The following is a 57,471-nucleotide window of genomic DNA, read 5'->3' on the forward strand; positions in this document are numbered from 1 at the left end:
GATTATTTCACCACCACACTGACGATCAGCCCCTTAAAAAATGCTGCCAAATTAAACGAACTGGGCCAAAAAATCGGTTCCGAATATGGCATATCCTACCTGCCTTCCGACTTCAAAAAAAGAAACGGCTACAAACGCTCCATCGAACTCTCCGCTGAATACGGCCTTTACCGCCAAAACTACTGCGGCTGTGTGTTTTCCAGGAGGGATGCGAAGTTTACTGAGGGCTAGGTTTGTTATAAGGGGTCCGGGAAGCCGGATGGGCGGAGGAAACCGGGCGGACGGGCTGCGGACAGCGGACGGGGGCAGGAAACAGACCGGTGCTGCAAAACGCATCGGACAGACCTAAGCGGATCTAGTTACGAAGGAATCAGAACCCTTTATTCGCAGGTCCGGGGCAAACTCGCCAAAAAACGGCTCAGACAGTGCCCCGGACCCGCGAATAAGGGGTTTTGCGCCCTTCGGAGCTAGATCTGCTTAGGTTCTCCCGATGCGTTTCCCCGCCGCGGATTTTGATCCCGTCCCAAAGAAAGCCCATTCCCCAGCCACCCAGGTTTCTCCCCGGCCCTTTGACACAAAAACTAAGAAGTCCCCACAAACCTCTTGCCTGCGGAACAAGAATTGGTTATAATAAGCAGGTAAGTTCTGGCGCGCCGTTCGGTGCGGAGTATCTTTTTATCTGGCCTTTTTGAGGCAAATTCCCGGAAAACGAGATTGGAAAAAGTAGTGCGGATAGGATAGGAGGGATGCCTATTGAGGGAAAAAAGAGGTTGACATTTGGGATGGTATAGTATAATATGTTACTAGTGAAACGAACATAAGTTCGCATCTTGAAGAAGGAGAGCACAGATGGTAAAAGCAGATAAATTAAAAGCATTGGATGCGGCGTTGACGCAGATCGAGAAACAATACGGCAAAGGCTCTGTGATGAAACTGGGAGATACCTCCGCACATATGCAGGTGGAGACGGTTCCCACCGGAGCTTTGAGTCTGGATATTGCGCTGGGACTGGGCGGGGTGCCCAGAGGCCGGGTGATCGAAGTTTATGGGCCGGAGTCCAGCGGTAAGACTACGGTTGCTTTACATATGGTAGCGGAAGTGCAGAAGAGAGGCGGGATCGCAGGATTTATTGATGCGGAACATGCGCTGGATCCTGTGTACGCGAAAAATATCGGGGTCGATATTGATAATTTATATATTTCTCAGCCGGATAATGGGGAACAGGCGCTGGAGATTACAGAGACTATGGTCCGTTCCGGGGCGGTGGATATTATCATCGTGGACTCGGTAGCCGCGCTGGTGCCCAGAGCGGAGATTGACGGGGATATGGGGGATTCCCACGTGGGACTGCAGGCGAGGCTGATGTCCCAGGCGCTGCGGAAACTGACTGCGGTGATCGGTAAATCCAACTGTATCGTGATCTTTATTAATCAGCTCCGTGAGAAGGTCGGCGTGATGTTTGGTAGTCCGGAGACCACGACGGGTGGACGTGCTCTGAAGTTCTATTCTTCCGTCCGTCTGGACGTGAGAAGGATTGAGACTCTTAAGCAGGGCGGGGAGATGATCGGAAACCGTGTCCGGATCAAAGTGGTGAAGAATAAGATAGCGCCGCCGTTTAAAGAGGCTGAGTTCGATATTATGTTCGGGCAGGGGATTTCCAGAGAGGGCGATGTGCTGGATCTGGCTGCGGAAGTGGGGATTATTAATAAAAGCGGTGCCTGGTATGCTTATAATGAGGAGAAGATCGGGCAGGGACGCGAAAATGCTAAAATCTTTCTGCGTGAACATCCCGAGATCATGACGGAAGTGGAGCATAAGGTAAGAGAACACTACGATCTGCAGGATGTTCCGTTAGCAGAGGCGCCTAAGGCTGCCGCCGCAGAGGAAGAGAAATCCTGATGGACGAGATGAAGCTTAAACAGGCGAAGGCGAAAGCCCTTCGCCTGTTAGAACATATGGACAGAACAGAGCATCAGCTTCGGGTTAAATTAAAAGAGCAGGATTTTAGTGAGCAGGAGATCGATGAGGCGGTCCGTTATGTGGAAAGTTATCATTATATAGATGATGCCCGATATGCCGCCAACTATATCGAATTGAAGGCGGTGTACAAGAGCCGGAGGCAGATTGAGCAGGCCCTTATGACCAGAGGAGTAGACCGGCAGGTCATAGCAGAGGCCTTTGAGTCGTATGGGAAAATTGACGAGACACCGCAGATTGAAGCCTTTCTTCGGAAAAAGCGGGTAAACTGGCAGGAAGCCGATGAAAAAGAAATTTCGAAACTGTACCAGGCATTGATGCGGCGGGGATTTTCCAGCCGGGATATCCGAAGCGTCATTGACAAATACAGGCGGAGTCACTATAATGAAGAATGATAAAAGCTTTCGCATAAAGTGAAAGCTTTTAAAATGTAAAGAATTGAATGAAGAAAACGTAAAGAACGTAAAATCCTCATAAAGAGAATCCCGAAAGGATGTGTAATTCCATGGAAAGTGGGCCCTATCGAAGTTGTAGCATGCATAAGTTAAACCATACTGTGAAATAGCTAAGATAAGATGGGCCTTTGCTTACATTGTCTTATTTTAGTCTGTTTCCGCAAACGAAAAAAATAAGACAATGGGAAGGAGTTACGAATCATGATAAAGATTTTCAGAACCATCGACGGAGGAATCCATCAGGTAAACGAGGCACAGGAAGGGTGCTGGGTGGCACTGGTGAATCCCACGGCGACAGAATTGCTGGAGATATCCGAACAATATGAGATCGAGGTCGACGACCTTCGGGCACCTCTGGATGAAGAGGAGCGTTCCCGTATTGAGGTGGAGGATAACTACACCCTGATTTTAGTGGATATTCCTGTTATTGAGGAGCGCAATGAAAAAGACTGGTATGTGACCATTCCTATGGGTATTATCGTTACCGATGAAATGATCTTCACCGTCTGCCTGGAGGACACCCCGATTCTGGGCGCTTTCATGGACGGCCGGGTGAGAAATTTCTATACCTATAAGAAAACCAGATTTATATTGCAGATTCTGTACAAAAATGCCACGATGTTCCTGCACTATCTGAGAATTATAGATAAGAAGAGTGAAGTCATCGAGCATAAACTTCATGTTTCCACTAAGAATCGGGAACTGATCGAGCTTCTGGAGTTGGAGAAGAGTCTGGTGTACTTTACCACATCCCTTCGTTCCAATGAGGTGGTGTTAGAGAAGCTGCTGAAAGTGGAGAGTATCAAGCATTATCCGGAGGATACGGAACTGCTGGAGGATGTTATTATCGAGAATAAGCAGGCGATCGAGATGGCGAATATTTACAGCGGTATCTTAAGCGGAATGATGGACGCGTTTGCCTCGGTTATTTCCAACAACCTGAATATCGTTATGAAGGTCCTGGCAACGATTACCATCGTCATGTCCATTCCGACGATGATCGCCAGTTTTTATGGTATGAACGTCAATTCAGCCGGTATGCCCGGCGCGTCCAGCCCTTACGGTTTTGCCTATGTAATTATTTTTTCCCTTGTTGTTACCCTGATCGCCGCATTTATTCTGGCGAAAAAGGACTTGTTTTGATTAACACATGTTTTGACAACGATTGTTCCGACAAATGTATGTTCTGACAAACATAAAGAGGTGTGCCTATGAGATTTATGAATAAACTGGAACGCAAATTTGGCAAATACGCAATTCATAACCTGATGTATTACATTATTATTTTATACGGTTTTGGCTTTTTACTGGCCTGGTTTGGCGGAGATTTTTATTATCAGTATTTAAGCCTGGACGCTTCGAAGATTCTTCAGGGGCAGATTTGGAGGATTGTGACATTTCTAATCCAACCACCCAGTACCAGTCTGGTGTTTGTGATTTTTGCCCTGTATTTGTATTATATGATCGGCAGTTCACTGGAAAATACCTGGGGAGCTTTCCGGTTCAATCTGTATTTCTTCACTGGGGTTATATTACATGTAATTGTTGCAATATTGCTGTACCTGTTTACCGGGCGCGTTTATCTGCTGGGAACTTCCTATATTAATATGTCTTTGTTTTTTGCGTTTGCAGCGCTGTTCCCCAATATGGAATTTATGTTGTTTTTTATCCTGCCGATCAAGGTGAAGTGGCTGGCTATACTGGACGCCGTATTCTTTGCCGTGTCGATCGTAGGCGGTTTCATCGGAGGTTCTCCGGCCAGCAGTATCGCGGCGATTATATCACTGGGGAATTTCCTCATGTTCTATTTTGCGACCAGAAATTATCAGAGAGTTTCCCCCAGGGAAATTCAGAGAAAGAAAAAATACAAAAGAGAAATCCATGCGTCCACCAGCGGTCCCAAACACAAATGTGCGGTCTGCGGGCGTACGGAGCTGGACGGAGATAATCTGGAATTCCGTTTCTGTACCAAATGTGATGGAAGCTATGAGTATTGCCAGGATCACCTGTTTACTCATGAGCATATCAAAAAACATTGATATACTGACATAGTTTGGAGGAGTTTATGAAAAAAACGAAAATTATCTGTACGATGGGACCAAATACCAATGACAGGGAGTTGTTGAAGAAATTGGCCCTGAATGGAATGGACATTGCCAGGTTTAACTTTTCTCATGGTGATTATGAAGAACAATTACACCGGATCAATCTGTTAAAGAGTGTCAGGGAAGAGATCGGCCGTCCCATCGCCATGCTGCTGGATACCAAAGGACCTGAGATCCGCACCGGCATCATGGCAGGCGACCGGAAAGTGCGTCTGAAAGAGGGAGATACCTACACACTGACGACGGATAAAGTAGAAGGCGGAAGCCATCGCTGCTCCGTGACCTATCCGGGGCTTGTGGAAGATCTAAGCGTCGGGAACCGGATCCTGATTGACGATGGTTTGATTGAGCTGCAGGTTCAGGAACTGACGCAGAAGGATATTATCTGTACCGTGATCAACGGCGGCGAGCTGGGACAAAAAAAAGGGGTAAATGTACCCAATGTCAGCGTAAAACTGCCTGCACTTACCCAGAAAGATAAAGATGATATTTTATTCGGAATAGAACAGGGGTTTGATTTTATCGCGGCATCCTTTGTACGGTCCGCGGATTGTGTGAAAGAAATCAAAGAGCTGTTAAAAGAACACGGGGCCGGATATGTTCCTGTCATATCGAAGATAGAGAATGCAGAGGGAATTCAGAATTTCGATGAAATCATGTACTGCAGCGATGGAATCATGGTGGCCCGGGGTGATCTGGGGGTAGAGATTCCTGCCGAGGAGGTTCCCTACCTGCAAAAACAGATTATCAAAAAGTGTAATGATAATTATAAGCCGGTTATAACCGCCACACAGATGCTGGACTCCATGATCCGCAACCCGCGTCCTACCAGAGCGGAAGTTACGGATGTGGCCAACGCGATCTACGACGGTACCGATGCGGTCATGCTCTCCGGTGAAACGGCCATGGGTAAATATCCCGTGGAAGCGCTGCGAATGATGTCCAAGATCGCGGAATTCACAGAATCCAATGTGGATTATGAGCAGTTAATGGAACACAAAAAAATGCACCGCAAGAATAATATTTCCAGCGCGGTAGCCTACTCATCAGTAGCCACCGCGGCCAATCTGGGAGCCAAATGCATCATTACCCCGACGGTATCCGGTGCGACGGCCAGGATGATGTCCAAGTTTCGTCCAAAGGTGAATATCATCGGTGTATCCCCAAATGAGGCCACACTTCGTAAAATGCAGATTTACTGGGGCGTGTATCCGCTTCTTTCTGTAGAGGAAGATACGACAGAAGAGATCATGGACCGGGCGGTAGCGCTGGCAAAAGATCAGCAATTTGTCGAAAAAGGAGACATCGTGGTGCTGACAGCGGGTATCCCGTCCACTAATGTACAGGCGGGTAAAGGAAGCATGAGTAATACCATGCGTGTGGTCATTATCGACTGATACCAAATACTGACATGTCCCATTTGGATTTTTTCTTGAAAATGCGCACATACTAGAGTATAATAATTTTAGAGCAAATAGTTAGAAAAAATAGTTAGAGTGATTCCTGAAATGTTCGACAATCCTGCAATTTTGAACCTACATTTTCTTTTATGGGATTCCTATATTGCCCGTTCTGATGTCAGGCCGTCATTACGCAGCGGAAGGCAGATGACGGGTTGCGGTCGCCCACCTAGCTGTGGCTAGGAGTCAAAATAGCAGGAAACGGCATTTTGGGGTAACAAAAGAAGAAAGCAGCTGTTTTCGGACAGCTGCTCTTTTTTTATTACATAAGTCTTCTGATGTGCCCGTCCAATAGTTTGCATAAAACCCCGGACTGTGTAATATATTTTAAATATCATAAAAAAGGACAGGTATCTTATGAACAACAAGGTGAAATATAAACTGATGCTGATCATACTTGGTATCCTCGTGATACTGTTCCTCCTGATCGGCCAGCTGATACCCAAAAAAGAGACGGCCCCGAAACCGGAAGAACCTGAAAAGCCGCTGGCTAACGCTGAGCTGTTCGTTTTAGGGACCTCCGTATCGATAGAAGGTTTGGAAGAAAACCAGGTCTATACCGATCAGGGACTTTTTCTCAATCAGACAGGCGAGGATCTGGAGCGGTACCGGATGCAGAACATACAGGTCGTGTTAAAAGACGGCACCATCGAGGCTGTCTGCGGGACACTTGAAAAAGAGACCACATTAGTGAACGTATGGATTACCGGACCAACGGAAAATGGATTCCGGATTTTTGTAGACGGATATTACATAAATTTTGAAGGAGATAAACCCACACAGGATGTCAACGGGGTCCTCGGTGATGTGGTCGTAGCCTACGAAAAAGTGACCCGGCTGCGTATCAAACAGGATACCATATCCGGACGTATCCTGTCCGTCCAGCTGGACGGCGTGGAGATCGAAGGTTACGGTCTGGTACCTTTTTCGGATCAGTTCCGCCTGTATCAGATCTATGGACAACTGGCACAGAAAGAACTGGTCAATCTGGTTGTCGGATACGATATAACTGAATTCGTGGTGGCCGAAGGAAAGTTATGCGCCGGCCTGGTAAACAAACCGTTGACCATGGATCACATCCGTGTCCTGATCAAAACCAACGATTACGCGGATATCTTCCACAGCCAGATACAATTGTCCGGGAACAACGGGTTTACGATCCAATACGGTCAAAACACAGAAGAGCACGCGGCCCAGGAGAGTGTCACTATCGCGGCAGATAGCCCCTACTGGGAGGAAAACCGAATTCTGCTGGCTCCTGCTGAGGGCGGTACGCTGACCCTGGAATCCATAACCAGAAACCAGGGAAATCCCAGCTACGCAGGCACCCTGGAAATCCGCAGAGAGGACGGCGGTCTTGTTATTGTCAACGATATTCCGTTGGAAGAATACCTCTATGGAGTTCTTCCCAGCGAGATGCCTTCCAGCTACGGACTGGAGGCGCTGAAGGCCCAGGCGGTCTGTGCCAGAAGCTATGCATATAATCAGATTCTGAACAGCGGCTATGCTCAGTACGGAGCCCACGCCGACGACAGTGTCAAATTCCAGGTATACAACAATCTGCCTCAAACCCCTGAAGTCGTGCAGGCTGTTGACGAAACACGGGGAGTTGTAGCCGCCTATGAAGACACGGTCATTACAGCCTACTATTTCTCCACTTCCTGCGGCCATACTACTGACGGCTGTATATGGAACCCGGAGAGCAACGACTCCACACCGTACCTGCAGGGTAAATTTTCCGGTGATGAACAGCCGGAGCAGGATCTCACACAAGAAGATGCGTTCCAGGCCTTCATACAAAAAAATGATTACGCCTCCTATGACAGTCAGGAGAGCTGGTACCGCTGGAAGGTACGGATTCCCGCAGCCAGCCTGACCGAAAACATGAAAGCCTTCGGCAATATTGGCACCGTAAAAAGTGTAACCATTACCAAAAGAGGTGCCGGAGGTGTCGCCGCGGAACTAAGCGTTCAGGGGACTGAAGGGAACACCGTGGTCACTACAGAGTATGACATCCGCGGAGCACTGTCTCCAAAAGGCTGCACAGTTAGTCGGATGGACGGATCAGAAGTGGAAGGCACCTCGCTTTTGCCAAGCGCTTACATCATTCTAAGCCCTGTCATGGAGCAGGATCAGTTAACTGCTTATGATATCATCGGGGGAGGGTACGGCCACGGGGCAGGAATGAGCCAGAACGGGGCAAAGTTCATGGCCTCCCAGGGTAAATCTTATCAGGATATTCTGCAGTTTTACTACAGCGGGATCAGTTTTAAGCAATTGTATTAGGAAGTCCGGGGCGGGGGCTTTATACAGCCGCCGCCCGTTGCCTCGCTGTCCCTCAAAAATAATTAAAAACTAACCCCATGTCCTTCCTTGCAGTTTTGATGAAATCATGATATGATTTTTTAACAGCAGTTCAGAGGAAGGAAAAATGTATGTACCTTATTTATATTATTCGGGATTTTAGTAAAAGGTTATCGAAAGACCATGTGAGTGCTTATTCCGCGCAGGCGGCCTTTTTTATCATGTTGTCTTTCTTTCCTTTTATGATGCTGTTGCTGTCGCTGGTTCAGTATTTGCCTATCGGTAAGCAGGATATCTTTAATGTGATTAAAAGTGTGACTCCGCTTTCTTTTAAATCTACGGTGATTATGATTGTAGATGAATTGTATGACAAGACCATTACGGTGGTGTCGCTGTCCGCTGTGGTGGCGATCTGGTCATCAGCGAGAGGGATCATGTCCATAGCGGGAGGACTGAACTCCGTCAATGGGGTAAGTGAAACCAGAAATTATTTTTTTATCCGCATCCGGGCGGCTTTTTATACGGTATTGTTTATTATCACACTGCTTCTGACTTTTGGCCTGCTGATTTTTGGCAACTGGATTCTGGGATTTATAGAGGAACATATTCCGGGGATCCAGGGGACTTTTTCTTTTCTGATTCAGTTTCGGTCACTGATTATGGTGCTGGTGCTGATGTTCTTCTTTACCTTGATGTACAAATTTCTGCCGAACCGTAAGGCGGGAATGTTTGCCCAGTTTCCCGGCGCTCTTTTTACAGCTATTGGCTGGATGGCATTTTCGTACTGCTTTTCTATTTATATTAATTACTTCAGTGATTTCTCCAAGATCTATGGAAATCTGACGACGATTATTGTGGTCATGCTGTGGCTGTATATCAGTATGTATATTCTGCTGATTGGAGCGGAAGTCAACTCATATTTTGCCACGGAAATCCGGTTATTTCAAACGAGGAGACACAAAAAATCAGGAAAAAGTCCACAATAGGCCGTTTAGGAGGGGACTGGCATCTTTCTCCACATAGTTACTGTTCGGTTTAGTGTTACTGCCGAAAGATGCCAGTCCCCTCTCTATGCTTCCGGATTTACGATAAAAAATAAACTTGACAATTCCAGGCTGCATGTATAGAATATAAAAGATAAGAAAAGGCTGTGAAGGTGTTTAGTAGAAACTCATTTTCCTGCAGAGAGAGGGAGTCACCGGCTGTAAGCTTCCTCAGGTTCAGATGAGCGACGAATTTCCCACTGGAGCTGCATTTCCGAAATTTCAGTAAGAAATGCCGTAACCTGTGCGTTAAGCAGATGATAAGTGCCCGGATCGTATTCCGGGAATTAGGGTGGTACCACGGATATCGCTTCGTCCCTTTGCAGGATGGGGCTTTTTTTTATGCAATGGGAAAACAGCTTAAAGCTTAACAAAAGTAAAGGAGAAAAACAATGAAGGAAAAATTGGATCAAATCAGGCAGGAAGCGTTGAAACAGATCGCAGATTCAGACGCACTGGACAAATTAAATGATGTGCGTGTGGCTTTCCTTGGCAAGAAAGGAAAATTAACCGCTGTTCTGAAGGGGATGAAGGACGTGCCGGCAGAGGAGCGTCCGCTGGTGGGACAGCTGGTAAATGAGACCCGCGCGGCGATTGAAGGATTTCTGGAAGAATCCAGAGCTAAAATGGAAAAGATAGCACGGGAAGAACAGTTGAAAAGAGAAGTCATCGATGTCACTCTTCCGGCAAAAAAGAACAGTGTAGGACACCGGCATCCCAACACGATTGCGCTGGAAGAGGTCGAGAGAATCTTCGTGGGTATGGGATATGAGGTTGTGGAAGGACCGGAAGTGGAATACGATTATTATAATTTCGAGGCACTGAATATACCGGCGAATCATCCCGCCAAGGATGAACAGGATACTTTCTATATCACAAGCGATATCGTGCTTCGTACCCAGACCTCTCCGGTACAGGTCCGCGTGATGGAAAAAGGGAAACTGCCGATCCGTGTGCTTGCCCCGGGTAGAGTATTCCGTTCGGACGAGGTGGACGCGACACATTCCCCTTCCTTCCATCAGATCGAAGGACTGGTGATTGATAAAAATATCACATTTGCCGACTTGAAAGGAACACTGGCAGAATTCGCGAGACAGCTGTTTGGACCGGAGACAAAAGTGAAATTCCGCCCTCATCATTTCCCGTTTACCGAGCCCAGCGCGGAGGTGGATGTCACCTGTTTCAAATGCGGAGGGAAGGGCTGCCGGTTCTGTAAAGGTTCGGGCTGGATCGAGATCCTGGGCTGTGGTATGGTTCATCCCAACGTTCTTAAAATGAGCGGAATTGATCCGGAGGAATACTCCGGTTTCGCGTTTGGAGTCGGACTGGAACGTATTGCACTGCTGAAATATGAGATTGACGATATGCGGCTGTTGTATGAAAATGACGACCGTTTCTTAAAACAATTCTAGGAGGAAGAATGAGATGAATACATCATACGCATGGATGAAAACATATGTGCCGGGACTTAATGTATCGGCCCAGGAATTTACGGATGCCATGACCCTTTCCGGCTCCAAAGTGGAGGGATATGAGGCGATGGACGCAGATCTGGAGAAGATCGTAGTCGGCCGGATTCTTTCCATAGAAAGGCATCCGGACGCGGATAAGCTGGTAATCTGCCAGGTGGATATCGGTCAGGAGCAGCCGGTTCAGATCGTCACAGGGGCATCGAATATCAATGTGAATGACAAGATCCCCGTAGTGTTGGATGGGGGCAGAGTAGCCGGCGGACACGACGGCAAGAAGACGCCGGGCGGAATTAAAATAAAAAAAGGAAAGCTGCGGGGCATTGAATCCAATGGGATGCTCTGTTCGATCGAAGAGCTGGGAAGCAGCCGTGATATGTATCCGGAAGCACCGGAAAATGGTATCTATATTTTCCAGGACGAGGTACCGGTGGGGATGGATGCCATCGAAGCGCTGGGGCTTCACGACGTGGTATTCGAATATGAGATAACCTCCAACCGGGTGGACTGTTACTCGGTGCTGGGACTGGCCAGGGAAGCAGCGGCTACCTTCCACCAGGAGTATAAACCTCCGGTTGTGAAAGAAACCGGAAACCAGGAAGATGTAAATGAATATATCAAGGTGACCGTAAAGGACAGTGACCTTTGTCCCCGTTACTGTGCAAGGGTGGTAAAAAATATAACGATCGGGCCCTCCCCCAAATGGATGCAGCGGCGTCTGGCTGCCCATGGTATCCGGCCGATTAATAATATCGTGGATATTACCAACTATGTGATGGAGGAATACGGCCAGCCGATGCACGCCTATGATCTGGACACCATCGCGGGCCGTGAGATCATCGTCCGGCGGGCGTCGAAGAATGAAAAGTTCGTCACCCTGGACGGACAGGAGCGGACCATGGACGAATCGGTTCTGATGATCTGTGACGGAGAGAAGCCTGTGGGCGTCGCCGGTATTATGGGCGGTGAGAACTCCATGATTACCGATCATGTGCAGACCATGTTATTTGAAGCCGCCTGCTTTGACGGAACCAATATCCGTCTTTCCAGCAAGAAGATCGGACTTCGCACGGACGCCTCCGGAAAATTTGAAAAGGGCCTGGACCCCAACACTGCCATAGAGGCCATAAACCGCGCCTGCCAGCTGGTGGAAGAGTTAAAGTGCGGAGAAGTGGTAGGCGGAGTTGTTGACGTATATAATAAGAAAAAAGAAGGCCGCGCGATCCCCTTTGACACGGATAAAATCAATAAGCTGCTGGGAACCGCTATTTCCCTGGAAGACATGATTCAGTATTTTGAAGCGATTGAATTAAAATACGATCCGGCCTCGCAGGAAGTATATGTCCCTTCCTGGAGACAGGATCTGGAATGTATGGCGGATCTGGCGGAAGAGGTGGCCAGATTCTATGGCTATGAAAATATAGCGACCACTCTGCCCAGCGGGGAAGCCTCCACCGGAAAATTATCCTTCAAACTGCGTGTGGAATCAGTGGCAAGAGATATCGCGGAATTCTGTGGTTTCTCCGAAGGGATGACCTATTCCTTTGAGAGTCCGAAGGTATACGATAAGCTCCTGATCCCGAAGGATTCCAAACTGCGTCAGAATGTTGTGATTTCCAATCCTTTAGGAGAAGATTACAGTATCATGCGGACGCTGCCGTTAAATGGAATGCTGACCTCTCTGGCCACCAACTATAATAGAAGGAATAAGAATGTAAGACTCTATGAACTGGCCAGTATCTATCTGCCCAAGCAGATACCTCTCACGGAGCTCCCAGAGGAACGGATGCAGTTTACAATGGGGATGTACGGAGACGGAGATTTCTTTACCTTAAAAGGGGTTGTGGAGGAATTCTTAGACAAGGTGGGAATGCATCAGAAAGCGGTATATGATCCCAATGCCCAAAAACCTTTCCTGCATCCTGGCAGACAGGCAAACATCATATATCTGGATACGGTCGTGGGGTATATAGGAGAAGTGCATCCCACCGTAGCAGAAAACTATGACATCGGAGAGCGCACCTATGTGGCAGTGCTGGATATGCCCGAGATCGTAAGCCGGGCTACGTTCGACCGGAAATACGAGGGTATCGCGAAATATCCGGCCGTCACCCGTGATATCAGTATGGTGATGCCCAAGGAGATCCTGGCAGGTCAGGTGGAAGAAGTCATTGAAAAAAATGGAGGACAGTATCTGGAGAGCTATCAGCTGTTCGATATCTACGAAGGCGCGCAGATCCGTGCTGGTTTCAAATCTATGGCCTATTCCATCGTGTTCCGGGCAAAAGATAAGACCCTGGAAGAGGCGGATGTGACAGCCGCTATGGAGCGGATTCTGAAATCTCTGGAAGCCATGGGAATCGAGCTGAGGAAATAGTAAAAGGGGACATGTCCATTTCGATAAAAATTCGAAATGGACATGTCCCCTTTCTTCTCCTTTCTTCTATCGGCTTGCCTTTACATTTCTTCGAGGGAGCGTTTCTTTTTGATGACAACTTTCTCATCATAGCAGGTGAACATTTCGTCAACCTTCGCTTTATTCATTTTCGGGGTAACTAGACTGACGACCGGGACAACGATCAGTCCGGCGATCATAGCTATGGCTCCGGCGTTAATCGGAGAGGATATGTATTTTAAAAACATATTGGACACGGTAATTCCCACCCCTGTGATGAAGCTGGCCCACACGGCAGCGCGGGTAACCTTCTTCCAATACAGGCCGTACAGGAACGGGGCCAGGAAAGCACCGGCCAGAGCCCCCCAGGAGATTCCCATAAGCTGCGCGATAAACACGGACGGCCTGAGCGCGATCACGACAGAAACGATGATAAAAAATACAATCAGAATCTGCATGGTAATAATCTGTTTCTTCTCGCTGACTTTTTTAATTAAATTACCGTACAGGAAATCCAGAGCCAGTGTGGAACTGGAGGTCAGCACCAGAGATGAGAGCGTGGACATGGATGCGGACAATACCAGCACTACAACGATTCCGATGAGTATATCCGGAAGTGTGGACATCATATATGGAATAATACTGTCATAGACAATTCCGGCCTCATTATAGAGGGACGGATTGTCAAAGAGGCGTCCAAACCCACCCAGGAAATAGCAGCCGCCGGCCACTACGATGGCGAACATGGTAGAGATTACCGTACCGGTATTGATCGCCTTTTCGTTTTTGATCGCGTAAAATTTCTGAACCATCTGCGGCAGTCCCCAGGTACCCAGGGAGGTTAAGATGACAACTCCAAGCAGATTGGCCGGATCCGTGCCGAAAAAGGAAGTAAAGGCACCTGGCTGTCCAAGTGTCGCCGGAACATCACTTTCAATCAGGGCTAAGGATTTTACCGCCTCCATGAAACCGCCCTGACCGCTTAAGACGGCAGCGATAACAGCCACGATACCAACCAGCATGATAATCCCCTGAAAGAAGTCGTTGATAGCAGTCGCCATATAACCGCCCATGACCACATAAACACCGGTAAAAACTGCCATTACAATGACGCAGACCTCATAAGGGATATCGAAAGCCATTCCAAAAAGCCGGGATAACCCATTGTAAATCGAAGCGGTATAGGGAACCAAAAAGATAAAGACGATAGCAGATGATACGATTTTCAAAGTATTGCTGTCAAAGCGTTTCCCAAAAAACTGCGGCATTGTGGCAGCGCGCAGTCCCTGGGACATAACACGGGTCCGGCGGCCCAGAACTACCCAGGCCAGCAGACTGCCCAGCAGGGCATTGCCGATTCCGATCCAGGTAGTGGCCATTCCATATTTCCAACCGAACTGTCCGGCATATCCCACAAACACAACCGCAGAAAAGTAGGACGTACCATAAGCAAAAGCGGTGAGCCAGGGACCTACAGAACGTCCCCCCAGTACGAAACCGTCCACGCTCCTGGCATGCTGTCTGGAATAGATACCGACACCGATCATAACCGCAAAAAAGATCAGTAAAAACAAAATTTTGATGAACATTTTTTATCCCCCCTGAGAAGTTTAAAATTTATTTTGACGTTAAAGCGTTACGCTTTAACGCGAAAAAGCAGTTGGTGAAATGATACCAGAAAAGCTCCCATTTGTCAATCGAAAATAACAATCTTTTCCAATCCCCTGTTGCGATTTGCGAGAGGGGACTGGCACCTTTCGGTGGTAAAGCCAAATCTTCCAGAAAACTACGTAGAGAAAGGGGCCTGTCCCCGGATGCCGGGCTACTCGACGAAATAAAGCGGCTGCGTTCCTGGATGGATGAGGGGATATTCCAGCCAACTTCCGGGGACAGGCCCCTTTCTCCACGCAGTTTCCTGAAGATTTGACTTTCCTGCCGAAAGATGCCAGTCCCCTCTCAAAAACCGATTGACTTATATTGCCTACAGATGTAATATTTAAAGGAATAGATTTTAAGCTATTGAATTTTAGATACGCTGCACAATAATTGTAACTTAAACCGGATAACGTGAATTTTCCCAGGTAAATATAACTAATATAAGAAAGCAGATAAGGAATGAAGCCGGTACAGGAAAAAATGATGACAGCTATTCAGTTTTGAAGTATAATGGGACGGAAAATGACGGCAGTATTTCATATGAATAATAATATAACGTTATAAGGAGGAACCGGAATGGCAAGAAACCGGAGACACAGGCGCAGAGGAAATCGGGTTGGACTCCTGATTGGTATTATCATCGGGATTCTGGTGGTTGTTGGAATCGTAGTCGGTATGATTCTATTTTTGAACAAAAAAGAGAAGGGGCCGACTCCCGAAGAAGTACTGACCCAGTATATGTCCGATATTAACAGCGGAAATTATGAGGACATGTATCTGCTCCTCTGTGATGAAACCAGGCAAAGAGTCACGAAAGAAGATTTTATAGCCAGAAATCAGAATATCTATGAAGGTGTGGAGGCAGCTGACGTAAATATTCAGATTACAAATGTGGAAGAACAAAAGGACACCGCGGTGATTAATTATGACACTACTATGGAGACCGTGGCGGGAACGCTTCAGTTTTCCAATACCGCCACATTGATCCGGAATGAGGAAAAGCAGTATCAGATCGACTGGTATTCCCAGCTGATCTTTCCACAGTTACAGGAAGATTATAAAGTAAAAGTAAATACCGCTACAAAATCTGAGCGGGGAAATATATATGACCGCAATGGGATGGCATTGGCGGAAAAGGGTACCGCATCCTCCATCGGCATCGTTCCCGGCAAGCTGGCGGAACCCAGAGAGGAGACCATCGCGTCCATCGCCAAGCTGCTGGAGATGGATGCGGAAAAAATTCAGAAAACGCTGAGCGCCGGATGGGTGAAGGATGACAGCTTTGTACCGATTCGGACTGTGTCCAAAGATGCGGATGAGTTAAAAGTACAGCTGCTTGAGATTCCCGGCATTAAAATATCGGATACCAGCGAACGTGTCTATCCGCTAAAGGGAGCGGCTGCCCATCTGACCGGTTATGTGCAGAATGTGACGGCGGAGGATCTGGAAAAACTGGAGGGAAAAGGATATAACGCCAATTCCGTGCTGGGAAAATCAGGGCTTGAAAAAATCTATGAAGATCAGCTGCGCGGTATCGACGGCTGTGAGATCAATATCGTGAACGCGGATGGAGATCAGATCGTGAATCTGCTGTCCCGGGATGCGAAAATGGGAGAGGATGTCAAGCTGACCATCGATTACCGTCTTCAAAATGCGCTTTATGAGGCACTGGGTGAGGATTCCGGCTGCGCTGTGGCCATGAATCCGAAGACCGGCGAAGTACTGGCTCTGGTCAGCACTCCGGCATTTGATCCCAATGATTTTGTCATGGGCATGACGAATTCAAAATGGACTTCCCTAAATGAGGACCCGGCCCAGCCGCTTTACAATCGTTTCCGAAACACCTGGTGCCCGGGGTCATCATTCAAACCTGTAACGGCAGCGATCGGGTTGTCCACGGATTCTTTCTCGGCAGATGAGGATTTTGGGCCAAGCGGCAGGAGCTGGCAGGAGGATTCCAGCTGGGGTTCTTATCAGGTTACCACGCTGGAGGAATATGCAGGCGCGGCAAATTTAAGAAACGCACTGGTTTACTCAGATAATATATATTTTGCCAAAGCGGCGCTTAAGATTGGTGAGGATAATTTTAGTAAGGCAGCCAAAGCGCTGGGGTTTGGCGAGGATATTCCATTCCAGTATGGGATGTCCAATTCCCAAATCACATCCGGGGAAGGCTTCAAGACGAAAATCCAGCTGGCCGACAGCGGCTATGGACAGGGTGAGGTTTTGGTGAATCCCCTTCATCTGGCGGCCATATATTCGGCGTTTGTCAATCAGGGAAGCCTGATATCCCCGACCCTTGAATATCAGGAAGATCCGGCGGGTTCTTTCTGGAAAGGGCAGGCGATTCCCGCACAGGCAGCGGATGTGATCAAAGAAGATCTGGTTCAGGTAGTGGAAGATCCGGAAGGCACCGGACATGAGGCCCGAATCGACGGGCGTACGATTGCCGGAAAGACCGGCACTGCCGAGATTAAAGCCTCCAAAGATGACACGACTGGAACAGAATTGGGCTGGTTCACCGCATTTACCGCTCAGGATTCCGGCCAGCAGCTGATGATCACCATGATGATCGAAGATGTGAAAGACCGGGGCGGCAGCCATTATGTCGTACCGAAGGTGAAGGCGGCTATGGAAGAAGCTTTTAGCTGGTAAGCAGCAAATTTTTAGCTGATAATTAACAAATGTATATAAAATCAGATTCAGCATTTTCAGGGCCTGTAAGGGCCCTTTTTTGATGCTTTCGTGAGCTGATCCAGCTCAATCCCGTACAGCTGACAGAGCTGTACAATATCCCCGAACCGGGGCTCCCGGTTCCCTGTCTCCCAGTTTCCCAGACATTGCCGCGAGACATGTATCTTGTCCGCGGCCTCCTGCTGAGTCAGGCCGGCGGCATGTCTGTACTCAGCTAATGTTTTTCCAAGTTTAAGCAACATCATCTTTATCTTTCCTTTCTGCGCGCAGCCGGAAATCATCCAGAAAGTCTGAGACCTCAGTTTTTGATAATATTAACAGAAAAAATATAAGAGTAATTGCAGAACAGCAATATTTGCCGTGCTCTATGTCAAAATAAGAACGGGGAGAAATATGTAACAATTCTGCCATTTGCTCCTGAGTATAGTGATTATCTGTTCTATAAACTAGAATTCGGTCCGTAAGAATGCCTTGAAGCAGCAATTTGTATTGGCGCATCATGCAACCTCCTAAAATTTGTCGAATTTTAGTGAAATTTTAACATACGCTATCATAGCCATCCATGGGACACACCTCAAATACCAAAAATAAATTATGGAACATATGTTCATTCATGGATAGAAAAAATGCCAGTACATAAAGTGCCGGCAATAAATACAAAATAGTTAAAATTAGACCTGTGATATTATAACAAATTAATTATTTATCCATTAACGTTGTCCTTAATATGTATCATTTCGACCGTCTAAATCTGATCCAAATGTTCCATTTTCATCAAATATATTTATTTCATAGGAGCACTTTCTTCTAAAATAAAAAATCGCCCCAGACAGGACGATTATAAAAATACTCGAAACCTCTATAAAGTATTCAAAATGGAGCATACGGGACTCGAACCCGTGGCCTCCACACTGCCAGTGTGGCGCGCTCCCAGCTGCGCTAATGCCCCAAACCAAAAACTGAATCCGAAAAAAATTATAACACAAGCAGTAGAATTTGGCAATCCCATTTATACCTTAATTTTATTGTGAATAGCTAACAATTTTTTAGACGTTTCATTGGCAAATATATCCAAACAATCCTCTGATTCCGTATATATGGTTGACGCAATGCACAATAGTAGTTATAATATATTTATAATCAGGTAAGCAGTTATAGAATAAGACAACTAAATAAAATAAAACTTATATATGTTCATAATTGGTTGAACGTCTCTACAAACTACCGTAAATAGTTTTCTATAAGTTTCCGCATAGTCCTGACATAGGGCTTGGAAATTGTAGAAAAATCCGGTGGTTTTTTTATTGTCCAGAATTACAGTATAATCATAAATTATTAAAACCTTATCATAATGTATCTTAATTAAAGAAGTTCCATAATGTTTCCGGCATGCCGCGAATAAAATATTAAAATGAAGAAGGTGGTTTTCATGCAAAAAGACTCCTTTGTTCTAAAAGGAAATATCTGCTACAGCCAGGATAAAGATAATTTCAGGACTGTGGCAGACGGTTATCTCGTCTGTAAGAACGGGATATCAGATGGTGTATACGAAGAACTTCCGGAACAGTACCAGAATCTTCCGCTCATCGACTGTGAAGGTCAGCTGATTTTGCCGGGGCTTACGGATCTTCACGTACACGCTCCCCAATATGCGTTCCGGGGACTGGGAATGGATCTGGAGCTGCTGGACTGGCTGAATACCCATACGTTCCCGGAAGAGTCCAAATATGCAGATCTGGATTATGCTAAAACAGCGTATCGGATCTTTGTGGAGGACATGAAGAAAGGGCCCAACACCAGGGCTTGCATATTTGCGACTCTGCATGTTCCGGCTACAGAGCTGCTGATGGATCTGTTGGAAGAGACCGGGATGAAAACCATGGTCGGCAAGGTAAATATGGACCGCAACAGTCCGGATATCCTCTGTGAAGCCAGTGCGGAGCAGTCTGCGGCAGACACCGTCGCCTGGTTAGAAGATGTGGCCGGTAAATATCACAATGTCCAGCCGATTCTGACCCCCCGGTTCATCCCTACCTGTTCCGATGAACTGATGCGGCGCCTGAAAGAAATACAGAAAAAATATCAGCTGCCGGTACAGTCCCATCTGTCTGAAAATCAGGGCGAGATCGCATGGGTAAATGAACTCTGTCCTTCCTCCGCTTTTTACGGGGACGCATATGACCAGTTTGGCTTGTTCGGGGGTGATTGCAAGACGATCATGGCTCATTGTGTATCCTCTTCGGCTGACGAGATTCGTCGGATGAAGGAGCGCGGTGTATATATCGCACATTGTCCACAGTCCAATACGAATCTGTCCTCCGGGATCGCTCCGGTGCGCAGATTCCTGGACGAAGGCCTGCGGGTGGGGCTTGGAAGTGACGTGGCAGGGGGTACCGTAAGCTCCGTCTTCCGGGCGATGGCGGATGCCATTCAGGTTTCCAAGCTCCGGTGGCGGCTGGCGGACGACACCTTGAAGCCGTTGACTGTACAGGAAGCTTTTTATCTGGGTACGGTTGGCAGCGGTTCGTTCTTTGGAAAAACAGGAAGCTTTGATGCGGGCTTTGAGCTGGATGCTCTGGTCATCGATGACAGCAGTCTGGCGACGCCGCTGAAGCTTTCCATACCCGAACGGGTGGAGAGAGTGATTTATCTATCAGATGATAAAAATATAACGAAAAAGTTTGTCGGGGGACGTCAAATCTGGTAGAATATGTATGTAGGCAGCAAAAAGAAAGCTGCTCTATCATAATCATTTTTAATAAAGGGGGAAACAAAAATGAACGCACTAGAAAAATTTTTCCATCTCAAGGAAAACCACACCGATGTAAAGACGGAAGTCATCGCAGGTGTCACAACCTTTATGACCATGGCTTACATCCTGGCAGTCAACCCATCTATCCTGAGCGCAGCCGGCATGGATAATGGGGCGGTCTTTACGGCAACCGCGCTGGCTTCCCTGATCGCAACTGTTCTAATGGCGCTTTTCTCCAACTATCCTTTTGCACTGGCTCCGGGTATGGGCTTGAACGCGTATTTCGCCTATACCGTCGTCATCAATATGGGGTATACCTGGGAGATGGCGTTAGCCGCAGTATTCATCGAAGGTTTAATCTTCATCCTGCTCTCCCTGACGAATGTGCGGGAAGCGATCTTCAATGCGATTCCCATGTCCCTGAAGCATGCGGTATCCGCTGGTATCGGTTTGTTTATCTGCTTCATCGGCCTTCAGAATTGTAAACTTGTCGGAAATTCGGACTCCACCCTGGTTACGGTTTTCTCTTTTAAGGGTTCTGCAGAAGCCGGAACTTTCTTTACCGAGGGAATCACTGTTCTGCTGGCGATTATCGGAGTTCTCATCACCGCAGTATTAATCGTGAAGAAAGTGAAAGGGCATATTCTGCTGGGTATTCTGGCGACCTGGATCTTAGGTATCATCTGCCAGCTGGTGGGGCTGTACCAGCCGAATGCGGAGATGGGCTTCTTCAGCCTGCTTCCTGACTTCTCCAATGGAATTGCCATTCCAAGCCTGATGCCGACTTTGCTGAAGCTTGATTTTTCGAGAGTGTTGTCGCTTGATTTCTTTGTAATTATCTTTGCGTTCCTGTTTGTGGATATGTTCGATACACTGGGAACTTTGATCGGTGTGGCATCCCAGGCAGATATGCTGGATAAAGACGGGAAGCTTCCTAAGATTAAGGGCGCGTTAATGGCAGATGCTATTGGTACTTCCGTAGGTGCTCTGCTTGGAACCTCCACTACCACCACATTCGTGGAAAGTGCTTCCGGTGTTTCCGAAGGCGGAAGAACAGGACTGACCTCCTTTGTAGTAGCGATTCTGTTTGGCTTGGCTTTGTTCCTTTCCCCTATTTTCCTGGCCATTCCTTCCTTTGCTACGGCCCCGGCCCTCATTATCGTCGGTTTCCTGATGATCAGCGCAGTTCTGAAGATCAACTTCGCAGATCCCACCCAGGGAATTCCTGCATTTATCTGTATCATAGCGATGCCATTTATGTATAGTATCTCCGAAGGTATTGCCATGGGAGTTATCTCTTATGTAATCATTAACATGATCGCTGGTAAGGAAAACAGAAAGACGATAAGCATTGTAATGTATGTGTTGGCGGTGTTATTTGTTCTAAAATACATATTCTTGTAAATAAATACGTCTTTAATTAAAAATTTTTATACTAATGTACCGGCCGGCAGGGTGATTTGACCTGCCGGTTGGTACATTGGCATATGTAAGGAGGTTTTAGTAATGGGAGTCGGTAAAGAGTTAAAACGTGTCGACGCTTACGAGAAGGTTACCGGTGGAGCAAAATATGTGGCGGACCTGGCGCCTAAGGACCTGCTGGTGGCAAAAGTCGTACACAGTACCATTGCCAACGGTGTGGTGAAAAGCTTTGATCTGGAAGAAGCCCTTAAGGTCCCCGGTGTGGTAAAAATAGTCACCTGTTTCGAAGTGCCGGACATACAGTTTCCCACTCCGGGCCATCCCTGGTCCGTGGAAGCCGCTCATCAGGATGTGTCGGACAGAAAGCTTCTGAACACCAGAGTTCGCGTCTATGGCGATGATATCGCCGCAGTGATTGCAGATAATGAAATCGCCGCCAATCGGGCAGCACGCCTGGTTAAGGTGGAGTATGAGGTATATGAACCTCTTCTGACCACGGATGAGGCTATGGCAGAGGGTGCCGCGACTCTCCATGAGGAAAAACCGGGGAACGTTCTGGTGCATTCCTCCTTTCAGCTTGGAGACATGACTTATGACCAGGCACTGGAAGAAGAGCCCTCCTTACATGTTATTGAAAGAACATACGAAACCCAGACTGTCCAGCACTGCCATCTGGAGGTGCCGGTTTCCTACGCCTATATGGCAAATGATAAGATTGTAGTCACATCCTCCACCCAGATTCCCCACATCGTCCGCCGGGTGATCGGCCAGGCTCTGGGCATCCCCTGGGGACAGATCCGGGTAATCAAGCCCTATATTGGCGGCGGCTTTGGCAATAAACAGGATGTCTTATATGAGCCTTTAAATGCTTTCCTGTGCACACAGGTAGGTGGCAGAGGTGTTCGTCTGGAACTTACAAGAGAAGAGACCCTGGCCTGTACCAGGGTGCGTCACGCGATAAAATTCCACGTAAAAGGCGCAGTGCGGGATGACGGTACTTTGGTCGCCCGAAAATTCGAGGCCTATTCCAACCAGGGCGGTTATGCTTCCCATGGCCACGCCATCGTAGCCAACGCAGCGAATGGTTTTAAACAGCTCTATCACGAGGAAAAAGCCCTGGAATCCGATAGTTATACCGTATATACGAATATTACCGTCGGCGGGGCCATGCGCGGTTATGGTATCCCGCAGTCGGATTTTGCGGCGGAATGTCTCGCGGAAGATCTGGCTAACGCCATTGGCATGGATCCTCTGGAATTCCGGTTTAAAAACTGCATGCCGGAAGGTTATGTGGATCCCCACACCAAAGTGAAGTTTAACAGCTACGGCTTAAAGAAATGTATGGAAAAAGGCCGTGATTATATCAACTGGGATGAAAAGCGAAAAGAATACGCGGATCAGACCGGTCCGGTGCGCCGTGGTGTTGGAATGGCCATATTCTGTTACAAAACCGGTGTTTACCCGATCTCGCTGGAAACCGCTTCCTGCCGTATGATTCTGAATCAGGACGGGTCCATACAGCTGCAGATGGGCGCCACCGAGATCGGTCAGGGGGCGGATACCGTATTTACGCAGATGGCTGCTGAGGTAACCGGAATTACGGAGGACCGCATCTATATTGTTTCCACACAGGATACCGATATCAGTCCTTTTGATACCGGCGCCTATGCGTCCAGACAGACCTATGTCAGCGGCAAGGCCTTAAAGCAGACCGCCCAGCTTTTGAAGGAGCGGATTCTGGACTATGCCTCCTATCTGCTGAAGATGCCGGCAGATGTCCTGGATATAGAGGAAAACAATGTGGTGGATAAGGAAAGCAGGGAGTGTCTGGTGACTCTCGAAGCACTGGCCACAGAGGCATTTTACAGCCTGGACCGTTCCGTACATATCACGGCGGAATCTACTTACCATTGTAAAGAAAATACCTTCTCCAGCGGTGCCTGCTTTGCGGAGATCGAAGTGGATATTCCTCTGGGCAAGATAAAAGTGTTAAATATTATAAATGTTCATGACAGCGGCACCCTGATTAATCCGAAGCTGGCCGAAGCCCAGGTTCACGGCGGCATGAGTATGGGGCTGGGATATGCCCTGAGTGAACAGCTTCTGTTCGATAAGTCGGGACGCCCCCTGAATGACAATCTGTTGGATTACAAGCTTCCTACCGCCATGGATACGCCGGACCTGCACGTGGATTTCGTTCAGCTGGATGACCCGACAGGCCCGTTCGGGAATAAAGCACTGGGTGAACCGCCGGCGATTCCGGTTGCACCCGCGATCCGAAATGCCTTGCTTCACGCAACCGGAGTGGCGGTGGATTCCCTGCCGCTTGATCCGCAGAAGCTGGTGTCTCATTTTAAAGAAGCAGGATTGATCTAGAGGAGGTATAGACGATGTATGATATAGAAAAATATTATCAGGCAAAAGATGTGGCGGATTGTATCCGTGCACTCCGGGAAGATCCGGACGCCGTCATTATCTCCGGAGGCAGCGATGTGCTGATCAAGATCCGGGAGGGAAAGATGGCCGGCTGTTCCTTAGTCAGCATCCATGGCATCCCGGAGCTTGAAGGGATAAGCATGGAAGAAGACGGAACTATCGTGATCGGCCCTGCCACTACTTTTTCCCATATTACCAACAACGATATAATCAAAAAACATATTCCAATTCTGGGTAATGCGGTGGATCAGGCCGGAGGACCACAGCTTCGCAATATCGGAACGATCGGAGGTAATGTCTGCAACGGAGTCACCAGTGCGGATAGTGCGTCCAGCCTGTTTGCCCTGAATGCGGTACTGGAATTGACCGGTCCTGACGGAGTACGCCTGCTCCCGATACAGGAATTCTATACCGGGCCCGGCCGTACGGTACGTGAGCACGCAGAACTGCTGACCGCAGTCCGTATCACCAGAGAGAATTATGAAGGCTTCGGCGGCCATTATATCAAGTACGGAAAACGGGAAGCCATGGAGATCGCCACGATGGGATGCGCGGTTTACATTAAGCTTAGCGCGGATAAAACATCTGTGGAGGATGTCCGGATCGCTTTTGGCGTAGCCGCCCCCACACCGATGCGCTGTACGAAGACGGAAGAGCGTGTGAAAGGAATGGCTTTGGATCAGGAACTACTGAACGCAGTTGGAAAAGGTGTCCTGGAAGAAGTAAATCCCAGAACCAGCTGGAGAGCTTCCCGTGAATTCCGGCTGCAGCTGATCGAAGAAATGAGCCGCAGGGCGCTGGCCCAGGCTGTCATCTATGCAGGAGGTGAGATCCATGCTTAAAGTAATCAAAATGATAGTAAATGATAAAGAGGTAGAGCTGGCGGTAGATGAAAGAGAAGCGCTGGTGGACACCTTAAGGGACCGGCTGGGCCTCACCAGTGTAAAGAAGGGCTGCGAAGTGGGAGAGTGCGGTGCCTGCACTGTCCTGGTGGACGGAGAAGCCATAGATTCCTGCATCTATCTGACCATGTGGGCCGAAGGACGCCGTATTCTGACCGTAGAAGGCCTGAAAGGGCCGAATGGCGAATTAAGTCCCATTCAGCAAGCTTTTATCGACGAGGCGGCCGTTCAGTGCGGTTTCTGTACACCCGGCTTGATCATGACCGCGGTGGAGATCGTCGGGACCGGGAAGAGATATAACCGTGAGGAACTGCGGAAAATGATCTCCGGCCATCTGTGCCGATGTACCGGATATGAAAACATCTTAAATGCCATGGAACGGATTGTCGAAGAGACCTATAAGGTCGTTGGAGATGGGTGCAGCGAGTAATTGGAGATAACGAATAACAGGGGACAACAAATAATAGGAGACCGGAGCGTGCTGGTGCAACAATCACGCTCCTTTTTTAGTGCGCCCGGCGGGCGCACGTTCTAACGAGTGCAAGTCTCGAATCCGCCCGGCAGTGGGAAGGATATAGCTAAACACCAGGGTTCTCGCCGCGAGGTTTAAGAGGGCTGAAGGAAGGTGCAGGCAAACCTCTGCCCCAACGAACAGAAACCATTTATAGGCCAAAGCAGGAGGATAAGGCTGCTAAACAAGTCGAAGTCCGATAACTGCACGAAATCCTGCATGGTAAAGATGGTGGGGACATGGAGGGAAAGAACGTGTGAGTACCCGGGGAGATCTCACGGACGTGTCAGAACAATAAAACATTTGTAGACGCGGAGTAAAGCTTGCCGTGAGAAGTCAGCAGAGGTCATAGTACCGGGACAGCTATAGATGTTCTGGGAAGGACTGAACAATAGGAGGTGCCAATTCCAAATGGAAACCGGACATGGAAATAAGTACAGACAACTTCATATCGAGGACTACCTGCGAGAGATACCTGCGGAACAGGGAAGGGAAACAGGAGTGTACGGCCATGAATGGATTACCGGGAACCCTGGCATCAACACGGACTTTTGGACGGACAACCTGCTTGATACCATCTTACGTAGCGATAATCTAAACGCCGCTTACAAGAAGGTAAAAGCCAACAAAGGCGCAGGTGGAATTGACGGAATGCAGGTAGATGAACTTCTACCCTACTTAAGAAACCATCAGGGCGAGTTGGTAGAGCAGTTGAGGAAAGGGAAATACAAACCCAATCCAGTCCGGCGGGTAGAGATACCCAAGGAAGAGAAGGGAAAAGTAAGAAAGCTAGGTGTACCCACGGTGGTGGACAGGGTGATACAACAAGCAATCGCCCAGGAACTGACGCCTATCTTTGAAGAACAGTTCTCGGACAACAGTTTCGGCTTCCGGCCTGGAAGAGGAGCGCACGATGCCCTTGGAAGATGTAAGAAATACGTTGATGGGGGATATGTGTATGTAGTCAGCATGGATTTACAGGCGTACTTTGATACGGTCAATCACAGCAAGCATAGTAGACCGGCTTGGATATCCATCCATGTCAGCCTACTACCAAATGTTACGTGTAAACTATTGAACCGCCTTGGTACTGAACAGTATGCCAGGTGGTGTGGAAGGGGGATTAATCATCCCCCTATCCGATTGTTCCGGCTTTTCCTGTAGTTCAATCTTTGCGGTCGATATGGAAGATACCGATTTCGCGGTAATGATCGATCTTGTAATTCACGGTATTCAGACTTGTCTTGAGTACTTCCATTTGTTTCAGGATTGCCTGTTTGTGTTCTACTAAGATCTGTTTTCTTTCTTCACAGGTAGCTTCCCCCTGCAGGCATAGATTCATAAATTCTTTGATCCTGTGGATCGGCATACCGGAGTTTTTAAGGCAGCAGATCAACTCCAGCCAGTGAATGTCTTCCTCTGAAAATTTCCGGATTCCGCTATCCGTCCTTTCCAGCAAAGGCAGCAGCCCCTCCCTGTCATAATATCGGATCGTATGTGTGGTGATTCCCTCTTTTTCCGCCACTTGTCGTATCGTATAGGACATTTAGGTACTTCCTTTCTCTTTTTTGTATTTTAGTTTCACCAGTGCCGTGATTAGATTGCACGAAAATCATCGCAACTGGTTTGTCCTTTTCGCCTTGCTTTATGTATTAGCTTTCATGTATTAGTTCTCATATATTGCAGCTATATCATGTATTCTACGCTTCATTTCCGTGCGGATATGTAACGGCTCTAAACACTCGCATTTATCTCCAAAACTGAAAAGAATATTATAGTAGTATTCATTCTCTATAAAAGGAAAACTAACAATGTAATGCTCGTCGCCGTCTGGCGATAGGTGTTCATAAGTGCAGTAATCAAGTATCCTGTCCATAATAGATTTATGAATACGAATTTTGATTTTTGTTTGTATCGTTTCCAAAATATCAGCAAAATCTAACTGTGGTTTTTGATAATCCCGCGGCGTAAAAAATTCTTCTTGTATTTGTAGGTTTGATGTGCGGGATAGTCTAAATAAGCGAAAATCTTTTCTTTTAAGGCAATATCCCTGCCAATACCAATGGCTGCTTTTCAATACAAGCTGATACGGCTCGGCTGTCCGCGCTGTTTTATTTCCGTATCGGTCTGCATATTCAAACGAAAGTAACCTGCTTTCCTGCAAAGCTGTTTTAATAATCTCCAAATATGGCTGCATGTTCCGGTTGCCCATCCAGGGACTTAAATCGATATATATTTGATTTGCTTTTAATTCAATGTCTTTCGCTCTGTCGGCAGGGATAAAACTCTTGACTTTCGCGAGGGCATGAACCAATTCATCACCTCTTATCATGTTGGAAAGACTGGATAGTCCCATCATGAGGGCGGTAAGGTCTGCAGTCGAAAAAACCGTTTTATCAATCTTGTACTTCTGCATAATTTCAAAGCCGCCGCCCACTCCGGATGCCCCGCGTACAGGAATACCAGCCATATTGATCGTGTCGATATCGCGGTAGATTGTGCGGGGTGAAACTTCAAACATATCTGCTAACTCCTGTGCGCCTATACGCTTTTTATCAAGGAGTATCATAATAATGCTAACTAGTCTGTCGATTTTCATCGGATAGCCGCCTTATAAAATTTATTTAATTATAGATTGTTGCCATACTACTGTCAACAATTACAAGGTATAATAATAAAACGAACAAATTAATCTACCTATCGGGAGGAAATACTATGCAGAAAAAAGCCTTAGTAATAATAGATATTCAAAATGACATTACAAAGAATTACAAAGATGTTATTGGCAATATCAATAAAGCTATTGATTGGGCAGTCAATAATAATATTCCTGTTATTTATATCAGGCATGAAAATTTATCCGCCGGCACGAGAACTTTTAAACCCAATACCTATGGGGCTGAAATAGTTTCCGACTTGAAAATAGTATCAAAAAATGTCTTTACAAAATACAAAGGAAACGCTTTAAGCTGTGAAGAATTTACTGAATTTATTAGTAAAAATGAAATCGGTGATTTCTACATAGCAGGAGCAGATGCTGTTGCTTGTGTTAAATCAACTTGTTACAACTTACGCAAAGCAAATTACGGCGTTAATGTCCTATCAGATTGCGTTACCAGTTATGATAAAAGGAAAATTGACGAAATGCTGCGTTATTATGAAAGTAAAGGGAGTAAAATTATTTGTTTGAATGACCTGTTCATTTAAATAGACAAGATGTTTCAGCAGAATATAACTATATAAATTCATTTTCAAAACCCCTTGCGTGAACTTGTCCCTTTCACTATAATAAAAGATAAACAGTTGATAAGGAAATCATAAAATATCACTTAAGAAGGAGTGTCTGTTATGAGTAAAATTGATGAGATACGCGCGGAAATGGTTACTGCCATGAAAAATAAGGATAAGAGCCGCAAGGATTCTCTTTCCATGCTTTTAAGTGCGCTGAAAAATGTCCAGATCGATAAAAGAGAAGATCTTACCGAAGCCGAAGAGAACGCGGTAATTGCTAAAGAAATCAAGCAGACAAAGGAAACCATGGATTCCTGTCCTGCTGACAGAACCGATATCCTGGAGGAATGCCGGGCCAGACTGGCCGTCTATAAAGAATTCGCTCCGGAGGAAATGAACGAAGAACAGATTCAGGCTGTGATTCAGAATGTACTTAAAGAACTTGGCATATCGGAACCTACAGGAAAAGATAAAGGCCGTATCATGAAAGAATTAATGCCCAAAGTAAAGGGCAGGGCTGATGGAAAACTGGTGAATGCTCTCGTTGGAAAATTATTTGCCTGAGGATGCCGGAGAAAGGAAGGTAGAACAGATGGAAAATGTATGGGAGGCTGTAAAAAAGTATCTGGGTTATGCAAAGGAGTATATTCAGTCTATGGATGTCAGCGATATGACGCTAGTAAAACTGTGTTTACTGGCTCTTGGCATTCTCATTGGCGCCGCTGTGTCCGAGAAGCATAAGAAAACGGTTGTAGTCGTGGCGGTTCTGATTTTCAGTGTCACATATATACCGGTGATGGTAAAATTCTTCGTCGGGATGGCAGAGAAAAAAGAATTGGATGCATAATGCGTTGATGCATAAATTCTTTTAACCGTAATTAGAGATCAGAGGTGAACTGATCGATATAGAGGCGCTGCAGACTGGAGCTTATGACAGGTCTAAATCTCCATTCCCTTTCATATGGTGATAATAGAATAATTCATCAGGAAAGGGAATGAACTATGGAAGGAAATCAAATGCCGGATTCCAACTGTCAGAAGGCCTCTGCTGCCTCATCGCATACACAGCCGCCTTCACAGTCTCAGCAGCATGTTCCACAGCAGCACGCGCAGCAACAACAATATGTTACCCAGCAGCAATTTATACAACAGGCTCAGCAAGCACAGAAGCAGATACAGCAGGCCCAACAGATGCAGCAGCAAATGCAGCAGGCCCAACAGATGCAGCATATGCAGCAGCAGGCCCAACAGATGCAGCAGCAATCCCAGCAACAGCCTCAGCAGATGCAGCAGCAATCCCAGCAACAGCATCAGCAGATGCGGCAGCAATCTCAACAACAGCCTCAGCAGGCACAATCTGGATTAGAGGGAGGCCCCCTATATCAAGCGAAACTGCCTTACCCTCCTGTAAAAGCAATGTGTGAGAACCGTACCTATGCATTTGCTATGTTGGACAATGTGGGCGGAAATAATTCTGAGATATCGGCGGTCAGCCTGTACTTTTACAATCATCTCCGGACTGCTTCCTGTGCTGAGATAGCCAGCTGTTTCCATCATGTTAGTATTGTGGAAATGCATCACCTGGAGATCTTTGGCACCCTGGCGTTACAGCTGGGAGTGGATCCCAGACTCTGGACCCGTTCCAGAAATCAAATGGTCTATTGGACTCCCCGATACAACCAGTATCCCGTGGAATTATCCAAGCTGCTGACGAATGCGATCCAGGGTGAGGAAAAGGCGATTGAGAAATACCAATATCAGATAGAGCATATAGAAGACTGTAATATAGTAGAAAATCTCAAACGGATTATACTGGATGAACAGATTCATATACAGGTCTTTCAGGATCTTTATCAACGATACGTCAGCAGCTGCTAGACAATTCTACTGCACGCAGCTTAAAGAAGGAGAAGGGGATGGGCGGCAGCTATGAAAGGAAAACTTGGAATACTAGTTCTGATTATTTTTGCCGCCATTCTTGTCCTTCTATTCATTGCCCTACTATTTTTATACCTGTACCCAGGGATCGGAAAGACGCCAACTGTAGCACAGAGAGCTTCCTACCTAGAACGGACGATACATTTTGATGGGAAGAAGTTCTCGAATGCAGAAAAAAGCTTCAAAACCATTACGGGAACAATCAATAAGAAAAGCGACAGAGCGAAGCCAGCCGATATAGTTCCCGTTATAAAATCGGAAAGCATTCCTGACGCAGAAGAGGGAAAAATGTATGTCACCTGGCTGGGGCACTCCTCCACGCTTGTCCAGATGGGTAATAAAAATATTCTGATTGATCCGGTACTAAAAACATACGCATCCCCAGTTACTTTTACAGGGAGCAAACGTTTTTCCGAGCTGGCAATTGAACCAGAACACCTTCCCGATATTGATGTCTTATTGATTTCCCATGACCACTATGATCATTTAGATTATCAAACAGTGATGACAATCGATGGGAAAGTTAAAAATTATATTGTCCCTTTAGGGGTAGAGAGCTATCTGCTTGGCTGGGGTATCGGGGAAGATAAGATACATGTGGTATCCTGGTGGGATGAAGTGTCTCTTGATGGGATTACGTTTACTTCGACACCGGCCCAGCACTATTCAAGCAGAAATCCACTTCTATCGAACACGACCTGGTGGACAGGCTATTATTTTCAGAATGATACGCATTCCGTATACTATACCGGTGATTCTGGATATTGTGACGCCTTTCGGGAAATCGGCGAAAGATTCAGTCAGGTTGATTTAGCTCTCATTGAAAGCGGTCAGTATGATAACGGCTGGTCCGGCACTCACATGTTCCCGGAAGAATCCGTTCAGGCTGCTGCGGATGTCAATGCGAAATGGTTTATCCCCGTCCACTGGGGGGCATTTGTATTAGCGAACCACGCATGGGATGAACCAGTCAGCAGGACAGCGCAGATCGCCGCAGATCAAAATATGCAGGAGGCGACTCCTATGATTGGCCAGCGTGTGGATTACAGTAAAATATCTTCATATCAGGATCAGTGGTGGAAATCCATTGATTAAATGCGGCTGTTTTGCGTTTCAGGTTGCCGAGGCCGAGCTGCTGGTGGAGTTTGGGTACCCCACACAGCGCTTTGTATTATCTACGGCAGCACCAGATCAGCCGCTTCCATGATGCCAAGTTTTACAAGCTGTTCCACTGCAAACCGGATTTCATACATCATAATTGCCTCCAATATTTCGGCATATCCTTCCGAATCACATCGCTCTATAGAATCCAGCAAAGCATCATAATAGGGCTGATAGAATTCGTTGATCGTCTTCTGATCCCCATGCATGCTCCGCATGGGATATCCCCAGAAAAGCTGCTCTGCAGGATAATGCCAGGAAATGCAGGCTCTCCGCAAAATCCATCAGCCGTTTTCTGACAATCGGCTGGGTAAAGTCGCAGTTATCCGCACTTTTATCCAAAGACATAACCAGTGTACCGACTCCGTTCACCGATCTGGTCGCCCCAATATAACCCAGCAGCAGAAGTGTACGGCGGACCGTACTAATGGATACCTTTTTTTCTTTTGCCAATTTTTCAAGGGAAGGCAAAAAGCTCCCGGCCGGATAATCTCCCCGGCTGATACCGGTCAGAAGCTCCATACCAAGGGAATAACAGATCTGGGACGGCTTCTTATAGCTGCTCCAGGAATACTTTACATTATAAATTGGTGTGTGAACAAGGTGACGCATGGCTGAATCGTAATAAACTCGCTGGCCGGAACACCCAAAAAAGGAATCAGTTATTTGGACCAAAGGAGATTAGAATGGATTCATTAGAGAGTTTAAAAAAACGGGCCAGTTACTTTTCATGGATGCTGGATGAATATATAGGAAACGCTTATGTCTGCGATTTAGAGACATATGAACTGCTGTATCTTAATAAAAACGCCTGCGAGACACTGGGCCAACCGCCTGATTCAGTGCTCGGCTGCAAATGTTATGAAATCATTCAGGGCCGTACTTCTCCCTGTCCTTTTTGTACAAACAGTTGAAAACGGACAGATGGCCCTGGAAGTTTTTCAAGCCTCAGATCCCGGTTACTATGATGCTATTTTGATGGACATCCAGATGCCGGTTATGAACGGTTACGATGCCACCAGTGCCATCCGCGGTCTGGAGCGCAGCGATGCGCAGATAATCCCCATAGTGGCAATGACGGCGGACGCCTTTGCCGCCGATGTGATCAAAGCCCGAAGTGCCGGTATGAATGATCATATTGCGAAGCCCATAGATATAAACCGATTGCTTGAGGTTTTGCAGAATTGTCTGATGTAAATATTCCATTTCATAGATAATCCTTTCCTTTCATTGGCGGTTCTTTTTTTCATTGACGGTTCTTCAACAAGCTACCATTCCTCTATCCGCGAATGTAATCCTGCACTTGAAGTTCTCACTTAAAATGTATATAATAACTTAGATTGTATCTAATTGGAAAGAAACAGGTATTGAAAGGGATAAGATGAAAAAACTAGCTTTAAGTGATGAAATACTACTGACGATAGAAAAGCCTGCGCGTTACATCGGAAACGAGGTGAACTCGGTAAACAAGGATCTGGATCAGATAGATATCCGTTTCTGTATGTGCTTCCCGGACGTTTATGAGATCGGGATGTCCCATCTGGGCATTCAGATTCTATACGATTTATTTAACCGCCGGCAGGATACCTGGTGTGAACGGGTATATTCGCCCTGGGTGGATCTGGACCGGATCATGCGGGAAAAAGGAATCCCCCTGTTCGCGCTGGAGTCACAGGATCCGGTAAAGGATTTTGATTTCCTGGGCATCACAATACAGTACGAGATGTGCTATACGAATATCCTTCAGATCCTGGATCTAAGCGGAATTCCACTGAAAGCTAAGGACCGGACATCAAAAGATCCCATCGTGATCGGCGGCGGCCCCTGTACGTATAATCCGGAGCCGCTGGCGGATTTCTTCGATCTGTTTTACATCGGAGAAGGGGAGACGGTATATGACCAGCTTCTGGATACCTATAAGGACCATCAGAAAAACGGCGGATCACGACAGGACTTTCTGTTACGCGCCGCACAGATACCGGGAATCTACGTACCGATGTTCTATGAAACTACCTATTTGGAAGATGGTACGGTGGACAAGTTCCGTCCGGTGCGCCCGGCAGTACCGGAAGTAATCGAAAAGCAGATGGCGTTGGATGTGACCCCGCTTCCATATCCGATGAAGCCCATCGTACCGTTTATTAAGGTGACTCAGGACCGGGTGGTTCTGGAGATTCAAAGAGGCTGCATCCGGGGATGCCGTTTCTGCCAGGCCGGAATGCTATATCGCCCGACCCGGGAAAAAGATCTGGAAGTTCTGAAGCAATATGCTTATGAAATGCTGAAAAGCACCGGCCATGAAGAAATTTCCCTAAGTTCTTTAAGCTCCAGCGATTATACACAGCTGGAGGAACTGGTCCAGTTCCTGATTGAAGAATTCAAGGGGCAGGGAATCAACATTTCTCTGCCGTCCCTTCGGATCGATTCCTTTTCCCTGGATGTCATGAGCAAGGTACAGGACGTCCGGAAAAGCAGCCTGACCTTCGCGCCGGAGGCCGGTTCCCAGCGCCTGCGCAATGTTATTAACAAGGGCCTGACCGAGGAGGATATCTTAAACGGCGCCGCGCTCGCCTTTATGGGCGGCTGGAACCGGGTCAAGCTGTATTTTATGCTGGGGCTTCCGACGGAGACCGAGGAGGATATCCGCGGTATTGCGCATCTTTCGGAAAAAATCGCGGAACTTTATTATGATACAGTTCCGAAAGAAAACCGTTCCGGTAAATGCCAGATCGTCGCCAGCACCTCATTTTTTGTTCCCAAGCCCTTTACTCCGTTCCAATGGGCCAGAATGTGCACAAAAGAAGAATTCTTATCCAAAGCCAGAACCGTTAACCTGGAGATTAAAAACCAGCTGAACCGGAAAAGCATTAAATACAATTGGCATGAAGCGGATGTCACTGTGCTGGAAGGTATTTTTGCCAGAGGGGACCGGAAGATCGGCGCGGCCATTCAACTGGCCTATGAACGAGGAGCCCTTTACGACGCCTGGTCTGAATACTTTGACAATGAGCGCTGGATGAAAGCATTTGAAGACTGTGGTCTGGATGTGGACTTCTATACAGTACGGGAACGGAAGGAAGACGAAATATTCCCATGGGATTTTATCCGGATCGGTGTGACCAAACGCCATCTCTGGAAAGAATGGGAGAGAGCTGCACAGGAAACGGTTACGCCCAACTGCCGGGAAAAATGTTCCGGATGTGGCGCAGCTGTTTATGGGGGAGGTGTCTGTTTTGAAAATCAGAATTAAGTTCGGCAAGTATGGTGCCATGAAATTCATCGGGCATTTGGATATTATGCGGTATTTCCAGAAAGCCATGCGCAGGGCGGGCATTCCCATCTCTTATTCCGGTGGCTACAGCCCGCATATGATCATGTCCTTTGCGTCCCCTCTGGGTGTCGGGCTAACCAGCGGCGGGGAATACATGGATATCGAGGCGGGAGAGTGCCTTTCAAGTGAGGAGGCCGTCCGGCGATTAAATGACGTTATGGTTGAAGGAATGAAAGTATTCAGTTACCGGCTGCTCCCCGAAGATGCGGGCAACGCCATGTCGTTAGTAGCAGCGGCTGACTATCTCGTAAGTTTCCGGGAGGGCTGCGCGCCTGCCCTCGCATGGCAGGACAGGCTGCATGATTTCTTTTCTCAGACCGAAATACCAATTTTGAAAAAGACAAAGAAAAGCGAGACGGTAGTTGACATAAAGCCATTAATCCACACTCTGGCTTTATGTGAAGGCGACATAATATCTATGCGTTTATCTGCCGGCAGTGCGGATAATCTGAAACCTGAATTAGTTATGAAAGCCTTTGCCTCCTTTATCGGTATTGAATTTCCGCCGTTTGGGATAAAGATTCACAGAAAAGATCTCTATGCCTGGATGGAAAACAGTCTGCTTCCCTTGGAAGCGTTAGGTGATAACATTGGAGAATAAGTTAATAATTACTAAAATGCATCTGCGGGAAAAGCCACGCATTATATCCGCGTTATATGAAAACGGTATTTTGATGGAATTAACATGCGAGGAGGAGACAGCAGGGCAATTGCTGGGAAATATCTATATCGGACGCGTCAAGAATATCGTTGAAAACATCCAGGCCGCCTTTGTGGAAATAAGCAATCAGGTCATCTGTTATCTGGCTTTTCAGGATCTGAAAAATCCGATCTTTACTTCCGTCAAAACCGGGAACACATTGAAGGTTGGGGACGAGCTGCTGGTTCAGGTCAGCAAGGAAGCAGTTAAAACAAAGGCTCCTGTGGTTACCACCAACCTAAATTTCACCGGAAAATATGCGGTATTGACCACGGGCAGTCAACGGATCGGTGTATCCGCCAAGATTCCGGAAGACAGGAAAGCGGAACTGAAAGCGCTGGTAGAGCCTTTTGCCGCCCAGGATTATGGATTTGTGGTACGAACCAATGCCAAAGCCGCCTCCGAGGAAGAACTGCGCAAGGAGATCCGGCAACTTACCGGCCAATACCGGGAGCTTTGTGAAATTGCGGCACACCGTCCGTGTTTTTCCCTGCTTCACAAAGCGTTGGAAGGACATATGACTCATTTACGGGATACGTATATGGAATCTCTGGATGAAATTCTGACCGATGATCCGGCGTTGTATGAAGAAATGCTGTCATATTTGTCATGTAAACAACCGGAAGATCAGAAAAAGCTGAAGCTATACCACGATCCCTTCCCCTTAATAAAGCTGTATAATCTGGAGTCTGCTTTACAGGATGCGTTAAAAGAGCGGGTATGGCTGAAATCCGGTGCTTATCTGGTGATTCAGCAGACAGAAGCCCTGGCAGTCATTGATGTCAATACCGGTAAATTCTCCGGACATAAGCAAATGCAGGACACATTTTTAAAGATCAATCTGGAGGCCGCGAAAGAAATTGCGAGACAAATAAGACTCCGGAATCTGTCCGGTATCATTATCGTAGATTTTATCGACATGGAACGAAGCCAAGACCGCCAGATGCTGATGGACTCCTTTCACCATGCCCTGAAGCAGGATCCCGTCAAAACCTCATTGGTGGGAATCAGTAAATTGAATCTGGTGGAATTAACCCGTAAAAAGATCCGAAGGCCACTGGGCGAGCAGCTGACGCAGGCCTGCCCGGTCTGCCATGGGAGTGGGTTTCTCTATTAATTTCCTATAGAGTTTCGATTGCTGTTACCGCCATTCGATGGTAAAATAAAGATGGGTATAGTCTGCGGCTATGGCCGGTTCTGAAGTAATTGGGATTGGAAACAGGCGGGTTATAGGAATATGGGGTGAAAGAGATGCGGATCGAGCAATTGCGTTATATTTTGACCGTGTACGAGGAAAAATCCATTTCCAGGGCGGCTAAAAAATTATTTATGTCACAGCCTTCGCTGAGCAATTCGATTTCCAGTTTGGAGAAAGAATTGGGTGCCTCTTTGTTTGAACGCGGCAGGGACGGTGTGACCGCCACGGAATTCGGGATGCAGATTATCCAGAAGGCCCGGAAGGTACTGGGGGAAGTGGATGATATCATGGCCATCTCTTATAATGAGGTGGCAAATCAGGTGGCTACACTGCAGGTGCTGTGCGTCCCTTTGTTTTGCAACTGGCTGATTATCGAGACGATGTTCGAGATGAAGAAACGGTTCCCGAAAATAGATCTTGTGGTGGTGGAGCAAAAGAATATCGATATGATCAACGGCCTGATGGATTCGTCCGCCTTTGTGGGCATACTGGGGATCGGCGCAAAATACAGGGATGCCTATGAACAGCACATCAAAAATGCGGACCTGCATTTTACCCCTTTATTTGCCAATGGCATCTGCGCCTATGTCAATAAAAACCATGCGCTGGCGGATAAGGAATACATTACTTTGAAAGACCTGGAGAAGGAAACGATCATTACCTATGATGATTTCCGCTATAATACGGTCCTGAACGGAAATTCTTTTGCCAATATCAGTCATCAGGGCGGCAGCCAGTCCTTATATTTGCTGAATGACAGCGAAAATATTAAGAATCTGGTGGCAAGCAATCACGGGATCGCGGTTTTGCCCAACTCCTTTGCCATCAATAATGTTTTTATCCAAATGGGTCTTGTAAAAGTGCGAGAGATCGCAGACCTGAATGAATCCCTGATTGTCGGTGTAATCAGCAGAAAGGGAAGGGAATATTCGATTCCGGAAAACGGATTTCTCGACTGTATGAAAAAAATTGCAAAGAAGTACAAACAAACTAATTTATATCAATTCGTGCCCGTGCCGGAAGCCAGATAGGGTATACTTTACAGCATCCCTTAATACATGCTCTGCGGGCGGGGTCGCAGCATAGCTGCTCCTTATGGTATATCTTCGGCCTATGGCACATACAAGTTTCGAGTATTATACACCTCCTTCTTTTCGCTATATAATTGTTTTGACAGGATTTTCACATAATTTCACGTGAGAAACAGGCAAAACCAAAAAGCGAAAATAAGGAGGTTTTTATGTTATGGGGCGTTTATTAACAGATGAACAGCAATTAATTATGCAGACCGTCCGTCAGTTCGCGGTGGAAGAGATCCGTCCCCGCGCCATGGAAGTGGATCTGGGCAATACCTTTCCGTTTGATCTGAACAAGCGCTGCGGAGAGTTAGGTTTTATCGGCGCAGATGTCCCGGAAGAATTCGGGGGAGCGGGATTAGACATCAATTCCTCGCTGCTGATTCTGGAGGAAATCTCCAAAGAATGCCCTGCTCTAGGATGCAGTATGATGGTCAGCATGACCCTTCCTCTGTTCCTGTGCTGCAGTGCGAATCCGGAGCATAAGCAATATATCAAGCCATTAATCAGTGGAGAAAAAGTGGGTGCCATCGCCCAGACGGACCCGGCCGGTGTGCTGAATATGGCAGAATGGCCGATTTTGGCAGTCCGGGAAGGTGACGAATTCGTTCTGAACGGAACCAAATTATTTGTGACGAATTCCCACGCAGCGGATTACTACATGGTATCCGGCCTGTGTGAAGGAAAGCCCTGCGACTTTTTCGTAAAAAAGGATTCCCCCGGTTTCGGCAGCGGACATATTGAACGGAAAATGGGTATGAACGGAGCCAGCAACGGAACGATCACCTTACATAATGTCCGCATCCCCGTATCCGACCAGCTGATCGTTTCAAGCTATCTGCCGAACCTGGCTGCCGGTTATCTGCATATGTCGGCCGTGGCTCTTGGAACGATGGAAGGAGCTTACGAGAAGACCCGTGAATATCTGAATATCCGTACCAACAAGATGCGGCCGATCATCGAAATGCAGGTAGCCGCCCATAAACTGGCCAGAATCAAGACTAAGATCGAAGTATGCCGATCCTTTATCAATGACGTATCCACTCTGATCGAGGCAAACCGCCCGGATAATACGCTGATCCGCATGGTAAAGGCTTTCGTAACAGAAACCGCCGTAGACTGTACCAGGGAATGCGTCCAGCTGTATGGCGGCCTGGGCTATTGTGAAGATACCGGCATCGCCCATTATATGAGAGACGCCATGGGCACAACCGTAGGTGATCTGACTTCCGACATTCAATATGATCTGATCGCCAAAAAGCTGGCGAAACAGGATAAAAAATAGCAGCTTATAAAAAAATAGCAGCCTGTAAAAAATAGCGTCGCCCGAAACAGAAAGGAGTTGTACCAGAATGGCATATGAAACATTAATATATGAGAAACAAGATAAAATCGCCGTAATCACCCTGAATCGGCCGGAATGTCTGAACGCGTTTAACAATATATCCTTCCAGGATATCAAAGCCGCCATCATCAAGGCCGGGGATGATTCCGATATCCGGGTAATCGTTCTCAAAGGAAGCGAGAGGGCATTTTCAGCAGGAGACGATATCAAGTATATGACCAGCGGTGCGGTCACAGACGGAGACGTTTGGACCGCACTGATGCAGGAATGTGTCGGAGAGATCTCCCGGTGCAAGAAACCGGTCATCGCCGCGGTATCCGGTGTAGCCATGGGTGGAGGCTTTGAATTAGCCCTCATGTGTGACATGATGTATGTAGCCGAAGGCACGAAGCTGGCGCTCCCTGAGATCAAGATCGGTGCGATTCCGATCTGCGGCGGGATCTCCAAAATAGCCAAATGTGCCGGTTCCAAATGGGCCAAATATCTGGCCATGACCGGCGATTCCATCACGCCTGAGCTTGCGTTCCAGCTTGGCCTGGTCCAGAAAGTGGTTCCCGCAGATAAGCTTCTGGAAGAAGTTATGATACTGGCCGGAAAGCTGGCCATGATGCCGGTAGAAATGTTGTCCGTTGTGAAGAGAGTCGCTGATATCTCTGAGGACATGACCAACGAGAGAGGCCTGATCGCCGAGCGTGATTATATGAATTATATCTCCAGAATCGGAGTCGGAGCCGAAGCGGCCAAAGCCTGGATGGCTGCAAAAAAGAAAAAGTAATCTACTTCGTAAGGCCGGTCAATTGCCGGCCTTTTTTTGCTGGGGGGGCCGGGCTGATAGGGGAGAGGCGGTCTTGTCGCGGCGGGCGGATCTTCTCGTGAGGGCAAATCGCTTCGGCCGGACCTAAGAACGGGTAACTCCGATGGCGTGAGAACCTCTTATTGGCATGGCTTGGAACAAACTCGCCAAAAATACGGCTCGAACAGTGTTCCAGGCCATGCGAGGTTCTCCCGCCATCTGCGTAACCCGTTCTAAGATCCGGTCTCAAGCGATTTGCCCTCACGAGAAGATCCGCCCGCCGCGACAAGACCGCCTCTCCCCTATCAGCCCTGCTCTGGTACTCTTGTATATTTAAACTATATTATGTTAAACTAGGAGTTAATGAAACGTACCCATCAATTAAGCCGCCCCTTGCCTCCGCGCTCCGGACCTTTAATAATAATAAACGTGATAATATAAATTTCAAATCTCTTGACAGTGATACCAAATCATGGTAGACTATACCAGTGTGCCGCGCAACGAGGTTATAAGTGATGGTATTTTTAAATAAAATTTCATCCACCATAGTTGGCGAGTAATGGATATAGGAGGTGCCAATATGTACGCGATTATTGCAACAGGCGGTAAACAGTACAAAGTAGCAGAAGGCGATGTTATCCGTGTAGAAAAACTCGGTGTTGAAGCTGGTTCTACTTATACGTTTGACCAGGTTCTCGCAGTCAGCAATGACGGTTTGAAGGTCGGAAATCCCACTGTAGACGGTGCAACTGTAAATGCTACCGTTGTAGGCGATGGTAAAGAAAAAAAAGTTATCGTTTACAAGTACAAGAGAAAATCCGGTTATCATAAGAAAAACGGTCACAGACAGCAGTATACCGAACTTAAGATCGATAAGATCAATGCTTAATCATGATTCGAATAACGATTTATAAAAACAGAAATAAGGATTATATCGGTCTGAAAGCGCTGGGACATGCCGGTGCGGCCCGTTATGGAAGTGATGTGGTCTGCGCTGCGGTATCCGTGCTGATTACAAATACATTTAATGCGATTGAATCTTTGACAGAAGAGACGTTGAAATGTAAAACCGATGAATCCAGAGGTTTAATGGCTGTAAAATTCAATAAGACGCCGGGTAGTCAGGCAGTTCTGCTGATGGATGCTCTGGTATTGGGTTTGAAAGCAGTAGAAGCTCAACATTATAACCGAGGTTATATCCGATTGAATTTCAAGGAGGTGTAATACCATGATTCAGATGAACCTTCAATTCTTTGCTCATAAAAAAGGGGTAGGTTCCACAAAGAACGGCCGTGATTCCGAGTCCAAGAGACTGGGTGCCAAAAGAGCCGACGGACAGTTTGTAAAAGCCGGCAACATTCTTTACAGACAGCGTGGAACAAAGATTCACCCTGGTGTAAACGTTGGACGTGGAGGCGACGATACCTTGTTTGCTACATCAGACGGTATCGTTCGATTTGAAAGAAAAGGAAGAGACAAGAAACAAGTTTCTGTCGTTCCGGTATCTAAATAATTGACCATAAGACCTCAAATCAGCGATTTGAGGTCTTTTTTCTTATTTCATAGGAAAGTGCTCCTATGAAATAAGAAACGCTCCGCGGGGATCGCACGGCGGCGGAAAGGAAGATGCCGCTTGCGCGGCCCGCCGCAGGCGGAGAGTTTCGCTTGCGAAACTCTTTTTTATTCAGCTTAAAGGAATTCTGTTGATGCGGGCGATAATTTTCGTGTTATTTTATTTCAAGTTGAAATTTAAATCAAAAAATGCCAAAATAAATAAAACAGGGTATAATAAACGATATTAGAAACGAGGTGAATCACTATGTTTGCAGATCGAGCGAAAATATATATCCGATCCGGCAAAGGCGGTGACGGCCATGTCAGTTTCCGCAGAGAACTTTATGTTCCCAATGGGGGACCAGATGGCGGTGACGGCGGACGCGGCGGAGATGTCATCTTTGAGGTTGACGAGGGCCTTAATACTTTGACGGATTACAGGCATAAGAGAAAATATGCGGCCGTCGACGGAGAAGAGGGCGGAAAACGCCGATGCCATGGAAAAGACGGACAGGATATCATTTTAAAGGTCCCGGCTGGAACTATCATCCGGGAAGAGAGTACCGGTAAAATCGTAGCCGATATGTCTGGGGACAATATTCGTCAGGTGGTATTAAAAGGCGGACGTGGAGGGCAGGGGAATATGCACTATGCCACCGCCACCATGCAGGTTCCCAAATATGCGCAGCCAGGACAGCCGGCACAGGAGTTGATGGTGCAGCTGGAGTTAAAGGTAATCGCTGATGTGGGCCTGGTTGGATTCCCCAATGTGGGAAAATCTACCTTATTGTCCAGAGTAACCAATGCCCGGCCCAAGATCGCCAACTACCATTTTACCACATTAAATCCCAATCTTGGAGTGGTAGACTTTGACGACGGAGACGGCTTCGTAATCGCCGATATCCCGGGCCTGATCGAAGGGGCATCCGAGGGTGTAGGGTTGGGGCACGAATTTTTACGACACATCGAGCGCACGAAAGTGATTATCCATATGGTAGATGCCGCTTCCACTGAGGGAAGAGACCCAGTCGCCGACATCTATGCGATTAATAAAGAATTAAGTGCCTATAACCCGGAGATCGCATCCAGACCGCAAGTGATCGCCGCCAATAAAATCGATGCGATCTACGATCAGGACGAAAGCGATCCGATCCGGCGTTTGAAAGAGGAATTTGAGCCAAAAGGAATCCATGTATTCGCGATTTCAGCAGTCAGCGGTCAGGGGCTTAATGAATTGTTATATTATGTACGGGAACAGCTGCAGGAGATCGGCACGGAAACTACGGTTTTTGAACCTGAATTCTTCCCTGAAGACCTGAGTATCCAGAACAATCTTCCTTATACGGTTGAAAAATCGGAGGAGGAAGAGGGCGTCTATCTGGTGGAAGGCCCTAAGATCGAGCGTATGCTGGGCTACACGAATCTGGACTCGGAAAAAGGATTTGCATTTTTCCAGCACTTCCTGAAAGAAAGCGGGATATTAACCGACCTGGAGAACGCAGGGATCCAGGAGGGGGACACCGTACGTATGTATAGCCTGGAATTTGATTATTATAAATAGGAGGAACTTATGACCAGTAAACAAAGAGCATATCTCATGAGCCTGGCACAGAAATTAGATCCGATCTTTCAGGTCGGTAAAAACAGCCTGACGCCGGAGAGTACAAAAGCGATTCAAGAAGCCCTGGATGCCCGGGAACTTATTAAGATCAGCGTACTAAAGAATTGTTTCGATGATCCAAGGGAATTGGCTTCCATGATATCGGAGCGTACCCGTTCCCAGGTAGTACAGGTGATCGGAAAAAAGATCGTGTTGTATAAAGAGGGTAAAGACGAAAAGAAAAAAATCGTGCTGCCCTGACTGCCGATCGTAACCCATGTGTACGAAGCATTCATGTAAGAGGATAGACAGTTATGATATTAGGACAAGCTCCACATAAAAAAATAGGTATTATGGGCGGAACCTTTGATCCAATCCATATCGGTCACTTGATTATCGCGGAACAGGCTTATGACCAGTATGGGTTGGAGAAAATACTGGTCATGCCTAATGGCAACCCACCTCATAAAAAGGAAACACTGTATACGCCTATCCGCCATCGAATTCAGATGGTTCAGCTTGCGATCAGCGATAACCGGCATTTTGAATTATCTCTGATCGAGGCTGAACGTAATGGATATTCCTATACTTTTGAAACACTGGAATTTCTGAAGAATATCAACCCCCATGTGGAATATTATTTTATTATGGGAGCAGACTCGCTGTTTGATTTTGAAACATGGCGGGAACCAGCCAGTATCTGTGAAAACTGTACGGTTCTGGCGGCAACCAGATATAATCTGAAAAATCCGGAACTTCAAAAGCAGGTGGAATACCTGTCTTCTAAGTTCAATGGTAGTTTCGAACTGCTGAAGACTCCAAATATAGATATTTCTTCCCACATGCTCCGACGTATGGTGGAAGAGCACAAAAGTATCCAATACTATGTGCCGCCGGATGTGGAACGGTATATCTATCGGAATCATCTTTATCAAACGGAAAGATAGCAGGTGTTGCAAATGAAAGATTATGATATCAAAAAATATACAAAACGACTTCGCAAGGTATTGGATGATGACCGTTTCGAGCACACGTTAGGGGTGTCCTATACCTGTGCGGCGCTTGCGATGCGTTATGAATATGATCTAAAAAAGGCACAGGTCGCCGGTCTGCTTCACGACTGCGCCAAATGTATCCCCGACGAGAAAAAGCTTCAGCTGTGTATCAAGCATAACATCCAGATGACGGATGTTGAGCGGAAAACGCCTTTTTTGCTCCATGCCAAAGTTGGAGCATTTCTGGCTATGAACCAGTATAAAATCAAGGACAAAGAGATTATCCAGGCCATCATAAACCATACGACCGGGAAGCCCAATATGTCTTTGCTGGATAAAATCGTATATATCGCCGATTATATCGAACCGCAGCGCTATAAGGCCGCGAATCTTAATGTGGTGCGGAAAATGGCATTTGAGGATATCAACCTGGCGCTGTTTCAGATTTTAAAAGATACTTTAAAATACCTGACGGAAAACGGTGGGGATATTGACCCCATGACTCAGAAAGCATTTGAATATTACAAGGAGGAATTCGAACATTCCTCCGACGATGTCATAAATTATATTAAAAAGCAGCAAGAAGAGAACGAATTGAACGAATTGCTCCCAAACTAAGCGAAAGGAGATTATAATGAGCGAAAAAAATATCAGCAGGAAAATGGCACAGCTGGCGTGTGAAGCATTAGAAGAGAAAAAAGCGGAGGATATCCGGATCATCGATATCTCTCAGGTCAGTGTTCTGGCCGATTACTTTATAATCGCAAACGGAACGAACAGAAATCAGATCCAGGCGCTGGTCGACAATGTAGATAAGGTTCTGCATCAGGCTGGATATGATATGAAGCACCAGGAGGGGTACAATACGGCCAATTGGGTATTGTTGGATTACGGCGATATTATCATTCATATCTTTGACCCGGAAAACCGTCTGTTCTATGATCTGGAACGGATCTGGCGGGATGGGAGAACGATTGAGGTCGCAGATCTGAAAGAAGATTAGAAGTAGAAATTTTCTCATTTGAAGTGAGGGCACAAATGAATAATACGGATTTCATAAATTTAACGCCAGAAAACCTTGCCAACGAGCATTTATGCTGTATTATCCGCAGCAAAAAACCCCATCAGGGAGTAGAGGCAAAGAGGCAATGGCTTGCAGACCGGCTAAAGGAAGGCCATGTCTTTCGAAAGTTAGATGCAAGAGCTGTGGTCTTTATTGAATATGCTCCTCTTGACACTGCTTGGGTTCCCATAACTGGTGACAACTATTATTATTTGTATTGCTTATGGGTATCTGGTAATTACAAAGGAAAAGGATATGGAAAATCGTTGATGGAGTATTGTTTAAACGATGCCAAGGCAAAGGGAAAATCCGGAATTTGCATGTTAGGAGCCAAGAAACAAAAAGCCTGGCTTTCAGACCAATCCTTTGCGAAGAAGTTCGGTTTTAAGGTTGTTGACACTACCGATCATGGATATGAATTGCTTGCACTTTCATTTGACGGGACAATGCCAACGTTCGCACAAAATGTTAAAAATCAAGGAATCGGGAACAAAGAGCTGACAATTTATTATGATATGCAGTGCCCATATATCTGTCAAAATATTGAGATGATAGAACAGTATTGTGTACAGAATGACATTCCTGTATCCTTAATTCAAGTGGATACACTGCAAAAAGCAAAGGAATTACCCTGTGTATTTAATAATTGGGGTGTGTTTTATAAAGGAAAATTTGAGACAGTAAATTTGTTAGATGTCTCCGCCGTGCAGAGAATATTGAAAAAATGAAACGTATGTTACAACAATTTGTTTTTCGCGTTAAATTTTGAATTAAATAGGGAGTCATCACGATAAACATTTTACAAAGAAAGGGAGAGCACAGTTTTTGTGTAATCTCCCTTTCTTTTTTGTCATAGTCTAATGGATAGCATATGCGGAAAGACTGTTCGTTGGAGAAGGTCAGGAGTACAGGCGGAATACACCGAATACTTTACCCAATATTTCAACTTCCGTTACAATAATTGGCTCCATGGAATCATTTTCCGGCTGAAGGCGATAGTAACCGTCTTCTTTGTAATACGTTTTCACTGTGGCGGAATCATCCACCAAGGCAACCACAATATCGCCGTTCTCCGCGGTCTGCTGTTTCTGCACCAGCACACGGTCCCCGTTAAAAATTCCTGCATTCACCATACTGTCGCCTTTTACATTCAGCATAAAGCTTTCTTCATTCGGCATATACTCTGTGGGAATCGGAAAATAATTTTCGATATTCTCAACTGCAAGGATCGGCGATCCTGCGGCAACCGTACCGACAACCGGCACATTTACAACCTCCCGGCGAACCAAATTAAAATTATCATCGATGATTTCGATTGCTCTGGGCTTCGTAGGGTCCCGGCGGATATAACCATTTTTCTCCAGGGTTTCCAGATGTGAATGAACGGAAGAAGTGGATTTTAAATGGACCGCTTCACATATTTCCCGTACAGCAGGCGGATAACCTTTGTTCAAGATCTCGTTCTTTATGTATTCTAAAATCTCATTCTGTTTTTTAGTGATCTTTCCATATCCCATTCGTTTAACCTCCTGTGTCGCTGCGGATATTAGTATTCTTATATCAGTTGTAATAATAATCAGCTTTATTTTTATTAATCATAACATGATATATTTAAAATAGCAAACAAATTTTCGGAATATCTGTTCGATTTTTTTCGTATCCTCTTGACAAACAACTGTTCGATTATTATAATAGTCATATAAAGAACATGCGTTCGTAACATTTGTTCGTATCATACGTTCGGCTTTAAGGGGGCAGCTATTATGGGAAATAGTAAGAAGAGAAGATGTAACCGCATTCTGATCAGGAAATTTGGTATTTTGGTATTTTCATTTTGTTTATTGGCCGCTTTATCCATCAGCCTTGGTGTATCGGTAAAAGCAGAAGGTCATGCAGATCCGGATGTTTCTTATAAATATTTTAAAAGCATTCAGGTGGAAGCTGGTGATACTTTATGGAGTATCGCACAGGAATATTGTTCTGAGGAATATCCATCTCTGGACCGATATATGAGAGAATTGGTTTCTATGAATCATCTGGAGAATGAATACATTCAAGCGGGACAGTATATTACAGTTCCTTATTATTCTAATGATTTTGTAAAATAAATCTTTATCTAAGTATTTATCCTATAATTTGATTACGGTGCTTGATAAAAGCAAAACAGGCACAGTTTACAAGTACTTTTTCACACACTGTGTCTGTTTTGTTATGCCACCGAGATTGGAAATTTCTAATTGTATAATTGGTCATCAATTGGCATAGAGTGTTTTATTTAACAGTTTTTCTCCGGCCTTTTGAGCATCCTTAAGGATCAATTTTTCATCAAAGGCGATTACTTTGCCATGCTTAACTAAAATATTTCCGTCCACCATTACCATATCCACATCCGCCGGCGACATAGAATATACCAAATGTGAGATAGTATTTTCCGCACGTTCTTTTATCCAGGGGGTACAGTGCGGTTTTCCATCCATTCTGACAAAAGTGATATCTGCACGTTTCCCGGCCTCCAGGGTTCCAATTATGGTATCCAGTCCGATTGATCGCGCTCCTTTTGCTCCCGCCATGTTCAACACCTCTGATGCCTTTAAAACCGTTGCATCCTGGGTATTACCTTTGTGTATCAGCGCAGTCCATTTCATAGTATCAAAAGCATCCAGCCGATTATTGGTCACACAGCTGTCTGTTCCTAGTCCCACCAAGATTCCCGCCTTCAGCAGTTTCGCTACCGGAGCAAATCCGGAAGCCAGTTTCATATTACTGGCCGGATTATGAGCAACCCTAATACCGCGAATCCTAGCCAGGTCAATATCATGATCTGTAACCTGAACGAAATGAGCGGCCAAAACATCTGGTCCTAATATTCCCAAGGAATCCAGGTACTCTGTAGGTGTCATACTATATTTTTCCCGAATCGCACTTACTTCTTCCAGATTTTCAGAAAGATGCAAATGAATATCCGCCTTTCTGAGCTGGGCTGCCTGCTTGATCTTTGTCATTAATTGTTTAGAACAACTGTAAGGCGCATGAATGTTAAAATCGATTTGTATCCTTCCTGATGCCGAATTCTGATACTTTTCATAATAACCTATATTTTCTTCAAGCAGCCGATCCGTTTTAGTATCATCCAGGAAATTAACAATATTAGGAGAAAGTTTCCCCCGCATACCAGACTTGCTCACGGCGGCCGCGGTTGCTGGAAGCTGTTCCATGATATCTACGGTTGTGGTATAACCGCTCTTTAACATCTCTGCACAGGCCAGCAGGGCGAACAAATATACCACCTCATGGTCTGATTGGAATAAAACCGGAAAAGTCCTGTCGAGAAAATCGTACAGGCGGATATCGTCTGCCTGCCCCCGCAGAAAGCTCATGCCAATGTGGGAATGTGCATTGATAAAGCCCGGAATGGCAACGCATCCTTTCATTGATAGCTTTTCCCGAGCGCGCCAGGCAGATGCCTCATGCATGGGTCCGGCTTTCAGGATCATTCCATCTCTGATTGCCAGGTAACCATCCGAAAAGTAGTCTTGACTTTCATTCATCGTAACAACAGCAACTTCTTCAATCAGCAGATCTGCCGATTGTTCTTTCATATTCTTACCCATATTCACTCATCCTTCCTTGATCTGTATTATCGGAACTATATAACCTGAATGATGCTGTATTACCAGAATTGTATTTCGCTGATTCTCCATATCAAAGATAAGCATAATATAAGTATTGTTATCTGTCAATAACATGTATATACATATACATATATATTGTCTCTATAATAATACAAAAAAGTAAAATTTGTTATTATTTGCCACAGATTAGTGTGATTTTATTGACGCTTCTACTCATATATGCTAGTATATACAAGTAATAATAATACAAAAGAAAATGCAGGGTGTGAAATATGTTAGATAGAAATAAACCGACTCCTCTCTATGTACAGTTAGAAGAGGAAATACGCACATCCATACAGGATGGTAACTGGGAGATCGGCCACGCTATTCCCTCAGAGAATGAATTAGGGAAATGTTATGGGATAAGCCGTATGACCGTTCGGCAGGTTTTAACAAAACTGGTGAATGAGGGAATCTTGTACCGGGTTCAAGGAAAAGGGACTTTTATTGCGGAACCCAAGATTAAAACCTCCTCCCTTGCTTATCGAGGCATCCGGGAGCAATTGGAGGAATTGGGATATGAGACTGGTACAAAATTGCTCCGTTTTGAAAAGCAGCAGCCCTCCTCCGATATACAACTGTCACTGGAGCTGTCAGAGGAGGATTCCGTATATTATATTGAGCGTCTCCGATATGCCAATGGAAAACCTTTGAGCATTCACCGCAGTTATCTGCCGTGCAAAGTCTGTCCGGAGTTGAGTGATCAATTAATGGAGACAGAACAGTTATGTGTCATTTTGAAAGACACCTATGGATTGGTGCCAAAACGCTTTCTGGAAACTCTGGAATCTGTTATCGCGCATCCAGATGAAAAGGAACTGCTTGAACTGCCGCCGAAATTCACGATATTGAAGCTGGAGGACCTGATCTATTCGGAGGATGGAATCCCCTATGAATTCTCCAAAGTGCTTTTCAGAGGAGATCGGATTAAATTACATTTTGAATATGAAAACTGACATATTCGGGAACTGATTTCAGCTCAAAGACACAGTATCATTTGTTACCGTAAAAAGGAATTATTTCTACTATTTTATATTTATTATTAAGAAATTGTTCTTTCGTTCCGGCTACCGGTAACATGAAACTGTGTTTTTTGTCAATTAATTTGTATATACAGGATATGTAATATAAATACATATTATCTCGTGTATAATTATTTAACTATTGTTCTGAATTTCATATGTACGGGAGGTAGAATTATGGAAACAGCCGTCGAGATGAGAGGCGTATCCAAGTATTTTCCTGGAATCAAAGCAAATGATTCGATTCAATTTTCTGTAGACTATGGGATGGTGCATGCTCTTATCGGTGAAAACGGTGCAGGGAAGACCACCCTGATGCGTATACTATACGGTATGTATCAACCGGATGAGGGTGAGATACTGATCGATGGTAAGCCGGAGCACTACTCAGTAAAAGGGGCTCTCCAAATGGGAATCGCTATGGTACATCAAAATTTCATGCAGATCCCCGGTATGTCCGTTCTGGAAAACATCATTCTGGGGCATGCTCCAAAAAAGAATGCCGGCGTCATTGATTATAAAAGGGCTCGAAAAGAGATTATGCAATTGATGAGATCACTTGGTATGACTTTGAACCCGGATACGATAATCCAGCGTTTGTCTGTGGGAGAGCGGCAGAAAATCGAAATCTTGAAAGCACTCTATCTAGGAGCCAGGATCCTGATCCTGGATGAACCGACAGCAGTACTAACGCCTCAGGAAGCCAGTGAATTATTCCGGATCATTCGTTCTCTTCGTAATGAGGGCAAAGCAATCATCTACATTTCCCACAAATTAAATGAGGTGATCTCCATCGCCGATTGCGCCACTGTTATGCGCAAGGGTCAGGTGGTCGGGAACTTTACTTCCATGAAACAGGTATCGGAGAGAGAGTTGGCTGCTGCCATGATTGGAAAGTCTGATTTTTCCCTGATTGTCGGAAATCATCTCCCATGCAAATCCGATCCGGTTCTGAAAGTCACCGATCTTTGGTATTTGGATTTAAAGCTTGGAAAGGCCACGATTCAGAATCTGAACTTTGAGGTCAAAAGAGGGGAAATACTGGGAATCGGAGGAGTAGAAGGAAATGGGCAGCAGGAATTGATCAGTTTGTTGTTGGGCACACAGACTGCTAATTCCGGTCGGATTAATCTGGATGAAACAGACATCACCAATTTCACTACCCACCGCAGAAGAGAGACAGGTCTTGGCTATATTTCAGCGGACCGGATGACTACTGGGTTATCACTTAACTCTACCGTAGCAGAAAATATTATATGCGGCAAAGAGACCACTTCCAGCTACAGCCGATGGGGATTTCTGAAGAATAAGGAGATCTCATCTGTTGCAGATCAGCTAATTCAGCAATTTGACATCCGGGGTGCGAAGTGCAGACTCCCTGCCCGGGCACTCTCTGGCGGAAATCTGCAGAAAATTGTGCTGGCACGTGAGATCAGTCGCGGGCCCAAGCTGCTGATTGCGGCGCATCCCACAAGGGGATTGGATATTGGTGCGATCAACTTTGTACGGGAGCAATTAATCCGGCAGAAGGAATCCGGGGCGGCTATTCTGCTGATCACAGCAGATCTGGAGGAACTGATGGCAATCAGTGACCGCATTTTGATTCTGTATGAGGGTCATTTTTCGGGAGAGATTCAGGATGTCGCATCCGCAACGGAGGAAAGTATCGGACTGTATATGGGAGGCGCAGGACAACTTCTGAAAGAGGAGGGGGATACTATATGAAAGAGAAAGTCTTATCCATTATTTCTCCGATCATTGCAATCTTTCTGGCTCTGATTGTAGTCGGAGTGGTAGTGATCTGTTCGGATCAAAATCCGTTGGAAGCTTATGCTGCTTTGTTAAAAGGTTCCTTCGGGTCGGTATCTAATTTTATGTCCACGGTCCGCTATACGATTCCGATTCTATTGTTGGCGATCTCTTTTTCGATCTGTGAACGGGGAGGGTATTTTAATATCGGACAGGAGGGGCAGATGTTTATGGCGGCTCTCACCGCAGTTGCTGTGAACGATTCCCTGAGGGAACTTCCGAAACCGTTATTATTGCTAGTAACCATTATGGCGGGAGTTCTGGTCTCTGCTATCATCTCTGTCATACCGGCTGTCCTTAAATTTTATTTTGGTATCAATGAAGCCATCCTTCTCGTGATGATGAACTATATCATAGAGCTGCTCGTAACTTATTTGATGCTATATTCCCGTCTCGCGGATTCCCAGGCGGCGGCCATGCCAAAATCTATACCATTAAGTGTATCGATTTCCGCTCCGGTACTTTACATATTCACCATTTTCATTTTTATTGGTTTTACGGCTGTCATGAAATATTCCGTCCTGGGTTACCGTATCCGAATCACAGGTAAAAATGCAGCGTTTGCAAAAGCGTGCGGTATTCCGGCGGCCAGAACCTTTTTAAGCTCTGCTCTGATCGGCGGAGGAATTGCAGGGGTAGCGGGGCTGTTTGAAGTCCTTGGTATTTATCATGTCATGTTCAGCAACTTTGCCATTGGTATGGGATTTATGGGAATAACGGCAGCCCTGCTGGGGCGTCACTCTCCCCTGGGAATGATGCTTGGTTCCCTGGTTCTGGGAGCTCTGCAGAGCGGATCGGTCATGTTGTCTACCATTACCGATGTTTCGCCGGAAATCGTTCAGGTTGTGCAGGGTTTTGTAATGTTTTTTGCAACAGTGAGTTTTCTCTATGTCTGGAAGAAAAAGAAATCTCATTTACGTAAATCGGGGAGGAATCCATTATGAACATAACGGATCTGTTGACTATCACACTCAGACTTGCGGCACCGACAATCCTGGTGGCACAGGGAGGCCTGTTCTCCATGAGAATCGATATCTTTAATCTGGGTTTGGAAGGTTTCATGCTTATGGGGTGTTTTACCTCTATTGTAGGTGCCTATCTCACGGCAAACGCCTATTTGGGAATTCTGGCGGCGGCTCTTCTTGGAACCCTGGTCATGCTGGTTTATGCTTTCTTTATCTTTGAACTGCATGTGGACCCTGTTGTCTGTGCTATAGCCATTATTACTATTGCTTCGGGCCTGACACGTTTTCTTCTGGTATCCTGGTTCAAGAGTAGTGGACGCTTATATTTGCCGGAAGGTGCTGCACTTTCCACCATACAAATTCCGTTTCTGAATCACTTGCCCTTCGTGGGACCTATACTAAATAATCATTCCATCTTGGTTTATTTTGCGCTGCTTGTGCCGTTTCTTGTCTATTTCATTCTGTATAAGACTAATTTCGGCTTATCCCTTCGAGCAGTTGGAATGAATCAGGAAGCAGCCGTATCCGCCAGTATCCCTGTCAAAAGGATACAGTATCTGTCTATGGCGATAGGCGGCATGTTGTGTGGCTTGGGCGGTGCTCAGCTGGCCATGGCTTCCAACCTCTTCAATGTGGGAATGACTAACGGAAGGGGATACACGGCTATCGCAGCCCTGATTTTAACCGGATCAGAACCTATTCGGACATTCTGGGCCTGTTTGGTCTTTGGATTCGCGGAGGCTCTGGTGCTGATGTTGTCCGGAGAAGGATATCCGGTACAGATCTTATCCATGCTTCCCTATGTACTGGCACTCATGGTCGCCATCCTGCCGCCTGTTGTAGGAAAGATGATGCTCCGGATTCGGACAGCAAAAACCACCGGAAAGCTGCTTCAATCAACTGTCATCGAAACAGAAAATAAGTGAAAAGTCGTTGTGCACACGATTTATCATAAAACACCGTTTTAACCCTGATGTCTATCAAAAGAAAAGGAGAGAACAAAATGAAAAAACAGGTTATGTGGATCAAAGTATTGGCATGTCTCATGGCACTGGTCTTTGTCACTGGCTGCGCAAGTAAACCGGCAGCTACTAACGAGACGGAACCGACGGAGCAGAAGCAGGCTGGAACGCAGGCAAACAATTCAGCCCCGGGAAAAGTATGGAAAGTGGCATATGTATCTGCTTATGCCATAGATGAGCTTCAATGGCTTACTGATATGGTAGCCGGTTTAAATACTTATGGAGAAGAACACGACAATATCGAGATGAAGATCGTAGAGGCAGTAAACGCTAACGAATACGAGCCTAAAATCCGGGCACTGGCGGAAGGCGGTTATGATATTATCATAACCAGTTTTAACGGACATGCCGATGCTACTAAAGCTGTGGCAAAGGATTTCCCGGATATTTATTTTGGGATCATTGATGCCAAAATCCAAGATATTGCAGATTATCCGAATTTGCAGGAATTCGGTATTGATCGGGGATATAATTCATTTCTAGCGGGAGCAACCGCAGCTTATATGTCGAAATCAAACAAAGTGGCCTTTATAGGCGGTGCAGACATTGAGGCTGTAAATCAGATTATTGCAGCATGGCAGCAGGGATTACAGTATGTGAATCCTGATATCGAGGATACTGTAGCCTATAGTGACACATTTGTAGATCCGACGATAGGCAGAGAACTGGCTCTTTCACTGTTATCCAAGGGATGCGATGTCATTGGAGCCTCTACCGGAGGAGCGGAAGCCGGTGTCTGTCAGGCAATTGCTGAAAGTCCGACGGATGCCTATTATGCGGCTTATGATGTTCACTATTATGATATTCTGAAAGGCCGTGAACTGGGTAGTGCCGTGAGTTATCTGGATAAGATGGTTATTATGTTCATCGAAGATGTTACGGCGGGTAAATTCGAAGGCGGAATTCTGAAATTTTTCGGACCTGAAATGGGAACCGTCGCTTATGAATTTGCAAAAGATACCCCTGTACCCGAAGATATTCAGAAGAAGGTAATGGAGATCTCGGATAAAATTCTAAACGGTGAGATTGAAATCGGCCTGGAGCCGCTTCACAAATAAAAGTACAGGAGGAAATTATGGATCAACTATTTAAAGTATTAGCGGAACACTTTCAAACGGATCACGTGGAAATAGCCTCTTTGGGCGGATCTGCAACGTGGGGGATGCGTTTTCCAGAAGACATTGAGCCGGAGGCCGTAGTCACAAAATTTGAATCCTTTGACACCCCATTCGGTGTCGGAGCGGCAATGAAACTGCTAGACATAAGTGGAAAACCGGTATTACGCATCACGCATCAGGGATGGAAATATGGACGAAATGAATTCCCAAGCGCTAATGACAGCCTTCAGGTATTTTGGGTCTTGAAACAAGCCGGAGTGAAGAGGATTATTGTTGACGGTTCCTGCGGCGGAATCACCGTAAGGCAGGGAGATGTGGTTATTTCAAGTGATTTCGTGGATCTTTATTCCAATCCGATTACCACTCAATTTGCACAGACTATCGGGGTGGACAGTTGGAAGCGGTTGGCTCATCCGTTCTGTGATGAATTAAGGCGAATCCTGCTTGAGGAAGCCATCAAGGAACGTAGTTGTCTGATCGCATCGGAAAATTCTTATCAAATCGGACGTATCTATGAAAATGGGGTATATGTAACGACCCCGCCCGGACTCTTTGAAACAGCCGCCCAGGTTTCATGGTATAAACAGCTGGGCGGTGATACGGTAGGACAATCCCTAGGTTTTGTTGCAAAACTGGCCCGTATCTGTGATATGTGCATCGCCGCAATCCATGTGATATCTAACGATGCGGAGGGTATGCCGGCGGACTTTGGTGAAATTGGCCTGGAGGACTTCTATTTTGCCTGCGCAAAGCCTTTTGGTTCCATTGTTCTTCGGGTTCTTAAGCGCGCTGTAAATCTGGAAATTTCGGATTGTGGATGCCAGAGTTATACGAATGACACGAAAATGACTGGTCTTCCGGTCGCAGGAGCTTAGAACAGGAGCCATTTTATGAAAGTAATATGTCTGATTGTCGATGCCCTTGGTATCGGACAAATGGAGGATGTTCCCTTAATGTCCAGGCAGTGCGAGCCTGCAAACACATTATTGCATGTATCCCGGTACGGGCATCGCCTTCACATTCCGGTTATGCAAAAATTAGGGCTTGGAAATATCGCCCGGGCAGACGGACTTGAAGCAGCGGGAGTGAAGGCGCTGGCTTCCTGTGGAAAAATGGAGTTGGGTTATGAGGGGGCTGACACTTATCTGGGGCACCAGATCATTATGGGAAGCGGAAGTCTTAACTACAAAAAAATTACGGTTCAATCGCTGTGCAACGATATCATAGAATATCTGATACAAAACGGACATACGGCTGTTCTCTATCAGGCATCCCCCGGCCCGGTTCTCGTGGACGGTTGTGTTATGATCGCCGATTGTATGGAAGCTGCCCCAGGACTCAGCCTAAACGTGACCGCTAGCCTGCAGGACGTTTCCCTGGATTATGTAATGGAGATTGCCTCACTGGTCCGTGATATTGTTCCCGTTACCAGAGTAATTGTGGTGTGCAGTGAAATATTCTCCTTTACACAGATCGAATCCGCCATGGTTACAAGGGAAAATGGCGCGTCCGGTGTCGACACTCCCCATCTGTGTTTATTGGATGAAAAAATAACACTACGGCATTTAGGCCTAAAGCTTGATCTGAACGGCCAGTGTCCGACCCGTGTGGCCAGAACTAAGACTCCTGTCTATCTGATTGGAAAAGCCGCGGATGTCGTCCAATGTCCGCAGGCCCGGGTCATTTCCTTAGTGGATACCGAGAAAATATTTCAAACGGTCGAACAGATCATCACAACCACAGATGATTATCTTGTGATCGCCAATATCCAGGAGACGGATCTAGCCGGTCATTCACAGGATTTTAAGAGGTGGGCAGATCTACTGGAGCAGGTAGATCGTCATATTCCCACACTACTGGAAGCGGTGGGGGATGATGGGGCATTTATTCTGACAGGCGATCACGGAAACGACCCCTATGTTGGAAAAGGTCAGCATACCAGGGAATATACCCCCTGCCTGCTTTATTCCTCCAAATATATCCCGAATCATCTCGGTATCCGCAAAACTTTGGCGGATATCGGAGCCACAATTGCTGACTTATTTGATGCCGGTCCGACCCAAGGCGGCATCTCCCTTCTACGGGAGCTTCAAAAGAAAGGATAAGGTTATGAATGAAAATCGCTTTGTCCACATCCTGAAACAGGCAAAAAAAGAGAAAAAAGCAATCGGTGCGTTTAACTTTTTTAATTACATCAGTGCAAGTGCGGCTATAAAAGCAGCAGAAGAGTGCGGCAGCAGTGTTATTCTTCAGGTTTCCGTTCCAACTGTTCATTTTTACGGAGTGGAGACTCTT

The 57,471-nt window shown here is 46.3% G+C and carries 56 protein-coding genes, 1 tRNA gene, 1 other RNA gene, 1 pseudogene, 1 riboswitch and 1 other annotated feature (2 of these 61 running past the window's edge); of the genes and pseudogenes, 48 read left to right on the forward strand and 11 right to left on the reverse strand.

Features of this window, described 5'->3' with window-relative positions; translation table 11 throughout:
• The 11 genes from KTH90_RS14170 to pheT all read left to right on the forward strand — a co-directional run.
• Nucleotides 1-231: the 3' end of an epoxyqueuosine reductase QueH gene (locus KTH90_RS14170; RefSeq protein WP_158353891.1), read on the forward strand. The gene continues 408 nt to the left of window position 1, outside the view; the window shows 231 of its 639 coding nt (coding positions 409-639); its start codon lies off the left edge, out of view; it ends in the stop codon at nt 229-231.
• Between the two features lie 618 nt (nt 232-849).
• Nucleotides 850-1,899 (forward strand): recombinase RecA, encoded by a 1,050-nt coding sequence (gene recA, locus KTH90_RS14175; RefSeq protein WP_158353893.1) that lies wholly within the window; start codon nt 850-852, stop codon nt 1,897-1,899.
• A complete protein-coding gene (locus KTH90_RS14180; protein ID WP_158353894.1) occupies nt 1,899-2,372 on the forward strand; it encodes a regulatory protein RecX in 474 nt (157 codons plus the stop codon). The genes recA and KTH90_RS14180 overlap by 1 nt, the downstream gene beginning before the upstream one ends.
• A gap of 261 nt (nt 2,373-2,633) precedes the next feature.
• The gene (locus KTH90_RS14185; RefSeq protein ID WP_158353896.1) at nt 2,634-3,575 is read left to right on the forward strand and encodes a magnesium transporter CorA family protein; all 942 of its coding nucleotides are present in this window, start codon (nt 2,634-2,636) and stop codon (nt 3,573-3,575) included.
• A gap of 68 nt (nt 3,576-3,643) precedes the next feature.
• On the forward strand, nt 3,644-4,471 hold the full coding sequence (locus KTH90_RS14190; RefSeq protein WP_158353898.1) for a rhomboid family intramembrane serine protease: 828 nt from the start codon (nt 3,644-3,646) through the stop codon (nt 4,469-4,471).
• A 26-nt stretch (nt 4,472-4,497) separates the two neighbouring features.
• A complete protein-coding gene (gene pyk, locus KTH90_RS14195; protein WP_158353900.1) occupies nt 4,498-5,934 on the forward strand; it encodes a pyruvate kinase in 1,437 nt (478 codons plus the stop codon).
• 100 nt (nt 5,935-6,034) lie between these two features.
• A non-coding RNA gene (gene ssrS, locus KTH90_RS14200) (6S RNA) lies at nt 6,035-6,217 on the forward strand.
• A 137-nt stretch (nt 6,218-6,354) separates the two neighbouring features.
• Nucleotides 6,355-8,283, forward strand: coding sequence for a SpoIID/LytB domain-containing protein (locus KTH90_RS14205; protein WP_158353902.1), 1,929 nt, complete (start codon nt 6,355-6,357; stop codon nt 8,281-8,283).
• 149 nt (nt 8,284-8,432) lie between these two features.
• Nucleotides 8,433-9,287, forward strand: a complete 855-nt coding sequence (locus KTH90_RS14210; RefSeq protein ID WP_158353904.1) for a YihY/virulence factor BrkB family protein — start codon at nt 8,433-8,435, stop codon at nt 9,285-9,287.
• A gap of 155 nt (nt 9,288-9,442) precedes the next feature.
• Nucleotides 9,443-9,667: a binding site (T-box leader), on the forward strand.
• A gap of 69 nt (nt 9,668-9,736) precedes the next feature.
• Nucleotides 9,737-10,756, forward strand: coding sequence for a phenylalanine--tRNA ligase subunit alpha (gene pheS / locus KTH90_RS14215; protein WP_158353906.1), 1,020 nt, complete (start codon nt 9,737-9,739; stop codon nt 10,754-10,756).
• Nucleotides 10,757-10,769: 13 nt separating this feature from the next.
• Nucleotides 10,770-13,190: a phenylalanine--tRNA ligase subunit beta gene (pheT, locus tag KTH90_RS14220; RefSeq protein WP_238726959.1), complete on the forward strand. Its 2,421-nt coding sequence runs from the start codon at nt 10,770-10,772 to the stop codon at nt 13,188-13,190.
• Between the two features lie 80 nt (nt 13,191-13,270).
• Here the strand turns inward: pheT and KTH90_RS14225 are convergent, their stop codons facing one another.
• Nucleotides 13,271-14,797, reverse strand: a complete 1,527-nt coding sequence (locus KTH90_RS14225; protein WP_238726960.1) for a sodium:solute symporter family transporter — start codon at nt 14,795-14,797, stop codon at nt 13,271-13,273.
• A gap of 643 nt (nt 14,798-15,440) precedes the next feature.
• On the opposite strand from KTH90_RS14225, the gene KTH90_RS14230 reads away from it, so the two are divergent.
• A complete protein-coding gene (locus KTH90_RS14230; RefSeq protein WP_238726961.1) occupies nt 15,441-17,519 on the forward strand; it encodes a penicillin-binding transpeptidase domain-containing protein in 2,079 nt (692 codons plus the stop codon).
• 56 nt (nt 17,520-17,575) lie between these two features.
• Here KTH90_RS14230 and KTH90_RS14235 read toward each other — a convergent pair whose 3' ends face one another.
• The 3 genes from KTH90_RS14235 to KTH90_RS14245 form a co-directional block, all read right to left on the reverse strand.
• Nucleotides 17,576-17,803, reverse strand: coding sequence for a helix-turn-helix transcriptional regulator (locus tag KTH90_RS14235; RefSeq protein WP_238726962.1), 228 nt, complete (start codon nt 17,801-17,803; stop codon nt 17,576-17,578).
• Nucleotides 17,790-18,059 (reverse strand): helix-turn-helix transcriptional regulator, encoded by a 270-nt coding sequence (locus KTH90_RS14240; RefSeq protein WP_238726963.1) that lies wholly within the window; start codon nt 18,057-18,059, stop codon nt 17,790-17,792. Before KTH90_RS14240 ends, KTH90_RS14235 begins: the two co-directional genes overlap by 14 nt.
• A 375-nt stretch (nt 18,060-18,434) precedes the next feature.
• Nucleotides 18,435-18,507, reverse strand: a tRNA-Ala gene (locus KTH90_RS14245).
• A gap of 215 nt (nt 18,508-18,722) precedes the next feature.
• Nucleotides 18,723-18,819: riboswitch (purine riboswitch) on the forward strand.
• A gap of 168 nt (nt 18,820-18,987) precedes the next feature.
• Between KTH90_RS14245 and KTH90_RS14250 the strand changes: the two genes are divergently transcribed.
• The 6 genes from KTH90_RS14250 to KTH90_RS14275 all read left to right on the forward strand — a co-directional run bounded on the left by KTH90_RS14250 (nt 18,988) and on the right by KTH90_RS14275 (nt 26,745).
• Nucleotides 18,988-20,265: an amidohydrolase family protein gene (locus tag KTH90_RS14250; RefSeq protein WP_238726964.1), complete on the forward strand. Its 1,278-nt coding sequence runs from the start codon at nt 18,988-18,990 to the stop codon at nt 20,263-20,265.
• A gap of 69 nt (nt 20,266-20,334) precedes the next feature.
• Complete coding sequence (locus KTH90_RS14255; protein ID WP_158353918.1) at nt 20,335-21,714, forward strand: NCS2 family permease; 1,380 nt, start codon at nt 20,335-20,337, stop codon at nt 21,712-21,714.
• A gap of 102 nt (nt 21,715-21,816) precedes the next feature.
• Nucleotides 21,817-24,108 carry a xanthine dehydrogenase subunit XdhA gene (gene xdhA / locus KTH90_RS14260; protein WP_158353920.1) on the forward strand — a complete coding sequence of 764 codons (2,292 nt, stop codon included), beginning with the start codon at nt 21,817-21,819 and terminating at the stop codon, nt 24,106-24,108.
• Between the two features lie 14 nt (nt 24,109-24,122).
• Nucleotides 24,123-25,010: a xanthine dehydrogenase subunit XdhB gene (gene xdhB, locus KTH90_RS14265; protein ID WP_158353922.1), complete on the forward strand. Its 888-nt coding sequence runs from the start codon at nt 24,123-24,125 to the stop codon at nt 25,008-25,010.
• Nucleotides 25,003-25,500: a xanthine dehydrogenase subunit XdhC gene (gene xdhC, locus KTH90_RS14270; protein WP_158353924.1), complete on the forward strand. Its 498-nt coding sequence runs from the start codon at nt 25,003-25,005 to the stop codon at nt 25,498-25,500. The genes xdhB and xdhC overlap by 8 nt, the downstream gene beginning before the upstream one ends.
• Before the next feature lie 492 nt (nt 25,501-25,992).
• On the forward strand, nt 25,993-26,745 hold the full coding sequence (locus KTH90_RS14275; RefSeq protein WP_275061405.1) for a reverse transcriptase domain-containing protein: 753 nt from the start codon (nt 25,993-25,995) through the stop codon (nt 26,743-26,745).
• Between the two features lies 1 nt (nt 26,746).
• On the opposite strand, the gene KTH90_RS14280 is transcribed toward KTH90_RS14275, so the two are convergent.
• Both KTH90_RS14280 and KTH90_RS14285 read right to left on the reverse strand, forming a co-directional pair.
• Nucleotides 26,747-27,127 (reverse strand): MerR family transcriptional regulator, encoded by a 381-nt coding sequence (locus KTH90_RS14280; protein ID WP_158353926.1) that lies wholly within the window; start codon nt 27,125-27,127, stop codon nt 26,747-26,749.
• 120 nt (nt 27,128-27,247) lie between these two features.
• Nucleotides 27,248-28,180, reverse strand: a complete 933-nt coding sequence (locus tag KTH90_RS14285; protein WP_238726965.1) for a helix-turn-helix transcriptional regulator — start codon at nt 28,178-28,180, stop codon at nt 27,248-27,250.
• A gap of 116 nt (nt 28,181-28,296) precedes the next feature.
• Between KTH90_RS14285 and KTH90_RS14290 the strand changes: the two genes are divergently transcribed.
• From KTH90_RS14290 to KTH90_RS14300, 3 genes are all read left to right on the forward strand, one after another.
• Nucleotides 28,297-28,788 carry a cysteine hydrolase family protein gene (locus tag KTH90_RS14290; RefSeq protein WP_158353930.1) on the forward strand — a complete coding sequence of 164 codons (492 nt, stop codon included), beginning with the start codon at nt 28,297-28,299 and terminating at the stop codon, nt 28,786-28,788.
• 141 nt (nt 28,789-28,929) lie between these two features.
• A complete protein-coding gene (locus tag KTH90_RS14295; RefSeq protein ID WP_158353931.1) occupies nt 28,930-29,376 on the forward strand; it encodes a GatB/YqeY domain-containing protein in 447 nt (148 codons plus the stop codon).
• 28 nt (nt 29,377-29,404) lie between these two features.
• Entirely contained in the window at nt 29,405-29,659 is a 255-nt protein-coding gene (locus tag KTH90_RS14300; protein ID WP_238726966.1) for a permease of phosphate ABC transporter, read from the forward strand.
• A gap of 227 nt (nt 29,660-29,886) precedes the next feature.
• Here KTH90_RS14300 and KTH90_RS14305 read toward each other — a convergent pair whose 3' ends face one another.
• Nucleotides 29,887-30,147, reverse strand: a complete 261-nt coding sequence (locus KTH90_RS14305; protein ID WP_238726967.1) for a hypothetical protein — start codon at nt 30,145-30,147, stop codon at nt 29,887-29,889.
• Nucleotides 30,148-30,228: 81 nt separating this feature from the next.
• On the opposite strand from KTH90_RS14305, the gene KTH90_RS14310 reads away from it, so the two are divergent.
• Together KTH90_RS14310 and KTH90_RS14315 are read left to right on the forward strand one after the other, a co-directional pair.
• Nucleotides 30,229-30,690: a ferritin-like domain-containing protein gene (locus KTH90_RS14310; RefSeq protein WP_238726968.1), complete on the forward strand. Its 462-nt coding sequence runs from the start codon at nt 30,229-30,231 to the stop codon at nt 30,688-30,690.
• 51 nt (nt 30,691-30,741) lie between these two features.
• Nucleotides 30,742-31,845, forward strand: a complete 1,104-nt coding sequence (locus tag KTH90_RS14315; protein ID WP_238726969.1) for an MBL fold metallo-hydrolase — start codon at nt 30,742-30,744, stop codon at nt 31,843-31,845.
• A gap of 80 nt (nt 31,846-31,925) precedes the next feature.
• On the opposite strand, the gene KTH90_RS14320 is transcribed toward KTH90_RS14315, so the two are convergent.
• Both KTH90_RS14320 and KTH90_RS14325 read right to left on the reverse strand, forming a co-directional pair.
• Entirely contained in the window at nt 31,926-32,129 is a 204-nt protein-coding gene (locus tag KTH90_RS14320; RefSeq protein ID WP_158353937.1) for a hypothetical protein, read from the reverse strand.
• Nucleotides 32,071-32,523, reverse strand: a complete 453-nt coding sequence (locus KTH90_RS14325; RefSeq protein ID WP_158353939.1) for a GntR family transcriptional regulator — start codon at nt 32,521-32,523, stop codon at nt 32,071-32,073. The genes KTH90_RS14320 and KTH90_RS14325 overlap by 59 nt, the downstream gene beginning before the upstream one ends.
• A gap of 288 nt (nt 32,524-32,811) precedes the next feature.
• Between KTH90_RS14325 and KTH90_RS14330 the strand changes: the two are divergent.
• The 16 genes and pseudogenes from KTH90_RS14330 to KTH90_RS14405 form a co-directional block, all read left to right on the forward strand.
• Nucleotides 32,812-33,108, forward strand: a pseudogene (locus KTH90_RS14330) (response regulator); the annotation flags it as partial.
• A gap of 184 nt (nt 33,109-33,292) precedes the next feature.
• A complete protein-coding gene (locus KTH90_RS14335; RefSeq protein ID WP_238726970.1) occupies nt 33,293-35,161 on the forward strand; it encodes a TIGR03960 family B12-binding radical SAM protein in 1,869 nt (622 codons plus the stop codon).
• Nucleotides 35,136-35,843, forward strand: a complete 708-nt coding sequence (locus tag KTH90_RS14340) for a TIGR03936 family radical SAM-associated protein (RefSeq protein ID WP_334300915.1) — start codon at nt 35,136-35,138, stop codon at nt 35,841-35,843. Before KTH90_RS14335 ends, KTH90_RS14340 begins: the two co-directional genes overlap by 26 nt.
• Nucleotides 35,833-37,059, forward strand: coding sequence for an Rne/Rng family ribonuclease (locus KTH90_RS14345; protein WP_238726972.1), 1,227 nt, complete (start codon nt 35,833-35,835; stop codon nt 37,057-37,059). The genes KTH90_RS14340 and KTH90_RS14345 overlap by 11 nt, the downstream gene beginning before the upstream one ends.
• A gap of 134 nt (nt 37,060-37,193) precedes the next feature.
• Nucleotides 37,194-38,171 carry a LysR family transcriptional regulator gene (locus KTH90_RS14350; RefSeq protein WP_238726988.1) on the forward strand — a complete coding sequence of 326 codons (978 nt, stop codon included), beginning with the start codon at nt 37,194-37,196 and terminating at the stop codon, nt 38,169-38,171.
• Between the two features lie 214 nt (nt 38,172-38,385).
• Nucleotides 38,386-39,501 carry an acyl-CoA dehydrogenase family protein gene (locus KTH90_RS14355; protein ID WP_158353950.1) on the forward strand — a complete coding sequence of 372 codons (1,116 nt, stop codon included), beginning with the start codon at nt 38,386-38,388 and terminating at the stop codon, nt 39,499-39,501.
• A gap of 67 nt (nt 39,502-39,568) precedes the next feature.
• Nucleotides 39,569-40,336 carry an enoyl-CoA hydratase/isomerase family protein gene (locus KTH90_RS14360; protein WP_158353951.1) on the forward strand — a complete coding sequence of 256 codons (768 nt, stop codon included), beginning with the start codon at nt 39,569-39,571 and terminating at the stop codon, nt 40,334-40,336.
• A gap of 598 nt (nt 40,337-40,934) precedes the next feature.
• Nucleotides 40,935-41,243, forward strand: coding sequence for a 50S ribosomal protein L21 (rplU, locus tag KTH90_RS14365; protein WP_158353952.1), 309 nt, complete (start codon nt 40,935-40,937; stop codon nt 41,241-41,243).
• 2 nt (nt 41,244-41,245) lie between these two features.
• Nucleotides 41,246-41,578 carry a ribosomal-processing cysteine protease Prp gene (locus tag KTH90_RS14370; RefSeq protein ID WP_158353953.1) on the forward strand — a complete coding sequence of 111 codons (333 nt, stop codon included), beginning with the start codon at nt 41,246-41,248 and terminating at the stop codon, nt 41,576-41,578.
• A gap of 4 nt (nt 41,579-41,582) precedes the next feature.
• The gene (rpmA, locus tag KTH90_RS14375) at nt 41,583-41,867 is read left to right on the forward strand and encodes a 50S ribosomal protein L27 (protein ID WP_158344223.1); all 285 of its coding nucleotides are present in this window, start codon (nt 41,583-41,585) and stop codon (nt 41,865-41,867) included.
• A gap of 306 nt (nt 41,868-42,173) precedes the next feature.
• On the forward strand, nt 42,174-43,469 hold the full coding sequence (obgE, locus tag KTH90_RS14380) for a GTPase ObgE (RefSeq protein WP_158353954.1): 1,296 nt from the start codon (nt 42,174-42,176) through the stop codon (nt 43,467-43,469).
• Nucleotides 43,470-43,478: 9 nt separating this feature from the next.
• Nucleotides 43,479-43,769, forward strand: a complete 291-nt coding sequence (gene yhbY, locus KTH90_RS14385) for a ribosome assembly RNA-binding protein YhbY (RefSeq protein ID WP_158353955.1) — start codon at nt 43,479-43,481, stop codon at nt 43,767-43,769.
• A gap of 53 nt (nt 43,770-43,822) precedes the next feature.
• On the forward strand, nt 43,823-44,455 hold the full coding sequence (gene nadD / locus KTH90_RS14390; protein WP_158353956.1) for a nicotinate-nucleotide adenylyltransferase: 633 nt from the start codon (nt 43,823-43,825) through the stop codon (nt 44,453-44,455).
• A gap of 12 nt (nt 44,456-44,467) precedes the next feature.
• Nucleotides 44,468-45,121, forward strand: coding sequence for a bis(5'-nucleosyl)-tetraphosphatase (symmetrical) YqeK (yqeK, locus tag KTH90_RS14395; RefSeq protein ID WP_158353957.1), 654 nt, complete (start codon nt 44,468-44,470; stop codon nt 45,119-45,121).
• Between the two features lie 16 nt (nt 45,122-45,137).
• Nucleotides 45,138-45,506 carry a ribosome silencing factor gene (gene rsfS / locus KTH90_RS14400; protein ID WP_158353958.1) on the forward strand — a complete coding sequence of 123 codons (369 nt, stop codon included), beginning with the start codon at nt 45,138-45,140 and terminating at the stop codon, nt 45,504-45,506.
• A gap of 35 nt (nt 45,507-45,541) precedes the next feature.
• The gene (locus tag KTH90_RS14405) at nt 45,542-46,294 is read left to right on the forward strand and encodes a GNAT family N-acetyltransferase (protein WP_158353959.1); all 753 of its coding nucleotides are present in this window, start codon (nt 45,542-45,544) and stop codon (nt 46,292-46,294) included.
• Between the two features lie 171 nt (nt 46,295-46,465).
• Here the strand turns inward: KTH90_RS14405 and lexA are convergent, their stop codons facing one another.
• On the reverse strand, nt 46,466-47,083 hold the full coding sequence (gene lexA, locus KTH90_RS14410) for a transcriptional repressor LexA (protein WP_158353960.1): 618 nt from the start codon (nt 47,081-47,083) through the stop codon (nt 46,466-46,468).
• A gap of 246 nt (nt 47,084-47,329) precedes the next feature.
• Here lexA and KTH90_RS14415 point away from each other — a divergent pair, with 246 nt between their 5' ends.
• Nucleotides 47,330-47,674 (forward strand): LysM peptidoglycan-binding domain-containing protein, encoded by a 345-nt coding sequence (locus tag KTH90_RS14415; RefSeq protein ID WP_158353961.1) that lies wholly within the window; start codon nt 47,330-47,332, stop codon nt 47,672-47,674.
• A gap of 144 nt (nt 47,675-47,818) precedes the next feature.
• On the opposite strand, the gene KTH90_RS14420 is transcribed toward KTH90_RS14415, so the two are convergent.
• The gene (locus KTH90_RS14420) at nt 47,819-49,177 is read right to left on the reverse strand and encodes an amidohydrolase family protein (protein ID WP_158353962.1); all 1,359 of its coding nucleotides are present in this window, start codon (nt 49,175-49,177) and stop codon (nt 47,819-47,821) included.
• 293 nt (nt 49,178-49,470) lie between these two features.
• Between KTH90_RS14420 and KTH90_RS14425 the strand changes: the two genes are divergently transcribed.
• The 8 genes from KTH90_RS14425 to KTH90_RS14460 form a co-directional block, all read left to right on the forward strand.
• Nucleotides 49,471-50,196 (forward strand): GntR family transcriptional regulator, encoded by a 726-nt coding sequence (locus KTH90_RS14425; protein ID WP_158353963.1) that lies wholly within the window; start codon nt 49,471-49,473, stop codon nt 50,194-50,196.
• Nucleotides 50,197-50,439: 243 nt separating this feature from the next.
• Nucleotides 50,440-51,987, forward strand: coding sequence for an ABC transporter ATP-binding protein (locus KTH90_RS14430; protein WP_158353964.1), 1,548 nt, complete (start codon nt 50,440-50,442; stop codon nt 51,985-51,987).
• On the forward strand, nt 51,984-53,015 hold the full coding sequence (locus tag KTH90_RS14435) for an ABC transporter permease (RefSeq protein WP_238726973.1): 1,032 nt from the start codon (nt 51,984-51,986) through the stop codon (nt 53,013-53,015). Before KTH90_RS14430 ends, KTH90_RS14435 begins: the two co-directional genes overlap by 4 nt.
• Complete coding sequence (locus KTH90_RS14440) at nt 53,012-53,962, forward strand: ABC transporter permease (RefSeq protein WP_158353966.1); 951 nt, start codon at nt 53,012-53,014, stop codon at nt 53,960-53,962. Before KTH90_RS14435 ends, KTH90_RS14440 begins: the two co-directional genes overlap by 4 nt.
• 77 nt (nt 53,963-54,039) lie before the next feature.
• Complete coding sequence (locus KTH90_RS14445) at nt 54,040-55,116, forward strand: BMP family ABC transporter substrate-binding protein (RefSeq protein ID WP_238726974.1); 1,077 nt, start codon at nt 54,040-54,042, stop codon at nt 55,114-55,116.
• A 17-nt stretch (nt 55,117-55,133) separates the two neighbouring features.
• Nucleotides 55,134-56,051, forward strand: coding sequence for a phosphorylase family protein (locus KTH90_RS14450; protein WP_158353968.1), 918 nt, complete (start codon nt 55,134-55,136; stop codon nt 56,049-56,051).
• 15 nt (nt 56,052-56,066) lie between these two features.
• Nucleotides 56,067-57,281, forward strand: coding sequence for a phosphopentomutase (locus KTH90_RS14455; protein WP_238726975.1), 1,215 nt, complete (start codon nt 56,067-56,069; stop codon nt 57,279-57,281).
• Between the two features lie 4 nt (nt 57,282-57,285).
• Nucleotides 57,286-57,471: the start of a class II fructose-bisphosphate aldolase gene (locus tag KTH90_RS14460; RefSeq protein ID WP_238726976.1), read on the forward strand. It continues 660 nt past the right edge of the window; the window shows 186 of its 846 coding nt (coding positions 1-186); its start codon is at nt 57,286-57,288; the stop codon falls past the right edge of the window.

The sequence above is a fragment of the Diplocloster modestus genome (genome assembly GCF_019042245.1).
Taxonomy (GTDB): Bacteria; Bacillota; Clostridia; order Lachnospirales; family Lachnospiraceae; genus Diplocloster; species Diplocloster modestus.

What these genes read in the sequence shown, in the direction of transcription:
- recA (WP_158353893.1), top strand. Translation starts at nt 850, where the DNA reads ATGGTAAAAGCAGATAAATTAAAAGCATTGGATGCGGCGTTGACGCAG.
- KTH90_RS14180 (WP_158353894.1), top strand. Translation starts at nt 1,899, where the DNA reads ATGGACGAGATGAAGCTTAAACAGGCGAAGGCGAAAGCCCTTCGCCTG.
- KTH90_RS14185 (WP_158353896.1), top strand. Translation starts at nt 2,634, where the DNA reads ATGATAAAGATTTTCAGAACCATCGACGGAGGAATCCATCAGGTAAAC.
- KTH90_RS14190 (WP_158353898.1), top strand. Translation starts at nt 3,644, where the DNA reads ATGAGATTTATGAATAAACTGGAACGCAAATTTGGCAAATACGCAATT.
- pyk (WP_158353900.1), top strand. Translation starts at nt 4,498, where the DNA reads ATGAAAAAAACGAAAATTATCTGTACGATGGGACCAAATACCAATGAC.
- KTH90_RS14205 (WP_158353902.1), top strand. Translation starts at nt 6,355, where the DNA reads ATGAACAACAAGGTGAAATATAAACTGATGCTGATCATACTTGGTATC.
- KTH90_RS14210 (WP_158353904.1), top strand. Translation starts at nt 8,433, where the DNA reads ATGTACCTTATTTATATTATTCGGGATTTTAGTAAAAGGTTATCGAAA.
- pheS (WP_158353906.1), top strand. Translation starts at nt 9,737, where the DNA reads ATGAAGGAAAAATTGGATCAAATCAGGCAGGAAGCGTTGAAACAGATC.
- pheT (WP_238726959.1), top strand. Translation starts at nt 10,770, where the DNA reads ATGAATACATCATACGCATGGATGAAAACATATGTGCCGGGACTTAAT.
- KTH90_RS14225 (WP_238726960.1), bottom strand. Translation starts at nt 14,797, where the DNA reads ATGTTCATCAAAATTTTGTTTTTACTGATCTTTTTTGCGGTTATGATC.
- KTH90_RS14230 (WP_238726961.1), top strand. Translation starts at nt 15,441, where the DNA reads ATGGCAAGAAACCGGAGACACAGGCGCAGAGGAAATCGGGTTGGACTC.
- KTH90_RS14235 (WP_238726962.1), bottom strand. Translation starts at nt 17,803, where the DNA reads ATGATGTTGCTTAAACTTGGAAAAACATTAGCTGAGTACAGACATGCC.
- KTH90_RS14240 (WP_238726963.1), bottom strand. Translation starts at nt 18,059, where the DNA reads ATGATGCGCCAATACAAATTGCTGCTTCAAGGCATTCTTACGGACCGA.
- KTH90_RS14250 (WP_238726964.1), top strand. Translation starts at nt 18,988, where the DNA reads ATGCAAAAAGACTCCTTTGTTCTAAAAGGAAATATCTGCTACAGCCAG.
- KTH90_RS14255 (WP_158353918.1), top strand. Translation starts at nt 20,335, where the DNA reads ATGAACGCACTAGAAAAATTTTTCCATCTCAAGGAAAACCACACCGAT.
- xdhA (WP_158353920.1), top strand. Translation starts at nt 21,817, where the DNA reads ATGGGAGTCGGTAAAGAGTTAAAACGTGTCGACGCTTACGAGAAGGTT.
- xdhB (WP_158353922.1), top strand. Translation starts at nt 24,123, where the DNA reads ATGTATGATATAGAAAAATATTATCAGGCAAAAGATGTGGCGGATTGT.
- xdhC (WP_158353924.1), top strand. Translation starts at nt 25,003, where the DNA reads ATGCTTAAAGTAATCAAAATGATAGTAAATGATAAAGAGGTAGAGCTG.
- KTH90_RS14275 (WP_275061405.1), top strand. Translation starts at nt 25,993, where the DNA reads ATGGAAACCGGACATGGAAATAAGTACAGACAACTTCATATCGAGGAC.
- KTH90_RS14280 (WP_158353926.1), bottom strand. Translation starts at nt 27,127, where the DNA reads ATGTCCTATACGATACGACAAGTGGCGGAAAAAGAGGGAATCACCACA.
- KTH90_RS14285 (WP_238726965.1), bottom strand. Translation starts at nt 28,180, where the DNA reads ATGAAAATCGACAGACTAGTTAGCATTATTATGATACTCCTTGATAAA.
- KTH90_RS14290 (WP_158353930.1), top strand. Translation starts at nt 28,297, where the DNA reads ATGCAGAAAAAAGCCTTAGTAATAATAGATATTCAAAATGACATTACA.
- KTH90_RS14295 (WP_158353931.1), top strand. Translation starts at nt 28,930, where the DNA reads ATGAGTAAAATTGATGAGATACGCGCGGAAATGGTTACTGCCATGAAA.
- KTH90_RS14300 (WP_238726966.1), top strand. Translation starts at nt 29,405, where the DNA reads ATGGAAAATGTATGGGAGGCTGTAAAAAAGTATCTGGGTTATGCAAAG.
- KTH90_RS14310 (WP_238726968.1), top strand. Translation starts at nt 30,229, where the DNA reads ATGTGTGAGAACCGTACCTATGCATTTGCTATGTTGGACAATGTGGGC.
- KTH90_RS14315 (WP_238726969.1), top strand. Translation starts at nt 30,742, where the DNA reads ATGAAAGGAAAACTTGGAATACTAGTTCTGATTATTTTTGCCGCCATT.
- KTH90_RS14320 (WP_158353937.1), bottom strand. Translation starts at nt 32,129, where the DNA reads ATGCGGAGCATGCATGGGGATCAGAAGACGATCAACGAATTCTATCAG.
- KTH90_RS14325 (WP_158353939.1), bottom strand. Translation starts at nt 32,523, where the DNA reads ATGCGTCACCTTGTTCACACACCAATTTATAATGTAAAGTATTCCTGG.
- KTH90_RS14335 (WP_238726970.1), top strand. Translation starts at nt 33,293, where the DNA reads ATGAAAAAACTAGCTTTAAGTGATGAAATACTACTGACGATAGAAAAG.
- KTH90_RS14350 (WP_238726988.1), top strand. Translation starts at nt 37,194, where the DNA reads ATGCGGATCGAGCAATTGCGTTATATTTTGACCGTGTACGAGGAAAAA.
- KTH90_RS14355 (WP_158353950.1), top strand. Translation starts at nt 38,386, where the DNA reads ATGGGGCGTTTATTAACAGATGAACAGCAATTAATTATGCAGACCGTC.
- KTH90_RS14360 (WP_158353951.1), top strand. Translation starts at nt 39,569, where the DNA reads ATGGCATATGAAACATTAATATATGAGAAACAAGATAAAATCGCCGTA.
- rplU (WP_158353952.1), top strand. Translation starts at nt 40,935, where the DNA reads ATGTACGCGATTATTGCAACAGGCGGTAAACAGTACAAAGTAGCAGAA.
- KTH90_RS14370 (WP_158353953.1), top strand. Translation starts at nt 41,246, where the DNA reads ATGATTCGAATAACGATTTATAAAAACAGAAATAAGGATTATATCGGT.
- rpmA (WP_158344223.1), top strand. Translation starts at nt 41,583, where the DNA reads ATGATTCAGATGAACCTTCAATTCTTTGCTCATAAAAAAGGGGTAGGT.
- obgE (WP_158353954.1), top strand. Translation starts at nt 42,174, where the DNA reads ATGTTTGCAGATCGAGCGAAAATATATATCCGATCCGGCAAAGGCGGT.
- yhbY (WP_158353955.1), top strand. Translation starts at nt 43,479, where the DNA reads ATGACCAGTAAACAAAGAGCATATCTCATGAGCCTGGCACAGAAATTA.
- nadD (WP_158353956.1), top strand. Translation starts at nt 43,823, where the DNA reads ATGATATTAGGACAAGCTCCACATAAAAAAATAGGTATTATGGGCGGA.
- yqeK (WP_158353957.1), top strand. Translation starts at nt 44,468, where the DNA reads ATGAAAGATTATGATATCAAAAAATATACAAAACGACTTCGCAAGGTA.
- rsfS (WP_158353958.1), top strand. Translation starts at nt 45,138, where the DNA reads ATGAGCGAAAAAAATATCAGCAGGAAAATGGCACAGCTGGCGTGTGAA.
- KTH90_RS14405 (WP_158353959.1), top strand. Translation starts at nt 45,542, where the DNA reads ATGAATAATACGGATTTCATAAATTTAACGCCAGAAAACCTTGCCAAC.
- lexA (WP_158353960.1), bottom strand. Translation starts at nt 47,083, where the DNA reads ATGGGATATGGAAAGATCACTAAAAAACAGAATGAGATTTTAGAATAC.
- KTH90_RS14415 (WP_158353961.1), top strand. Translation starts at nt 47,330, where the DNA reads ATGGGAAATAGTAAGAAGAGAAGATGTAACCGCATTCTGATCAGGAAA.
- KTH90_RS14420 (WP_158353962.1), bottom strand. Translation starts at nt 49,177, where the DNA reads ATGGGTAAGAATATGAAAGAACAATCGGCAGATCTGCTGATTGAAGAA.
- KTH90_RS14425 (WP_158353963.1), top strand. Translation starts at nt 49,471, where the DNA reads ATGTTAGATAGAAATAAACCGACTCCTCTCTATGTACAGTTAGAAGAG.
- KTH90_RS14430 (WP_158353964.1), top strand. Translation starts at nt 50,440, where the DNA reads ATGGAAACAGCCGTCGAGATGAGAGGCGTATCCAAGTATTTTCCTGGA.
- KTH90_RS14435 (WP_238726973.1), top strand. Translation starts at nt 51,984, where the DNA reads ATGAAAGAGAAAGTCTTATCCATTATTTCTCCGATCATTGCAATCTTT.
- KTH90_RS14440 (WP_158353966.1), top strand. Translation starts at nt 53,012, where the DNA reads ATGAACATAACGGATCTGTTGACTATCACACTCAGACTTGCGGCACCG.
- KTH90_RS14445 (WP_238726974.1), top strand. Translation starts at nt 54,040, where the DNA reads ATGAAAAAACAGGTTATGTGGATCAAAGTATTGGCATGTCTCATGGCA.
- KTH90_RS14450 (WP_158353968.1), top strand. Translation starts at nt 55,134, where the DNA reads ATGGATCAACTATTTAAAGTATTAGCGGAACACTTTCAAACGGATCAC.
- KTH90_RS14455 (WP_238726975.1), top strand. Translation starts at nt 56,067, where the DNA reads ATGAAAGTAATATGTCTGATTGTCGATGCCCTTGGTATCGGACAAATG.